Annotated in this window: 55 protein-coding genes, 1 tRNA gene and 2 pseudogenes (1 of these 58 cut by a window edge); 35 read left to right on the forward strand and 23 right to left on the reverse strand. The window is 61.7% G+C overall.

Features of this window, described 5'->3' with window-relative positions:
- Nucleotides 1-4,395 (forward strand): annotated as a pseudogene (locus K3152_RS14220) (hypothetical protein); the annotation flags it as partial.
- Nucleotides 4,396-4,428: 33 nt separating this feature from the next.
- On the opposite strand, the gene K3152_RS00010 reads toward K3152_RS14220, so the two are convergent.
- On the reverse strand, nt 4,429-5,289 hold the full coding sequence (locus K3152_RS00010; RefSeq protein ID WP_221572069.1) for a DUF1499 domain-containing protein: 861 nt from the start codon (nt 5,287-5,289) through the stop codon (nt 4,429-4,431).
- Nucleotides 5,290-5,748 carry a preQ(1) synthase gene (queF, locus tag K3152_RS00015; protein ID WP_221572070.1) on the reverse strand — a complete coding sequence of 153 codons (459 nt, stop codon included), beginning with the start codon at nt 5,746-5,748 and terminating at the stop codon, nt 5,290-5,292.
- A gap of 103 nt (nt 5,749-5,851) precedes the next feature.
- Here queF and K3152_RS00020 point away from each other — a divergent pair, with 103 nt between their 5' ends.
- The 9 genes from K3152_RS00020 to K3152_RS00060 all read left to right on the forward strand — a co-directional run bounded on the left by K3152_RS00020 (nt 5,852) and on the right by K3152_RS00060 (nt 14,059).
- Nucleotides 5,852-6,955 (forward strand): hypothetical protein, encoded by a 1,104-nt coding sequence (locus tag K3152_RS00020; RefSeq protein ID WP_221572071.1) that lies wholly within the window; start codon nt 5,852-5,854, stop codon nt 6,953-6,955.
- 36 nt (nt 6,956-6,991) lie between these two features.
- Nucleotides 6,992-7,825, forward strand: a complete 834-nt coding sequence (locus K3152_RS00025) for a sulfurtransferase (protein ID WP_221572072.1) — start codon at nt 6,992-6,994, stop codon at nt 7,823-7,825.
- Nucleotides 7,826-7,827: 2 nt separating this feature from the next.
- Entirely contained in the window at nt 7,828-9,033 is a 1,206-nt protein-coding gene (gene metC, locus K3152_RS00030) for a cystathionine beta-lyase (RefSeq protein WP_345719740.1), read from the forward strand.
- Between the two features lie 2 nt (nt 9,034-9,035).
- Nucleotides 9,036-10,091 carry a mechanosensitive ion channel family protein gene (locus K3152_RS00035; RefSeq protein WP_221572074.1) on the forward strand — a complete coding sequence of 352 codons (1,056 nt, stop codon included), beginning with the start codon at nt 9,036-9,038 and terminating at the stop codon, nt 10,089-10,091.
- 97 nt (nt 10,092-10,188) lie between these two features.
- Nucleotides 10,189-10,944 (forward strand): uroporphyrinogen-III C-methyltransferase, encoded by a 756-nt coding sequence (gene cobA / locus K3152_RS00040; protein ID WP_221572075.1) that lies wholly within the window; start codon nt 10,189-10,191, stop codon nt 10,942-10,944.
- Nucleotides 10,941-11,237 (forward strand): DUF2849 domain-containing protein, encoded by a 297-nt coding sequence (locus tag K3152_RS00045; protein ID WP_221572076.1) that lies wholly within the window; start codon nt 10,941-10,943, stop codon nt 11,235-11,237. Before cobA ends, K3152_RS00045 begins: the two co-directional genes overlap by 4 nt.
- Nucleotides 11,237-12,868 carry a nitrite/sulfite reductase gene (locus K3152_RS00050; RefSeq protein ID WP_221572077.1) on the forward strand — a complete coding sequence of 544 codons (1,632 nt, stop codon included), beginning with the start codon at nt 11,237-11,239 and terminating at the stop codon, nt 12,866-12,868. The genes K3152_RS00045 and K3152_RS00050 overlap by 1 nt, the downstream gene beginning before the upstream one ends.
- Complete coding sequence (locus K3152_RS00055) at nt 12,861-13,307, forward strand: DUF934 domain-containing protein (protein WP_221572078.1); 447 nt, start codon at nt 12,861-12,863, stop codon at nt 13,305-13,307. The genes K3152_RS00050 and K3152_RS00055 overlap by 8 nt, the downstream gene beginning before the upstream one ends.
- Nucleotides 13,304-14,059 (forward strand): phosphoadenylyl-sulfate reductase, encoded by a 756-nt coding sequence (locus K3152_RS00060; protein ID WP_221572079.1) that lies wholly within the window; start codon nt 13,304-13,306, stop codon nt 14,057-14,059. Before K3152_RS00055 ends, K3152_RS00060 begins: the two co-directional genes overlap by 4 nt.
- Nucleotides 14,060-14,119: 60 nt before the next feature.
- Here K3152_RS00060 and K3152_RS00065 read toward each other — a convergent pair whose 3' ends face one another.
- Both K3152_RS00065 and K3152_RS00070 read right to left on the reverse strand, forming a co-directional pair.
- Nucleotides 14,120-14,539: a hypothetical protein gene (locus K3152_RS00065; protein ID WP_221572080.1), complete on the reverse strand. Its 420-nt coding sequence runs from the start codon at nt 14,537-14,539 to the stop codon at nt 14,120-14,122.
- Between the two features lie 113 nt (nt 14,540-14,652).
- Entirely contained in the window at nt 14,653-15,747 is a 1,095-nt protein-coding gene (locus K3152_RS00070; RefSeq protein WP_221572081.1) for a 2OG-Fe(II) oxygenase, read from the reverse strand.
- Nucleotides 15,748-15,866: 119 nt separating this feature from the next.
- Between K3152_RS00070 and K3152_RS00075 the strand changes: the two genes are divergently transcribed.
- The gene (locus K3152_RS00075) at nt 15,867-17,228 is read left to right on the forward strand and encodes a C13 family peptidase (RefSeq protein WP_247713156.1); all 1,362 of its coding nucleotides are present in this window, start codon (nt 15,867-15,869) and stop codon (nt 17,226-17,228) included.
- A 3-nt stretch (nt 17,229-17,231) separates the two neighbouring features.
- On the opposite strand, the gene K3152_RS00080 is transcribed toward K3152_RS00075, so the two are convergent.
- From K3152_RS00080 to K3152_RS00105, 6 genes and pseudogenes are all read right to left on the reverse strand, one after another.
- Nucleotides 17,232-18,137 (reverse strand): NAD-dependent epimerase/dehydratase family protein, encoded by a 906-nt coding sequence (locus K3152_RS00080; protein WP_221572083.1) that lies wholly within the window; start codon nt 18,135-18,137, stop codon nt 17,232-17,234.
- Entirely contained in the window at nt 18,134-19,255 is a 1,122-nt protein-coding gene (gene proB, locus K3152_RS00085; protein ID WP_221572084.1) for a glutamate 5-kinase, read from the reverse strand. The genes K3152_RS00080 and proB overlap by 4 nt, the downstream gene beginning before the upstream one ends.
- Nucleotides 19,256-19,261: 6 nt before the next feature.
- Nucleotides 19,262-20,317 (reverse strand): GTPase ObgE, encoded by a 1,056-nt coding sequence (gene obgE / locus K3152_RS00090; RefSeq protein ID WP_221572085.1) that lies wholly within the window; start codon nt 20,315-20,317, stop codon nt 19,262-19,264.
- A 111-nt stretch (nt 20,318-20,428) separates the two neighbouring features.
- On the reverse strand, nt 20,429-22,417 hold the full coding sequence (locus K3152_RS00095) for a hypothetical protein (protein ID WP_221572086.1): 1,989 nt from the start codon (nt 22,415-22,417) through the stop codon (nt 20,429-20,431).
- 18 nt (nt 22,418-22,435) lie between these two features.
- Nucleotides 22,436-22,774, reverse strand: a pseudogene (locus K3152_RS14365) (hypothetical protein); the annotation flags it as partial.
- 33 nt (nt 22,775-22,807) lie between these two features.
- Nucleotides 22,808-23,500 carry a hypothetical protein gene (locus tag K3152_RS00105; protein WP_221572087.1) on the reverse strand — a complete coding sequence of 231 codons (693 nt, stop codon included), beginning with the start codon at nt 23,498-23,500 and terminating at the stop codon, nt 22,808-22,810.
- Nucleotides 23,501-23,525: 25 nt separating this feature from the next.
- Here K3152_RS00105 and K3152_RS00110 point away from each other — a divergent pair, with 25 nt between their 5' ends.
- The 3 genes from K3152_RS00110 (at nt 23,526) to K3152_RS00120 (ending at nt 25,404) form a co-directional block, all read left to right on the forward strand.
- Complete coding sequence (locus tag K3152_RS00110; RefSeq protein ID WP_221572088.1) at nt 23,526-23,792, forward strand: hypothetical protein; 267 nt, start codon at nt 23,526-23,528, stop codon at nt 23,790-23,792.
- Nucleotides 23,758-24,309, forward strand: a complete 552-nt coding sequence (locus tag K3152_RS00115; RefSeq protein ID WP_221572089.1) for a tetratricopeptide repeat protein — start codon at nt 23,758-23,760, stop codon at nt 24,307-24,309. Before K3152_RS00110 ends, K3152_RS00115 begins: the two co-directional genes overlap by 35 nt.
- 105 nt (nt 24,310-24,414) lie before the next feature.
- Nucleotides 24,415-25,404 carry a MarR family winged helix-turn-helix transcriptional regulator gene (locus K3152_RS00120; protein ID WP_221572090.1) on the forward strand — a complete coding sequence of 330 codons (990 nt, stop codon included), beginning with the start codon at nt 24,415-24,417 and terminating at the stop codon, nt 25,402-25,404.
- Here the strand turns inward: K3152_RS00120 and K3152_RS00125 are convergent.
- From K3152_RS00125 to argH, 4 genes are all read right to left on the reverse strand, one after another.
- Nucleotides 25,401-26,171: a precorrin-2 dehydrogenase/sirohydrochlorin ferrochelatase family protein gene (locus K3152_RS00125; protein ID WP_221572091.1), complete on the reverse strand. Its 771-nt coding sequence runs from the start codon at nt 26,169-26,171 to the stop codon at nt 25,401-25,403. The two genes, K3152_RS00120 and K3152_RS00125, sit on opposite strands and share 4 nt — an antisense overlap.
- Entirely contained in the window at nt 26,171-27,436 is a 1,266-nt protein-coding gene (gene lysA, locus K3152_RS00130; RefSeq protein WP_221572092.1) for a diaminopimelate decarboxylase, read from the reverse strand. The genes K3152_RS00125 and lysA overlap by 1 nt, the downstream gene beginning before the upstream one ends.
- 72 nt (nt 27,437-27,508) lie before the next feature.
- Nucleotides 27,509-27,769, reverse strand: coding sequence for a hypothetical protein (locus K3152_RS00135; RefSeq protein WP_040965566.1), 261 nt, complete (start codon nt 27,767-27,769; stop codon nt 27,509-27,511).
- The gene (gene argH / locus K3152_RS00140; protein WP_221573034.1) at nt 27,769-29,145 is read right to left on the reverse strand and encodes an argininosuccinate lyase; all 1,377 of its coding nucleotides are present in this window, start codon (nt 29,143-29,145) and stop codon (nt 27,769-27,771) included. Before argH ends, K3152_RS00135 begins: the two co-directional genes overlap by 1 nt.
- A gap of 16 nt (nt 29,146-29,161) precedes the next feature.
- On the opposite strand from argH, the gene K3152_RS00145 reads away from it, so the two are divergent.
- The 7 genes from K3152_RS00145 (at nt 29,162) to K3152_RS00175 (ending at nt 34,965) form a co-directional block, all read left to right on the forward strand.
- Complete coding sequence (locus tag K3152_RS00145) at nt 29,162-29,719, forward strand: TlpA family protein disulfide reductase (protein WP_221572093.1); 558 nt, start codon at nt 29,162-29,164, stop codon at nt 29,717-29,719.
- A 71-nt stretch (nt 29,720-29,790) separates the two neighbouring features.
- Nucleotides 29,791-31,248 carry a cytochrome ubiquinol oxidase subunit I gene (locus tag K3152_RS00150; RefSeq protein WP_221572094.1) on the forward strand — a complete coding sequence of 486 codons (1,458 nt, stop codon included), beginning with the start codon at nt 29,791-29,793 and terminating at the stop codon, nt 31,246-31,248.
- On the forward strand, nt 31,238-32,245 hold the full coding sequence (gene cydB / locus K3152_RS00155; protein WP_221572095.1) for a cytochrome d ubiquinol oxidase subunit II: 1,008 nt from the start codon (nt 31,238-31,240) through the stop codon (nt 32,243-32,245). Before K3152_RS00150 ends, cydB begins: the two co-directional genes overlap by 11 nt.
- Nucleotides 32,245-32,388, forward strand: coding sequence for a DUF2474 domain-containing protein (locus K3152_RS00160; RefSeq protein ID WP_221572096.1), 144 nt, complete (start codon nt 32,245-32,247; stop codon nt 32,386-32,388). Before cydB ends, K3152_RS00160 begins: the two co-directional genes overlap by 1 nt.
- Before the next feature lie 266 nt (nt 32,389-32,654).
- A complete protein-coding gene (locus tag K3152_RS00165) occupies nt 32,655-33,845 on the forward strand; it encodes a tyrosine-type recombinase/integrase (protein WP_221572097.1) in 1,191 nt (396 codons plus the stop codon).
- A 268-nt stretch (nt 33,846-34,113) separates the two neighbouring features.
- On the forward strand, nt 34,114-34,302 hold the full coding sequence (locus K3152_RS00170; RefSeq protein WP_247713158.1) for a helix-turn-helix transcriptional regulator: 189 nt from the start codon (nt 34,114-34,116) through the stop codon (nt 34,300-34,302).
- Nucleotides 34,303-34,338: 36 nt separating this feature from the next.
- Entirely contained in the window at nt 34,339-34,965 is a 627-nt protein-coding gene (locus tag K3152_RS00175) for a hypothetical protein (RefSeq protein ID WP_221572099.1), read from the forward strand.
- A 171-nt stretch (nt 34,966-35,136) separates the two neighbouring features.
- On the opposite strand, the gene K3152_RS14225 is transcribed toward K3152_RS00175, so the two are convergent.
- The gene (locus tag K3152_RS14225; RefSeq protein WP_345719741.1) at nt 35,137-35,400 is read right to left on the reverse strand and encodes a helix-turn-helix domain-containing protein; all 264 of its coding nucleotides are present in this window, start codon (nt 35,398-35,400) and stop codon (nt 35,137-35,139) included.
- An 83-nt stretch (nt 35,401-35,483) separates the two neighbouring features.
- On the opposite strand from K3152_RS14225, the gene K3152_RS00185 reads away from it, so the two are divergent.
- The 8 genes from K3152_RS00185 (at nt 35,484) to mauJ (ending at nt 45,139) form a co-directional block, all read left to right on the forward strand.
- Nucleotides 35,484-36,320: a hypothetical protein gene (locus K3152_RS00185; protein WP_221572101.1), complete on the forward strand. Its 837-nt coding sequence runs from the start codon at nt 35,484-35,486 to the stop codon at nt 36,318-36,320.
- Nucleotides 36,321-36,568: 248 nt separating this feature from the next.
- Nucleotides 36,569-38,023: a class I SAM-dependent DNA methyltransferase gene (locus K3152_RS00190; protein WP_221572102.1), complete on the forward strand. Its 1,455-nt coding sequence runs from the start codon at nt 36,569-36,571 to the stop codon at nt 38,021-38,023.
- Nucleotides 38,023-39,117, forward strand: a complete 1,095-nt coding sequence (locus K3152_RS00195) for a restriction endonuclease subunit S (RefSeq protein WP_221572103.1) — start codon at nt 38,023-38,025, stop codon at nt 39,115-39,117. The genes K3152_RS00190 and K3152_RS00195 overlap by 1 nt, the downstream gene beginning before the upstream one ends.
- Nucleotides 39,114-41,465 carry an EcoAI/FtnUII family type I restriction enzme subunit R gene (gene hsdR, locus K3152_RS00200; RefSeq protein WP_221572104.1) on the forward strand — a complete coding sequence of 784 codons (2,352 nt, stop codon included), beginning with the start codon at nt 39,114-39,116 and terminating at the stop codon, nt 41,463-41,465. Before K3152_RS00195 ends, hsdR begins: the two co-directional genes overlap by 4 nt.
- Before the next feature lie 58 nt (nt 41,466-41,523).
- Nucleotides 41,524-42,237: a hypothetical protein gene (locus K3152_RS00205; protein ID WP_221572105.1), complete on the forward strand. Its 714-nt coding sequence runs from the start codon at nt 41,524-41,526 to the stop codon at nt 42,235-42,237.
- Nucleotides 42,238-42,410: 173 nt separating this feature from the next.
- The gene (locus K3152_RS00210; protein WP_221572106.1) at nt 42,411-43,151 is read left to right on the forward strand and encodes a GIY-YIG nuclease family protein; all 741 of its coding nucleotides are present in this window, start codon (nt 42,411-42,413) and stop codon (nt 43,149-43,151) included.
- Between the two features lie 127 nt (nt 43,152-43,278).
- A complete protein-coding gene (locus tag K3152_RS00215; protein ID WP_221572107.1) occupies nt 43,279-43,890 on the forward strand; it encodes a recombinase family protein in 612 nt (203 codons plus the stop codon).
- Nucleotides 43,799-45,139, forward strand: coding sequence for a methylamine utilization protein MauJ (gene mauJ / locus K3152_RS00220; RefSeq protein WP_221572108.1), 1,341 nt, complete (start codon nt 43,799-43,801; stop codon nt 45,137-45,139). The genes K3152_RS00215 and mauJ overlap by 92 nt, the downstream gene beginning before the upstream one ends.
- A 192-nt stretch (nt 45,140-45,331) precedes the next feature.
- Here mauJ and K3152_RS00225 read toward each other — a convergent pair.
- A tRNA-Val gene (locus K3152_RS00225) sits at nt 45,332-45,407 on the reverse strand.
- 69 nt (nt 45,408-45,476) lie between these two features.
- Here K3152_RS00225 and K3152_RS00230 point away from each other — a divergent pair.
- The gene (locus K3152_RS00230; protein ID WP_221572109.1) at nt 45,477-46,454 is read left to right on the forward strand and encodes an asparaginase; all 978 of its coding nucleotides are present in this window, start codon (nt 45,477-45,479) and stop codon (nt 46,452-46,454) included.
- A gap of 1 nt (nt 46,455) precedes the next feature.
- Here K3152_RS00230 and K3152_RS00235 read toward each other — a convergent pair whose 3' ends face one another.
- The 3 genes from K3152_RS00235 to fmt form a co-directional block, all read right to left on the reverse strand.
- Nucleotides 46,456-47,565, reverse strand: coding sequence for a zinc-binding dehydrogenase (locus K3152_RS00235; RefSeq protein ID WP_221572110.1), 1,110 nt, complete (start codon nt 47,563-47,565; stop codon nt 46,456-46,458).
- An 83-nt stretch (nt 47,566-47,648) separates the two neighbouring features.
- Complete coding sequence (truA, locus tag K3152_RS00240) at nt 47,649-48,398, reverse strand: tRNA pseudouridine(38-40) synthase TruA (RefSeq protein WP_221572111.1); 750 nt, start codon at nt 48,396-48,398, stop codon at nt 47,649-47,651.
- Nucleotides 48,395-49,303 (reverse strand): methionyl-tRNA formyltransferase, encoded by a 909-nt coding sequence (gene fmt / locus K3152_RS00245; protein ID WP_221572112.1) that lies wholly within the window; start codon nt 49,301-49,303, stop codon nt 48,395-48,397. The genes truA and fmt overlap by 4 nt, the downstream gene beginning before the upstream one ends.
- 53 nt (nt 49,304-49,356) lie before the next feature.
- On the opposite strand from fmt, the gene recR reads away from it, so the two are divergent.
- The 5 genes from recR to K3152_RS00270 all read left to right on the forward strand — a co-directional run bounded on the left by recR (nt 49,357) and on the right by K3152_RS00270 (nt 53,215).
- Nucleotides 49,357-49,953 carry a recombination mediator RecR gene (recR, locus tag K3152_RS00250; protein ID WP_221572113.1) on the forward strand — a complete coding sequence of 199 codons (597 nt, stop codon included), beginning with the start codon at nt 49,357-49,359 and terminating at the stop codon, nt 49,951-49,953.
- 63 nt (nt 49,954-50,016) lie between these two features.
- Nucleotides 50,017-50,583, forward strand: a complete 567-nt coding sequence (locus tag K3152_RS00255) for a peptide deformylase (RefSeq protein ID WP_221572114.1) — start codon at nt 50,017-50,019, stop codon at nt 50,581-50,583.
- Nucleotides 50,584-50,950: 367 nt separating this feature from the next.
- The gene (locus K3152_RS00260; RefSeq protein WP_221572115.1) at nt 50,951-52,285 is read left to right on the forward strand and encodes a DNA recombination protein RmuC; all 1,335 of its coding nucleotides are present in this window, start codon (nt 50,951-50,953) and stop codon (nt 52,283-52,285) included.
- Nucleotides 52,286-52,396: 111 nt separating this feature from the next.
- A complete protein-coding gene (locus tag K3152_RS00265; protein ID WP_221572116.1) occupies nt 52,397-52,702 on the forward strand; it encodes a PilZ domain-containing protein in 306 nt (101 codons plus the stop codon).
- Nucleotides 52,703-52,708: 6 nt separating this feature from the next.
- Entirely contained in the window at nt 52,709-53,215 is a 507-nt protein-coding gene (locus tag K3152_RS00270; protein ID WP_221572117.1) for a hypothetical protein, read from the forward strand.
- 74 nt (nt 53,216-53,289) lie between these two features.
- Here K3152_RS00270 and K3152_RS00275 read toward each other — a convergent pair whose 3' ends face one another.
- The 4 genes from K3152_RS00275 to K3152_RS00290 all read right to left on the reverse strand — a co-directional run.
- Complete coding sequence (locus K3152_RS00275) at nt 53,290-55,053, reverse strand: amidohydrolase (RefSeq protein ID WP_221572118.1); 1,764 nt, start codon at nt 55,051-55,053, stop codon at nt 53,290-53,292.
- A gap of 181 nt (nt 55,054-55,234) precedes the next feature.
- Nucleotides 55,235-55,894 (reverse strand): tetratricopeptide repeat protein, encoded by a 660-nt coding sequence (locus K3152_RS00280; protein WP_221572119.1) that lies wholly within the window; start codon nt 55,892-55,894, stop codon nt 55,235-55,237.
- Nucleotides 55,891-56,703 carry a TrmH family RNA methyltransferase gene (locus K3152_RS00285; RefSeq protein ID WP_221572120.1) on the reverse strand — a complete coding sequence of 271 codons (813 nt, stop codon included), beginning with the start codon at nt 56,701-56,703 and terminating at the stop codon, nt 55,891-55,893. Before K3152_RS00285 ends, K3152_RS00280 begins: the two co-directional genes overlap by 4 nt.
- 90 nt (nt 56,704-56,793) lie before the next feature.
- On the reverse strand, nt 56,794-56,827 hold the 3' end of the coding sequence (locus K3152_RS00290; protein ID WP_221572121.1) for an HPr family phosphocarrier protein. It continues 245 nt past the right edge of the window; only the last 34 of its 279 coding nucleotides appear in the window; the start codon falls outside the window, past its right edge — the gene reads right to left on this strand; the stop codon is at nt 56,794-56,796.

A 56,827-nucleotide genomic window follows, 5' to 3' on the forward strand; every position in this document is an offset into this window, starting at 1 on the left:
TATGGCGGCGAGGGCGCCGATACGCTTTACAGCAGCATCGACGGCGGCACGCTGTATGGCGATGCGGGTAACGACACGCTCAATGGCGACATACTGCACGACAATCTCCATGGAGGCGATGGCGACGATACGATTATTGCCGGTGCCGGTAACGACAGCCTCTATGGTGGCCAGGGCGACGACGCGATGTCGGGCGAAGGCGGCAACGACACGTTCTACGACTACTACGGCAACAACACGTTCGACGGCGGTGACGGCGACGACCGCATCAATGCGAACAATTACGACGATGCGAGTGTTGCCACCACGCAGTCCATCAGCGGCGGTGCGGGAAGCGATACCATCACCAGCACGCGGACCAGTGCGACCATCGATGCCGGCGCGGACAACGACACCATCAGCGTGTCCGGCAGCTATTACGGCAATGCCGACACGGTGGTCGATGGCGGCACTGGTGACGACACGATCACTTCGAGTGATGACCAGTACAACCAGGATTACGGCCAGCACACGCTGACCGGCGGCGACGGGGCGGACCTGTTCCGCTTCGGCAACTCTTCGCATTGGGGCGAGCAGGATGTCGTGACCGACTTCGATGCCAGCGAGGGCGACCGCATCGAACTGCTCGAGATCGTCAATGGCCGGGTGGGCACCTATTACGGCACGGTTGGCGTGCGCAACTGGTCGACGCTGTTCCGCGGCGAGCTGACCGGCTTCACCTTCACCGATGGCGAAGCGCTCCCGGGCGGCGGCATCGGCGACGGGGTGATGCAGTTCTGGTATGTGAACCAGGGCGGCAACACCTATCTCGTCGGCGATACCGACGGCGACCTTGTGTTCGATGCAGCTACCGACTTCGTGGTCGAGTTCACCGGCACCTTCGCCATCCAGCAGTCGGACTTTGTCGATGGCATGTTCGTGGCCGTGGCCGGGACCAGTGGCGACGACTCGATGGACGGCACGGCAAACGACGACCAGATTTATGGCGTTGCAGGCAACGACACCATCAACGGGTTTGCGGGCATCGATTACCTTTATGGGGGCGATGGGAACGACGCATTGAACGGCGGTGACGGCCGGGATTACCTCTTCGGCGAAGCTGGCCAGGATATCCTGTCAGGCGGGCTCGATTCCGACACAATCCGTGGCGGCGACGATAACGACCATCTGTACGGCGATGCCAACAACGATTCGCTGTATGGCGACGCCGGCGATGACACGCTGGAAGGCGGCGAGGACGCGGATACCTTGTCCGGGGGTGAGGGTAACGACACCCTCATTGGCGGGTTCGGCAACGACAACCTCAATGGCGATCAGGGTGACGATGTCATCTATGGCGGTGCCGATAATGATCGCATCTACGCTTATTATGGCACGAACGTGTTGGACGGGGGCGACGGCGACGACCAGATTTCGCTCCAAACTTATGGGGTCGAAAACACCGTTGCCACCATCACCGGAGGCTCGGGCGCCGACCTCATCACATCCGACCACTCCAATGCCATCATCGATGCGGGTACCGGCAACGATACTGTCAATGTTGCTGGCGGTACCACGACCGTCGATGCCGGCACTGGCGACGACACGATTTCCGTAGGTAGCGGTTATTACACCTCGTTCAGCGGCAATTCCCACTTGATAACAGGCGGTGATGATGCAGATACTTTCCGGCTCGGCAATGACAGCCATTGGGGCAACCACTCCGTCATCACCGATTTCGATGCGCTTGAAGGCGATCTCGTTTCCTTCCAGCAGGTTGATTCCAACGGTCGCACCAGTTACTATGGCTGGGCAATCAACACACGCCAAAGCGACGTCATCTTCCGCGGCGAGCTGACGCATTTCACTTTCTCCGACGGTGAGGCGCTTCCGGGAAGCGATGTCGGGACCGGCGTGGTGCAGGTCTGGTATGTCCAGCAGGGCGGCAACACCTATCTCGTGGCCGACAGCGATGGCGATCTCGTCTTCGATGTCGCGAGCGATATGGTCTATGAGTTTACCGGCACCATCGACTTTACCGACAGCATGTTCGCTGCGGGCAGCTTCGCGCAGGTCGTCGGCATGCCGGCCGACCAGTCGCTCGTCGGCACGCCTAATGCGGATAATCTTGCCGGAGGCACCGGTAACGATACGCTGACCGGTCTTGGCGCCGATGACACGCTTACCGGCGGTGCCGGGAATGACTGGCTCGACGGCGGGGCAGGCAACGACACCATGGCCGGCGGAGCGGACAGCGACACCTATTGGGTGGATTCGCAAGGCGACGTGGTCACGGAAAATGCAGATGAAGGTCTCGACTTCCTCTACACGACCCTCGCCACCTATACGCTGGCCGATCATGTCGAGCATCTCTACGGCACCTTCGCGGGCGTCCAGACACTGACCGGCAATGCGCAGGACAATCTGATCCGGTCGCTCGGCTTCGACGACACGCTGTACGGGATGGACGGCAACGACATCCTCGAAGGCGGCGCCGGGATGGACACGCTCTATGGCGGCATCGGTATAGACACGCTCCGTGGCGGTGATGATGCCGACACGCTCGATGGCGGCGAGGGTGACGATACGCTAATCGGTGGTGCGGGCGACGATACCTACTATGTCGACTACGCGTATGAGGAAACCGTCGAACTTGATGGTGAAGGCAACGATACCGTCTATGTCGCGACCTCGACCTACTACGGTTCCGATCACATCGAGCGTTTCCTCTCGGCGCATTCGACAAACCAGGTAATTTACGCGAACGACCAGTCGAACACGATGATTGGCGGTGATTTCGTCGACACTTTCTATGGCGAAGCGGGTGACGATGTCCTCGATGGCCGTGCAGGCAATGACCGGCTCTATGGCGGTGATGGCAATGACATCATCACCGGCGGCACGGGCAACGACACCATGTATGGCCACCTCGGAAACGACTATTTCTTCGTCGATTCCGCTTCCGACAACGTCGTCGAGCAGGATGGCGAAGGTATCGATACCGTTGCTACCAACCTGGCAGCCTACACATTGCACTCATGGGTCGAAAACCTCGAAGGTACCGCACCGGGCGGGCAGGCGCTGACGGGTAACGAGCTTTCGAATTACATCCTCGGCAATTCGGGCGCAGACACGCTCGAGGGCGGCGAGGGTAACGACTGGCTCGATGGCGGTCTTGGCAATGATGCGCTTGTCGGCGGACTTGGTGATGACGACTATATCGTCACCGATGCGGGCGATACGGTAACCGAACTTGCCGATGAAGGGCTCGACACCGTCCGTACGAACCTCGCCGAATACTACCTGACCGACAATGTGGAGCAGCTTTACGGCACCTCGACGGGTGGCCAGCGCCTGCTCGGAAACTACATCGCCAATGTCATCATCGGTAACGCCGGCGACGACTTTATCCGCAGCTGGCTTGGCGAGGACGTACTGTCGGGCGGCCTCGGTTCAGACACCATTGCCGGTGGCGGCGACAATGATGAAATCTACGGCGACGATGGCGACGACTACCTTTACGGCCAGTCGGGAGATGACATCATGGTCGGCGGTAATGGCGTGGACCGTATGTTCGGCAGCGCGGGTAACGACACGATGACCGGCGGCGACGGCAACGACAAGCTGTTCGGCGGCGCTGGTGCCGACACGCTGAGCGGCGGTCTTGGCAACGACCTCTATGTCATCGACGACATCGGCGATGTCATCACCGGCGAAACGGGCGGTTACAACACCGTCCGCTCGGACATCGATTTCGTCCTGCCCGACACGGTGCAGAAGCTCATCCTCACCGGAGACGCGACCGTCGCTACCGGCAACGCCCGCAACAACCTCCTGCTCGGCAGCGATGGTGACGATTTCATGGAAGGCTTCGGCGGGCTCGACACGCTCAACGGCCGCGACGGCAACGACACGCTGTTTGCGGGCAACGGCAATGACGAACTGCTCGGCGGCAATGGTGCCGACACACTCCATGGCGAGAACAATGACGACATCCTCTGGGGTGGCGCAGGCCTCGACGCGCTGTTCGGCGGCGCGGGCGACGACCAGCTCGATGGCGGTGCGGGCAACGACGTACTGAATGGCGGTGCGGGGGCGGACACGTTCTACTTCCGCGCCAACGGCCACCTCGGTTCGTCGGCAGCCTCGACCGACACCATCGAGGATTTCTCCCGCGCCGAGGGCGATCGTATCAACCTGTGGGGCATCGATGCCGACACCACGACCGCTGGCAACCAGGCCTTCACTTTCGTGGGGACTTCAGCCTTCAGCGGGACGGCAGGCGAACTTCGCTACGAGAGCGACGGTGCGGGTGGCCTGACCGTGGAAATGGATGTCGACGGGGACGGCGTGGCCGACCTCTACCTCTCTCTCGACAATCTGGTCGACCTGCAGGCTTCCGACTTCGTGCTCTAGGCCTAAGAAGCTGCGAGAGCGATTGGTGGGCGTTTATTCGCCCGCCAATCGCGCCTCGATGGCCTCGGTCAGTTCGCGCACCCGCGCGGCGTTGTAGCCGAGATCGGAAACGCCGACGCGGCTGACCGAGCGCAAATCGATCTGACCGTCTGCCACGCGGGCGACCACGTCGTCCTTGAACCCGAAAGCGAATGTCTCTGCGACACCTTCGACGGTATTCGAACCCTCGACGCGCCGGACCTCCTGCAGGCCGATCTCGCCCATGGCAGCGATGATGGCATCGAAGGCCTGCTCTTCGCTCGCATTGCCCAGGATGATCGGCTTGAGACCCTGATACTCTTCGGCGATAATGTCTGCGTGGTTCTTGGCCTTGAGCACTTCGTCGTCCGAGCCTTCCCACATCGGCAGCTGGCCCAGGGGTGTGCCGTAATCGTTGACGGGATTGGCACCCAGCTCGCTCCGCAGCGCCATGGTTGCAGGCGAGAAGGTCGGCGGGTCGCGCAGGTCGGTGGCGACATCGTGGATCGGCGGGACGCTTTCGGCCTGGGCGCGCAGGCTCATCAGCCCCATCAGCAACGTCACCGGAATGGCGAGGGCGATGGCGGCTTTCCACCAGGGGCCGCGCGGCGTCTTCACTAGGGCAAAAACCAGCGCGACCAGTGCAAACACGGCGCTGATCCCGATCAGGGGAAGGCCGGCGTCGCGAAGCATGAAGCCGAGGCCTGTCTGCCAGGGAATCAGACCGAATTTGGGGCCGAAAGCGGCGAGCGCGAACCACGCGAGTACGCCCAGCGAAAGCCAGAGCGCCCACTTGGGCAGGCTCGAACGCCACAGGCGCTTCCCGGCGCCGGTATCACTGTGTGGCGTAGTTTCGTGCTGTCCGGTTTCGCTCATTCAACCTCTCCCTCGGTATGACGATACACCCTGGTCGGGCAGCCACAAGCCTGCAGGCGGAGCGCCGCTTTGCCAGAAGACGTCGATCGGGATGCCCCCGCGTGGGTACCAGTAGCCGCCGATGCGCAGCCATTGCGGCTTCATCTCGTCGAACAGGCGCTGGCCGATACCGACCGTCACATCCTCGTGGAAGCCGCAGTGGTTGCGGAAAGAACCGAGGAACAGTTTCAGGCTCTTCGATTCGACGATGGTCTCGCCCGGCGCATAGTCGATGACGAGATGCGCGAAATCGGGCTGGCCGGTGACGGGGCACAACGAGGTGAATTCGGGCGCGGCGAAGCGGACCATGTAGAGCGAACCCTTGCGCGGGTTCGGCACATAATCGAGTTCGGCCTCTTCCGGCGAGGCGGGAAGGGGGCTGTTTTCGCCGAGGAACTTGGGGGTTGGTGTGTCGCTCATGCAGCGCATCTGCCGCGAACCGCGCCTTGGCGCAAGGCGGGGCTTGGAAGAGATGCCTTCAGTGCCTATTCAGCGCGGCCAACCAATCAGGCCCCCTTTGCCCATGTTTACCCGTTTCCGCCTCCCCCTCGTCGCGCTGGTCCTCGCCGCGCCCGCCGGTCTTGCCGCCCAGAGCGTGCGTGACTTCCAGCTGCCGCCTAATCCGACTCCGACTGCCAGCCCGAATGTCCAGGGGCCGGTCGATTCCGAGGGCGTAGTCCCGGTTCGTCCGCGCGTTATCGCTACGCCGACCCCCACGCCTGCGCCGCGCCCCACGCCGAGCGCGTCCGTGCAGCCGGTCCCGACACCGGCACCGACGCCGAGCGCGACGTCTACCCCGCGCAGCACGGCTCCGCAGCCCACAGCGCCAAGAGTGTCGCCACAGCCGCGTTCGGTTCCGACCGCGCAAGAGCGCCTGCCACTCGACCCGGGCGAGACCGCGCCCATCGTTCCCGCACCGGTTCCGACCGATGAAGCGACGCCCGTTCCGACACCCAGTGCCACTTCCAGCGAGCCGGTTGCGACTCCCGCTGCGGAAGAAAGCGCCGAGGGTATCGACTGGTTGTGGCCCGCGGTGGGCGGAGGCCTGCTGGCCCTGCTCGGTCTCGGCTATTTCGTGTCGCAGCGCCGCCGCAATGCGCCACCGCCCGAAATCGAGCGGCCCATCGTGGCCACCGCGTCGGGCAAGGCAGCCCCGCATGAAATCCAGATCAGCGCCGAGGCCATCAAGCTGACGCGCTCGGTGATGAATGCGACGCTGCATTACCGTGTGTCGCTCATCAATCGCTCCCCGGGAGCCTTGAAGGACGTCGACCTCGGCGCAGATATCGTCTCGGCCCATGGCGGTTTGCCGGTCGAACAGCAGGTTGCCAGCGCCTCGCAAACGCTTGAGAAACGTCACACCTTCGCCCGCATCGCACCCGGACAGACCGTGCGGTTCGAAGGCCAGATTACCATCCCGCTGTCGCAGGCGCGGGTTATCCGGCAAGGCAATGCGGCGCTGTTCGTGCCGCTGCTGCGCGTGCGGCTCGACGGCGCGAGCGAGGAGCCGCTGGTGAGGACCTTCGTGGTCGGCCTCGGCGTTCCGGGTGGCGGGCGGGTCATGCCTTTCCGCATCGACGAGGGCCCGCGCAGCTACGAACCGATCGCTGCACGCGCACTCGACTGAATCGACAGGCGTGCGAGCGCCCGCTAGCAAGCGGTGATGGACAAACTCGTTTCGACCGAATGGCTTGCCGCGCGGCTCGGCTCCGATGACATCGTCGTGCTCGATGCGACCATGCACCTGCCCGACAGCGGGCGCGATGCGCGGGCCGAATTCCGGGCGGCGCATATTCCGGGGGCTCGCTTCCTCGATCTTGCAAGTTTCGTCGATACCGCGTCCGACGTGCCCAAGGCGATGCCGACAGGCGCGCAGTTTGCCGAGCGCATGGGCGAACTCGGCATCGCGCCGGGCAGTCGTATCGTCCTTTATGACGACAGTGCCATCCGTTCGTCCGCCCGCGCATGGTTCATCCTGACGCGGTACGGCGAGGGCAAGGTAGCGATTCTCGACGGCGGGTTGGGCAAGTGGCGCATGGAAGGGCGACAGCTTTCCGACCGGATCGTGGATCACGCTCCGCGCAAGCGCGCCGGGGCTGAACCGGTACGCGCGGTCCGCAGCAAAGAGGACATGACCAAGAACCTTGAGGAGAACGAGTGGCAGGTCGTCGATGCGCGTGATGCGGCCCGGTTCGAGGGGCGCGCGGGAAGCGGGTCGGAGGGGCACATCCCCGGGGCGCGTAATCTGCACTTCACCCGCCTGTTTCACGAGGACGGGACCTATCGTTCTCCCGAAGCCATCCGCAGCGAGTTCGAAGAGGCGGGTATCGATCCGGACAAGCCGATCGTCACCAGTTGCAACAGCGGCATGACGGCCTCGGTCCTGCTGTTCGGCCTCGCGCTGATCGGCAAGCTCGATGCGGCACTTTATGACGGCAGCTGGCTGGAATGGGGCGCGGACCCCGACACGCCCAAGGAAAGCGGGGAGGCGCGCTGAAAGTGGGCAAGGGCAGCAAGCAGTCTCCCGGCACGAAGCTGGTCACGAGCGGACGCTCGGGCGATTTCGCCAGCCATGTCGTCAACCCGCCCGTCTGGCGTGCGAGCACGCACCTTTACAAGGATTGCGCGGCGCTTCGCGAAGGGGTGAAGTCGAACGAGGACGGCCGCTTCTTCTACGGCCGCCGCGGCGCTCCTACACAATGGGCGCTGGCCGAGGCGCTTACCGAACTGGAGCCGGGCGCGGCAGGGACGGTACTGTACCCCAGCGGTGTCGCGGCGCTGGTCGGCGCCTTGATGGCGGTCCTGCGCTCAGGGGACGTGCTGCTGGTGCAGGACAATTGCTACGACCCGACCCGCAATGCCGCGATGGGCATTTTGAAGCGTTACGGCGTGGCACACCGCTTCTTCGATCCGCTCAATATCGAGGCTTTCGAAGACGCGTATTGCGACAAGACCAAGGCCGTCATGCTCGAAAACCCGGGCAGCCTGACGATGGAAGTCTGCGACATCCCTGCGCTGGCGCGGATTGCGCGCGAAAAGGGCGCGGTCAGCCTCGTCGACAACACCTGGGCGACCTCACTCGGCTTTGCGGCGCTGGAGCATGGCTGCGATATCGTCATCACCGCTCTGACCAAGCATGTCGGCGGCCATTCGGACGTGATGATGGGTGCGGCGAGCGCAGGCGACAAGTGGCATCGCCGCCTGCGCCAGACCGCGCAGCAGCTCGGCCATGTCGTGTCGCCCGACGATGCCGCGCTTGCCCTGCGCGGCCTCAGGACAATGGGCGTGCGCCTGCGCCACGAAACCGAGAGCGCGCTTGCCATCGCCGAGTGGCTGCAAAGCCGCGACGATGTGGCGCATGTCCTGTGCCCCATGCTGCCCGGCTCGCCCGGTCACGAATTCTGGCGACGTGACTTCACCGGCGGCTGCGGTCTCTTCAGCTTTGTCCTCAAGGGCGGCGACGATGCCGCGCGCTGCCGCCTCGTCGATGCGCTCGAACTGTTCGGCATCGGCTACAGTTGGGGCGGCTTCGAAAGCCTTGCCCTGCCATTCGATGTCGAGCCGGTCCGCGCTAAAATGGCGTGGCCGAAAGCGGGATGGGGGGTTGAGGACCGCTTCGCAATTCGCCTATCAATCGGGCTGGAAGACACAGGCGACCTCATCGCCGACCTCGAACAGGCCTTCGCGGCAATGAACGAAAGATAGACGTGCAAGGCGAAACCGCACCCACCGACACGCCCAGTCCCGAGCCGACCCCGGTCGAGCAGGCGTGGAACCTGGCCGAAGATGCGCCCGAGGAAAGCAGCGTCGCTGCGGCCGAAGGGATCAAGGAGGCCGTGAGCGGCGGAAACGAAACCGTCGGTTCCGTGGTCGACGGGCTGGACGCATTGGCCTTCAGCATGGGCGATATCCGCATCTCGGTGTTCGATGTGCTCATCGTCGCGGTAATCGTGATGGGCGTCCTGTTCGGTGCATGGCTCATCAGCAAGCTGGCCCGCCGCGGCGTGCGGCGCTTCACCAAGTTCGACGATACGCAGCAGCTGCTCGCGGAGAAAATCCTCACCATCATCGTGTGGGCGGCGGCTTTCTTCCTCGGCATCGACCTGCTCGGCATCGACCTCACCGCGCTGGCGGTGTTCTCCGGCGCGTTCGGTCTCGCCATCGGTTTCGGCCTTCAGAAGACCTTCGGTAACCTCATCGCCGGCATCATCCTTCTGATGGACAAGTCGATCAAGCCGGGCGACGTGATTGCGGTGACAGACATGGCCGGAAACGAAAGCTTCGGGCAAATCCGCAAGATCGGCGTGCGCGCAGTATCGGTGACTACCCGTGACCAGCGCGAATATCTCATCCCGAACGAAAACCTGATGATCAACCAGGTCGAGAACTGGTCCTATTCGTCGAAAAACGTGCGGATGCAGGTGCCCGTCGGCGTCAGCTACGAAGCGGACATGAAGCTGGCCGAAGAGCTGATGCTGGAAGCGGCCAAGAGCTGCGAGCGCGTGCTCAAGGCTCCGCCACCGACTGTATGGATGAGCGAGTATGGCGACAATTCGGTCAATTTCATGATCCATTGCTGGATCAAGGACCCGGAAGACGGCGTGGGCAACGTGCGCAGCGCGGTGCTCAAGAAGCTGTGGTGGCTGTTCAAGGACAACGGGATCGAAATTCCCTTCCCCCAGCGCGATTTGCACATCCGCTCTTCCGACCAGCTCGACCGCCTGCTCGAGATCATGGCGCGCGAGAGGGTTACAAAAGAATAGGTTCACGCGCCGACAGCGTGGATTTCAAAATAAGCGCTTTTTGACCGCACACGCATTCTGATTGGCGCAATCGCGTCCTGCCACGCATTTTGGCCGCATGGCACATGTTGGCACCATCTATCTCGTCGGCGCGGGACCGGGCGATCCCGACCTCCTGACGCTGCGCGCGGCGCGCCTCATCGAGGCGGCGCGTATCATCGTCCACGACGGACTCGTCGACCCGGCGATCCTTGACCTCGCGCATCCCGATGCCGAGCTGGTTTCGGTCGCCAAGCGCCGTTCGAAGCACACCATGGCGCAGGAGCACATCAACGCGCTGCTGGTACGTGTTGCGCTGTCGGGCCGCGATGTTGTGCGGCTTAAGGGCGGCGACCCGTTCATCTTCGGCCGTGGCGGCGAAGAAGCCGAAGCAGCCCATGCGGCGGGCGTCCCGGTCGAAGTCATCCCCGGCATCAGCGCTGCCAATGGCGCGGCGGCAGCGGCACAGATTGCGCTCACCCACCGCGAGGCATCGTCCATCGTCAGCTTCGTCGCGGGCCAGTGCAAGGGCCTTGCCGAGCAGGACTGGGCAGGGCTGGCGGGCAAGGGCCGCACGCTGGTCATCTACATGGGCGTGAAGACCGCACCGCAAATCGCGGAGAAACTGATGGAAGACGGGCTTGCGCCCGACATGCCGGTTGCCGTCATCGAGAACGGCGCGCGGCCTGAAATGCGCGTGCTGCGCGCACCGCTCGCAGGGCTTCCCGACCTCGTGGAGCGCGAAGCCGTCGTCAGCCCCGCACTCATCGTCATCGGCGAAGTCACCGCGCGCGAAGACGCGCTGGCAGCGCTCGCCAGGGAGGCAGCATTATGAGAATCCTCACCGGAAACGACCTCAAGAGCGGTGCGGTGACCTGGTGGACCGGGCAGGACTGGTCGCTCTATGTCGAGGATGCCGCCGATGTCAGCGGCAGCGAGGAAGAAATCGCCCGCCGCGAGGAAGCCGCGCGCCGCGTCAATGCGCCTTACGCCATCGATGCCGAGCGCCACGAGGGTCGCCCGCGCCCCAGCCACATCAAGGACCGCATCCGCGCATTGGGCCCCACCGTGCGCCCCGACCTCACACTGAAGCCGACCGAAACCGATATCGGCACCTGGGTAATCTGATGTATTTGTACGACCAATACGACCAGCAAATGGTCGACGCGCGCGTGGAGGAATTCCGCGATCAAGCGCGTCGGCGCCTCGACGGCAAGCTGACCGAAGACCAGTTCAAGCCGCTGCGGCTGATGAACGGGCTCTACCTCCAGCTGCACGCCTACATGCTGCGTGTCGCCATTCCCTATGGCACGCTCAATAGCCGCCAGATGCATGCGCTGGCCGACATCGCGGACAAGTATGACCGCGGCTATGGCCATTTCACCACGCGCCAGAACATCCAGTACAACTGGATCAAGCTGGAGGAAGCCGCGGAGCTGTTGGCAGACCTCGCCAAGGTCGAGATGCACGCCATCCAGACCAGCGGCAATTGCATCCGCAACATCAGCTCCGACCACTTCGCAGGCGCTGCGGCGGACGAGCTGGTCGACCCGCGCCCCTATGCGGAGCTGTTGCGCCAGTGGTCGAGCTTCCACCCGGAATTCAGCTATCTGCCGCGCAAGTTCAAGATTGCCGTCATCGCCAGCGATACCGACCGCGCGGCCATGCGCCTCCACGATATCGGCATCCAGATTGTCGAGCAGGACGGCGAACTGGGCGCGGCTTTCTATGTCGGCGGCGGTATGGGCCGCACCCCGATGATTGCGCCCTGCATAAAGGCCTTCGTCCCGCTCGACCGGCTGGTGACCTATTCGGAAGCGATCCTGCGGGTCTACAATCGCTATGGACGGCGCGACAACAAGTACAAGGCGCGGATCAAGATCCTCGTCCACGAGATGGGCAAGGACGATTTCACCCAAGCTGTCGACGATGAATTCGCCCGCATGCTGGACGAAGGCATCGAACCGCCGTTCGCCGAGCTCGAGCGTATCCGGACCTTCTTCGAGGACCCGCTGTTCGAAACCGACGCGAGTGAAGATATCGACCGAAGCGACCCCGACTTCGCGCTCTGGGTCGACCGCAACACGGTTGCGCACAAGGCATCGGGCTATGTCTCGGCGGTCATCAGTCTCAAGCCCGTCGGCGGCATTCCGGGCGATGCGACTTCGGAACAGATGCGCCTGATGGCGGACCTCGCCAAGGATTACAGCTTCGATGAACTGCGCGTCATGCACACGCAGAACATCGTCCTGCCGCATGTCCGCAAGGCCGACCTCCATGCGCTGTGGACCGCGCTCGACGAGGCGGGGCTGGGCAGCCCCAATCTCGACACCATCGAGGACATCATCGCCTGCCCGGGGCTCGACTATTGCAGCCTCGCCAATGCGCGTTCCATCCCGGTCGCGCAGAAGATTTCCGAACGCTTCGCCGCCAATGGCAAGACCGAGGCTTTGGGCAAGCTGAAGCTCAAGATATCGGGCTGCATCAACGCCTGCGGCCATCACCATGCGGGCCACATCGGCATCCTTGGCGTCGATAAGAAGGGCGTCGAGAACTACCAGCTCCTGCTCGGCGGCAGCGAGGCGGAAGATGTCAGCCTCGCCAAGATCACCGGCCCCGGCTTCGACGAGGCCGGCATCGTCAACGCGGTGGAGACCGCCGCCGACGTTTACCTGCGCGAACGCGAGAAGGGCGAGCGCTTCCTCGACACTTACCGCCGTATCGGCATGGCCCCATTCAAGGAGGCGCTTTATGGATGACCTCGCTACCGAAAACGACCGCCTCATCCGCTACCGCGAGGACGAAGCCGTTGACCACGCTGCCGTGACGGTGGATTCCTTCCTCGACCAGTCTTCGGCCAGCGCGGTGCGCGTGGAGCCGGGCGACGACGCGCGCGAGCTTATCCCCCATCTGGGACGCCTCGCGCTGGTGGAGGTGAACTTCCCCGCTTTCGGCGACGGACGCGGTTATTCTTCCGCCCGCCTGCTGCGCGAGGCCGGTTACGAGGGCGAACTGCGCGCCGTGGGCGATGTTCTGGTCGATCAGGTCGCCTATATGCGCCGCTGCGGTTTCGACGCCTTCGATCCCGACGCGCCGCTCGATGCGGATGACCTCGAAGCCGCCTTCAGCCGCTGGCCCGAAGTCTACCAAGCAGCCGCCGACAGCCGCACGCCGATCTGGACCAAGCGCCACGCATGAACGAGGCGCGCGCCATCGACCGGCTCGACACGGGCCCCCGTTTCACGGACCATGACGCCATAAGGCTCAACCGCATGTTCCGCGGGAGCGATACCGATGAGTGGCTGCGCGCGGTCATCGACGGCGGCCTTGCGGGCGACATGGCCATCGTCTCCAGCTTCGGCGCGGAAAGCGCTGCCTTATTGCACCTCGTGTCGCAGATCGATGCGAGCGTGCCGGTGCTCTTCCTCGACACTGGCAAGCACTTCCCAGAAACGCTGGCCTATCGCGACGAAGTGGCCGAGCTGCTGGGGCTAAACCTCGTCAATGTCTATCCCGACCTCGCCGACCTGCAGCAGCGCGACGAAACCGGCCTGCGCTGGTCATACGACCCCGACGGATGCTGCGATTTGCGCAAAGTGCGCCCGCTTGAAAAAGCGCTCGCCGGTTTCGATGCCAGCGTGACGGGGCGCAAGGCGTTCCAGTCAAAGACCCGCGCCAACCTGCCGCGGTTCGAGCTGGACACATCGGACGCGCAGGGACGCCTCAAAATCAACCCACTCATCGACTGGGATGCAGACCGCATCGCCGCCTATTTCGAAGAGCACGACCTACCGCGCCACCCGCTGGTCGAACGCGGCTTCGCTTCCATCGGTTGTTCGCCCTGCACGCGCGAGACCAAGCCCGGCGAGGACCCCCGAGCAGGCCGCTGGGCCGGCTGGGATAAGGTCGAATGCGGCATCCACAAGCCCGGCGAGGAGCCGTTTCTCTGACGGGATAGAAAGGCGCCGGGGGCGGAAGCCACCGGCGCCCTTCACGATCCAGAAGGTCGTTCAGCTGTCTGCGCGCTCGATTACGGCAGTCTTGCCTTCCGAGTTTACCGAGGTCCAGACACCGTTCTCATCAATCTGTTCGGTGTTGCACTTGCGCGTGCCATCTTCCTCTTCGTCGATATATTCCTCATCGACTTGAGAACACCACTGGTCCGGCGATGGCTGCTCCCACGTGCCGGTTTCGACAACTTCGCCGTCTTTTGTCGTGACATAAGTGCCGTCGGGCTTGGCATCTTCCATGTAGACCTCGCCTTCCTCGGTGGTGACGCGGTACATTCCGGCCGAGGGATTGCCGTCGATAGCAACCGGTCCTGACACTTCGGCTGCAGCGGGCTCAGTGGCCTCTGCCGGGTCGGCTTCTTCAGCCTGCGAACAGGCGGTAATGGCCAGCGCGCTGGCAGCAATCAGGAAAATTCTCATCAAGTCCTCCGTTCGCGACCCTTTTACGAACGGGCGAATGTTTTCTGCCCACGATTCGCGAACCCGGCAGCTGCAAGGGTAGGGCAATCCAGCCGGAAGGCAATCGCTGTGGTTCAGCCAGCTTCGTGGGCGCGCTTGTGCATTTCCTGCGCTGCCAGCTTGTCGAGATTGGCCTCGCGTACCGCTTTCGCTTCCTCGTCATAGAGGAAGGGCAGGAAGGCGTAGCGCTTGCCCTTGGTCACCGGCGTTGCCTCGTGCAGCAGTGAGCAGGAGAACACCACCGCCCCGCCGGTCGGGGCGCGGTAGGTGCGATTCCCGAATTCGGGGAAGCGCAGGTTTCCGCCCTCATAGTCCTCAGCGTTGAGGTTGATGGTGACGGCGAAGCGGCGATGCGCCGTGCCGAAAGTCGTGTTGTCGCGGTGTGGGCGGAAATGGCCCTTTCCCGCCTCGTAACAGGCGACGATGTGCCGCTCGATACGCGTGGCCTTGAAGGCGAAGGCGCGCTCGATAGCTGGCGCTACACGCCGCGCTACCCGCTGCGAGAGCGCCTGGATGAGCTTGGGGTCCTCGATGGTGGTGTCGCGTCGCTGCTTGAAACCGTCGTCGAGGATATGGGTGGTCTTGCCATTCACATCGCGCATGAAGCCCGACGCGGTCCCACCATCGGCCTCGTAAAGCGAGATAAGGTGCTTGCATAGCGCCTCGTCGAAGACACCGGGCACGGTGAGCACGGGCGCCCAGCTGTCGGGGATGACGGCGGTGCGGCGCTTCAACTCGGCAATCGCTTCCTCGCCCTGCGCCAGCGGATACTTGCCGACAATGCGCAATTCCCGGTCCATCAGCATCCAGAAGGGTTCGTAGCGCTGGTCCTGATGTGCAGCACCATAGAGGCGGCTGACCGCGCGGTCGTAATCGAGGAAATGGCGGATGCCCGGCAGGCTCTGCGCAATCCGTTTCTGCGCGACATCGGTGGGGTCGACGGTGACGCCGAAGAAGATGGCATGCTCGTCGTCAAACAGCTTGCGGTACTTCTGGACCACATCGAGCGCGGCCTTGGCCCCCGGCTGGCTAGCCGTGCCGAAGAACAGCATCAGCACATGGCGTCCGCCGACCGAATGGAAGGCATAGCGGTCCGACCCTTCGAGGGCCTTGGCATGAAACCACGGCGCGTAATCGCCGGGCAGGGTAGGGGCAGGCTGGGCAGGCATCCGTTTGTCTTCGTCTCGCGTATGTTGCGAACAACATTTCAATAATAGCGATGTTGCCCGGCAGTCCTAGGCACTTGTGGTTTACGCCAAATTTACAAGGCGTGGAATAGGTGAACGCGATGACAGCAAGTGTGCCCTCCATCACGAAAGCGAGCCCGCATGTCGAGGCCGAGTCTTCGTGCGAAGTGACGGAGGATATCGCAGACGACGAGGCAGATATTGCCTACTCGCGCTCGCTGCTGGCACCGCTGGTCGCGACGTGGTTCGCAGCCGTTGTCCTGAGACTTCTTTGTGCAGCGCAAAGCGAGGAGCCTTGGATTGAGGTCCAGCTCGCCTTCGAAGTGCCCGCTGTCTATGTCATGGCAGCGTGCCTTGCGGGATGGATCTACCGCAGCGTACCGGCCGCGCTGCAACTGGCGAAACACGCGCTGAGCGTCATGGCAGCTGTGACCCTCGTACGATTGGTCCTGATGCAATTTGGACCGGCGCTGGATGTCGTGGACACCGATATCATCGTGGCGTTCGGCGCATGTATCAATGCGCTGGTCTACCTCCTCATGAACCGCAGCTATTTCACGAACCGCCTTCGTTCGGTCCTGATGCTAATCGCGTTCGGTCTGGGCGCCGTGGCTTCGGTCTGGACGGCGGAATTGAACATGAAGGTGACGCTGTACGCCCTCTCGCAGGGGGCCGAAGAGCAGCAAGCCCGCGAAATTGAAAGCATAGCACCCGACCGGCTCTGGCAATCGCAACATGGCCTAGTCGAGCAGTCAGCAAAGCTGCTCTCGGCCGCGTCAAGCGAGGAGGGCCGGGTTTACCTCATCGCGGTAGCACCCGACGGCACGCAGGAATTGTTCGTACGTGAAAGCAGACGGGCGCTGGAAGCCTTCGGAAGCCGCTTCGGGGACAATCTGCGCATGAGCGTGCTCCTGTCCAACGACGGGGCCAGCCCGACCGAGGTGCCGCTGGCGACCAACCCCAACCTCGAACAAATCGCGCAAGTGATTGCGGAGGATGCGGACCCTGCACGTGACATGTTGGCGGTCTACCTCACTTCGCACGGCAGCGAGGATGCCGCGCTGAGTACCTACCTGCCAGACTATACGGCGCTTGAAGGCATCACGGCCCCCCGGCTCCGCTCGGTGCTTGCAAAAACTGGTGTCGCCAAAAGGCTGGTCGTGGTCTCGGCCTGCTACTCAGGCAGCTGGATAGCCCCGCTCGCCTCTGACGACAGCATCGTCATTACCGCCGCGCGCAAGGACCGTACCTCCTACGGCTGCGACGACAGCCGCGAGATGACGGTCTTTGCCGAGATGTTCTTCAAGGGCGATGCCGTCGAGACCAAGCCGCTAGAGCATGCTTTCAAGGAAGCGCGGGAGCGCATTGCCGCCGACGAGGCGGGGATGGCGATTACGCCTTCCGAGCCGCAAGTGCATGTCGGCAAGAACATGCGCGGAGTGTGGGAAACGCAGCCCGAGTAGCAGCTATAGCCAGCCTTCGCGCTCGTACCAGCGGGCGGTCTGTTCGAAGCCCTGCGGCCCGGGAATGCGCGGCTGCCAGATGTCTTGCGGCACGGCACGCTCGGGACTGCAGACCCAGTCGGGGTGGACCATGTAGCCCACACGGTCGGCGGTCAGCTTGGCCTGGTCCCCGCGCATCAGGCGGTCGATTTTCGCTCCGAGGCCCAGCACGGAAGCAGGCAGGTGCGGGGCGAGCACGTTCTTCCCCATCGCCTTGCCGATGAGTTTGGCCATCTGCCCATGCTCATAGCCGCCTTCGCGCCCGTCATCGGGTTCGAGCAGCGCGCCGCTGGCGGTTCCGGCCGGTGCTAGCGCGAGCAGGCATTCGGCCAGGTCGTCGACATGGATGATGGACGTATAGCCCTTGGGCGGAACCGGAACGATGCCGTATTTTGCTGCGCGGAAAAGCTCGAACATGTCCTTGTCGCGCGGGCCATAGACGGCGGGCGGGCGCACGATGGTGTGGTCGAGGCCGCTCGCTTCGACATGGACTTCGGCATTGGCTTTCGACGCTCCGTAACGCGAGAGTGAAGGCTCGCGGGCGGAAAGCGAAGAGGTGAAAACAAACCGCGCAACATCGCTGCGCTTGGCCGCGTGAAGCACCTTGCGCGTGCCGGTGACATTGGCTTCGACAAACTCTGCCGGGTCGGGCGTGTTGGTAAGCCCAGCCACATGGATGACGCTGTGCGCGCCCTCGCAAAGTTTCAGGAGCGAGCCGGTATCGCCGAGGCTTCCCTCGATCCATGTCACCCCATTGCGTGGCGACTGCGGTCGGCGGGTGAGGGCGCGAACCTTGATGCCCGAACGCGCCGCCGCATCGAGCACCGCTTGCCCGACGAAGCCCGTAGCTCCTGTCAACGCGACGATCATGCGCGCACCATGTGGTCGCGGTGGACGACGGCCGCGCGCGGGGCATAGCCGAGCTTTGTTGCTTGCTCTTCCTCGCGCAAGCCAAGGATGCTGCGGCATTCCTCGGCAGTGTATTCGACGAGGCCCTGTCCGAGCCTCTCGCCCTTTGCGCCGAAGATGGCAACGAGGTCGCCGCGGCGGAAATCGCCCTCGACCTCGGTCATTCCGGCGGCAAGCAGGCTCGCCCCGTTGGCCAAAGCCTCGGTGCAGCCTGCATCGACGGTGAGGACACCGGTAGGTGCGAGGCGGCCCGACAGCCACGCCTTGCGGGCGCTTTCGTCACCTTGCGGAAGGAACAACGTCCCGCGTCCCGCATCGAGCGCGCGGGCAATCGGTGCGTCATGCGTGCCGTTGATGATGGCGAGCGCGATACCGGCGCGTTCGGCAATCCGCGCAGCCTGCAATTTCGCGAGCATCCCGCCCGAGCCGAGGCCCGAAGTGCTTTCATCCGTCGCCATGGCGATGATAGCGGGGGTGACGCCTTCGACCGTCTCGACCAGCTTCGCATCCGCATCCTTTGGGTTGCGGTCGTAAAGCCCGTCCACGTCCGACAGCAACAACACACCTTCGGCCTGCGCCGCCTGTGCCACGCGCGCGGCGAGGCGGTCGTTGTCGCCGAAGCGGATTTCCTCGGTCGCCACGCTGTCGTTTTCGTTGACCACCGGTATCGCACCCGCCTCGATCAGGCGTTCCAGCGTGGCCGAGGCGTTGAGATAGCGGCGGCGGTCTTCGAGGTCGTCGAGCGTCACCAGCATCTGCGCGGCGATGAGGTCATGACGTCCGAGCACTTCCGACCACAGCCGCGCCAGTTCGACTTGCCCAACCGAGGCAGCCGCCTGCGCATCGGCGAGGCTTCCGCGTCCGCCCTTGGCAAGCTCCAGCTTTGCCGCCCCCAACGCAATCGCGCCCGACGACACGACTATCACCTCGGTCCCGCCCTTGCGTAGCGCAGCGATTTCGGCGGCCAGCGTCGACAGCCATGCCTCGCGCGCCCGGCCCTGTTCGATCAGCAGCGCCGAGCCGACCTTGACGACCAGCCGCTTTGCCTCGCGCAATCCGGATAGGGTGGTGACCGTCATGGAAGGTCAGATGGGCGACCAGTCGGGCTCGTCGCCCTCGTCTTCGACCTCTTCGGCCTGCGTTTCGGTGGCGGTGCGGTCGGGCAGGTAGGACAGGACGGCATCGAGCAATTCCTCGATCCCTTCGCCGGTCGCGCCCGAGATATTGAAGACCTTGTCCGCGCCTGCCGCCAGCAGTTCGTCGGCAAAGGCTGCGCCCAGTTCCTCGTCGGTAAGGTCGAGCTTGTTCAAGGCGACCAGCTGCGGCTTTTCGGCGAGGCCAGCGCCATAGGCCTCGAGCTCGGCATTCACCGTCTTGTAGGCATCCGCAGGGTCTTGTCCGGCGATGTCGATGAGGTGGATGAGCACCCGGCAGCGCTCGATATGGCCGAGGAAGCGGTCACCGATGCCTGCGCCATCCGCTGCGCCTTCGATGAGGCCGGGAATGTCCGCCAGTACGAATTCGCGGGACTTGTGGCGAACCACGCCCAGTTTCGGCACCAGCGTGGTGAACGCGTAATGGCCGACCTTGGCCTTGGCGTTGGTGACCTGGTTGATGAAGGTGCTCTTGCCCGCATTGGGCAGGCCCAGCAGGCCGACATCGGCGAGCAGTTTCAGCCGCAGCCAGACCCACATTTCCTCGCCCGGCTCGCCCGGTTGGTGCTGGCGCGGGGCGCGGTTGGTGCTGCTCTTGTAGCTGGCATTGCCGCGGCCGCCCATGCCGCCTTCGAGGAAAACGATTTCCTGGCCCACTTCGGTGAAGTCGGCGAGCACCTCTTCCTTGTCCTCCGACAGGACCTGCGTGCCGACGGGCACGTCGATGATGAGGTCGGGCGCGCCTGCACCGGTCTTGTCCTTGCCCTGTCCGTGCATGCCGCGCTTGGCCTTGAAGTGCTGCGCGTAGCGAAAGTCGATGAGCGTGTTGAGGCCCTGCACGGCGCGGAAGACGATGTCGCCGCCCTTGCCGCCATTGCCGCCGTCGGGGCCGCCGTATTCGATATACTTCTCGCGCCGGAAGCTGACGGCGCCGGGGCCGCCCGCACCGGACTTGAGATAGATCTTGGCCTGGTCGAGAAAATGCATGGAAGCGCCCCTAATAGCTTTTCATGCGGAAGGCGAGGCGCTTGGTGAATATGCGAAAGGGCCGGGCCGCATGATGGCGACCCGGCCCCTTCCTGCGTGAGGGCTGGCGGCTTAGAAGCCGAAGGCCACGCCTACCTGTGCGGTGACTTCATCGTCGGCGGTGTTGCCTGCAAGACCTGCACCGATGGCGAAGCTTTCGCTCATGCGGCCGGTGAAGCTGGCTGCGTAGCCCTGCTGGCCGCCATGGGTGGCGAAATTGCCCGACATGACGAACTTCTTGTCCGGCATGGCGATGGCGCTGCCGAGAGCGGTGGCAGCGGCGATGCCGCCCATGGCCGAGCGGTTATAGTCTTCCAGCTGGAAGCCCATTTCCGCAAAGCCCTGCTCCAGCGTGCTGACCCGTCCCGAAATCTGCGCGACGTCGCTGGTGAGCGCCGCGAACTGCTCGTCGGTGACGGCCGCCAGCGCGTTCATCTGGCCCCGCAGGCTGCTGAAGCCATGGCTCACGCTCGCCTGGCTCGCTGCAGCCTGACGGCCGAGCACGCCATTCTCGTCGACCGTGACCGTGTAGACCACGCCCGACTGGGCATCCGTGCTTGCCGCCATGTCGGCGACGACCACCGCATTTCCTGCCGCGCCCAGCATGACCTGGTTGTCGGCTGTCGTCGCAGCGCCCGCGCCGATGGCGGTCGAACCGGCATGCGATGCGACAGCACCCTGGCCAAAGGCAGTGGCACGGTTGGCACTTGCCTGAGCGGCCTGACCGACAGCAGTCGAACCGGCTGCAGATGCCACAGCGCTTTCACCCAGCGCGGTCGACTGGAAACCTGCCGCGTTGGCCGAGTAGCCGAGCGCCACGGCGCGGGCGTTGCCGGCATTTGAGCTACCGCCCATCGCCAGCGCACCGAAGCCCGAGGCATTCGAACCGCGGCCCACGGCAACCGCACGCTGCGCAGTGGCCGAGGCATCGGTGCCGAGCGCCATGGCGTGGAACTCGGTCGCCTCGGCGCGGCTGCCCAGCGCGAAGGCCTGCCCGCCGGTCGCCTGCGTGCCGAAGCCGATTGCGAAGGCGAGGTTGGTCGCGGCATTGGCATCCGAACCCAGCGCCAGTGCGCCAGTGCCGAGCGCCTGTGCGCCCACTCCGTCGTTGCTCAGAATGCTGTCGCCGCCGATGGCGAGGGCATAGTCGCCCGAGGCCACAGCCGTTCCGCCCGACGCGCTGGCATAGGTCTGAAGCTCGGTGGAGTTGGCTGCGATGGCCGCTGCGTTGGTAGCGATGTCGCCCGTGTTGGTCGCAATCAGCGTAGCATTGTCGGCAATCGCGGTGGCGTTCGTCGCGATTGAGGAGGCATTGGTTGCGATTGCACTGGCATTGGAGGTGATTGCCGAAGCATTCGCCTCGATGGCAGTCGTGTTGGCTGCAATGTCCTCACCATAGGCTGCACCCGAAAGTTCGAGCGCTGCGATCGCCTCGGCATTGGTCTGGATGCCGCTGGCATTGGTCGCAATCGCCTCTGCGTTTGACGAAATGGCCGCGGCGTTGGTCTGGATGCCGCTCGCATTGACCGCAATCGCATCCGCATTGGCCGAAATCGCCGATGCGTTGGTGAGCGTGGCTGCGAGCGCCGTGTCTGCAGTCCCCTGCGCCGTAGCCGCATTGGCAAGCGCCATCGTGGCATCGTTCTGTGCGACATCGAGCGCTGCGCTGGTGGCGAAGCCGGCGGTCGCATCGGCGATGGCCAGGTTCATCTGCCCCACAGTAGCGGCGTCGCTGTCTGCCATGCCGTCCGCTACGTTCACGAGACGTCGCTGGTCGCTTTCGTTGCCGAAGCTCACCGTATCGCGCTCGGTTGCCAGCGAGAGGTGGCCGATGGCGACTGCACCGAGCGTCCCTGCTGCGGGATCGGCCAGCGCGACTTGCGCGGTGTTGCCGATGGCGACGGAGTCAGGGCTATCATCCAGCACTTCGGCCTGGAAGCCGAGCGCCACGGAGTTCGCGCTGTTCTGGGCGATGTAGGTCCAGTGACCCACGGCCGTCGATTGCGCAGAATTCTGGTCGATCCAGGCGCCGCCGACACCGACCGATTTTTCCGAATCCACACCGGCGAAGCCGACGGCGACCGAGAATTGGCCGTTCGCGTAGGACGCGTGGCCGAGTGCGGTCGAATAGTTTCCGATAGCAGTGGCGTATCCACCGAAAGCGATGGCGCCCGTAGCCAGCGAGAATTCGCCGGTGCCGAAGTCGTATCCGCCCGCGAAAGCCGCATTGCCGATAGCGATCGTCCCAGTTCCCAGCGCATAGGCATTGTTGCCAAGGACTGTCGCACCGTCGACCCACTGTGTTGTGGTGGTGGGCAGGATGGCGGCGTCGATCGAGGCAAAGCTGCCGTTGCCGAGCGCAGTCGAATAGCCGCCATGGGCCTGCGCGGGCGTGCCGGTGGTGGCGAAAGCGGTCAGGTCGCCGAGGTGGGCAAGCTCTGCATTTGCAACCTAGAGGTCGGCGATCTCGCTTTCCGCGGCACCGACACGCGTATCGAGGACTGCAATCGCCGCGCCGTTGTCACTGATGCCCCCCGCGTTGGTGGCGAGATTGTTCTCGAGCGTACCTACCCGCGTATCGAGTCCGGAAATGTCCGAGGCATTGGTGGCGATATTGCCCGCATTGGTCCCGATACTGGCGAGGTTGCTGTCGATGGCCGCCGTGTTCGCGGAGATATTGGTGGCATTGGTCGCGATGGCGGAAGCGTTGTCGCTGATCCCGGTCTCGGCCGAACCAAGGCGTGTATCGAGGCCCGAAATGGCGGTCACATTGGCCGCGATACCGGTTTCGTTGCTGCCTACGCGAGTATCGAGTGCGGCGATGGCATCGAAATTGTCGCCGATCCCGGTTTCTGCCGAGGTCAGGCGGGTATCGAGGGCACCGATTGCCGTGCCGTTGTTCGAAATGCCGGTCTCGGCCGTCGCCAGGCGCGTGTCCAGGCCGGAAATCGCTGTTCCGTTGTCGGCAATGGCTCCAGCGTTCGTGACAATGTCGCTTTCCGCCGTGCCGAGACGGGTGTCGAGACCAGCGATAGCGGTTACGTTGGTGTCGATGGCGGAAGCGTTGGTGGCGATGTTGCCCTGTGCGGTCGATACCTGCGAATATAGGTCCGAAATGTCGGCCGCGATATTGGTGGCATTCACATTGATGTCGAAAGCGTTGTCGCCAATGCAGGCGCAGCTGAAACCCGTGTCCGATTTCTCGGCGTGGGAGCATTATCATACCGGCCTGACCAAGACTTTCGACCACGGGCCGGTGGACCCGGCGACTGCGCTCGATCATATTGGCCGGGCAATCGAGCTGGACCCCGGTTTCGCGCGCGCATGCAGGGCGGGCGCATGCGAACTGGATGCTGGCGCTCTTGTCGTCGGATGCACGCAGGCAGGAGGTCGGGGCGGCCATGACCGCTGCGGCACAGCAGGCGCTGGCGCTTGATGCGCGCGACCCCTTTGTCCGAACGACGCATGGACGGACGCGCTACCTCCTCGGTGATTTCGCGCAGGCTCAGGTCGATTTCGAAAATGCGATCGAACGGGCTCCGAGCTACGCGCAGGCATTCGCTGCATTGGGGGGTCTCCACGCGCTGGGCGGCGATGTGGGGATCGGCATCGCGCACAACAGGACCGCGCTGGCGCTCAGCCCGCTGGATCCAAACCGGGACTCGGTGTTCGGCGCCCTGATCTGCGCGCATTTGCGCAGTGGCGATTACCAGGCTGCCGCCGATTGGGCGGATCGGGCGAGGAGTCCTAAACGCACTCCGCTACAGGTCTACGGTGCATCGCTTGCGGCCTATTTCCATGCAGGGCGAGACGAAGATGCTGAAGAAATCGCTGCGCGGATCAGGGCGCTCGCCCCGGGCCGGTCTGCCGAGGAAATGGTTTCGACCGTGCCCATCATGACCGAGACCCTGAAGGATATCCTGCGCGAGGGGTTCCGGGCCAAGGGCTTCTGAGCAGTAGGCGCTGGCGGCAAGCCTCTCATCGGCCTCGGGAAGTCTTGACATAATCTTGTTTTGTTCTCATCTCGTTCTCTTTCTGGGGCCGAGGAGAGCGAGTCGATGCAGGCTGATTTCGTTTACGAACCCGTGTTCGATGGGGCGGGCATGCAGCTTTCGGTAAGCGTGCTGGCCGATCGCGACGCGATACGCGATCAGATGCGCTGCGATGCAGAAGCGGCGGGTTTCCGCGTGCTCGAATGCTGCGGTCTCGATGAATTTGGCAGCGGCTCGGGCAGCGCGCTGGGTGACCTCATACTGGTCGACTGCGCCGATGCTGATGCAGGGGCGATGGCCTTGCTGTCGCGGCTGGATATGCGCGCGGGCAAATCGGGTGCGCAGTTGGTGGTGTCGACCACGATGGATGCGCTCGATGCCGTGTTCGGCTGCTTTGCCATGTCGGGGGCGCAGATATTGGTGGAGCCGGGGCGGGCGGACCGCATAATCGCCATTGGGCGCGTGCTGGCGCATGTGCCCAACCTGCGCCTGCGCGAACTGGCAGAGGAAGACCGGCTGATGTTGCTGCGATTGACCGAGCAGGTCGGTTCGATTGCGCAGCGGCTGGAGGGATTGTCGTCGCAGGTCGATGCGGGACAGCGTGAAGGGGGCGGGGCCTTCAGGCTCGAATCCCCGGCGCAAGGCTGGCACGCGCAGGGCGATGAATATGTCGTCGACAACAGCAAGGCCGCTCCGCGCCTCCCTGACGGTGCGCTTATTCGCAAGCTCATCCGCCAGCGGCAAGCGCGCTCGCAATTCTTCGATGCCGAACTGTTTGCCGACCCTGCGTGGGATATCCTGCTCGACCTCGCGGCAGCACGGGCAGAGCGGCGGCAGGTTTGCGTGACCTCGCTTTGTATCGCTGCTGGTGTGCCTGCAACGACTGCGCTGAGGTGGATTGCGCAAATGGTCGATGCCGATCTGCTGGTCCGCATTCCCGACCCGCATGACCGTCGCAGGGCGCATATTGCGCTCGCCGATGCTACTGCCGATGCGATGGCGCGCTATTTCGCAGCTATCGGAATTGGCGAGGCATGCGAACTGGCTGCAGCCTAGCGGTCTAGGCGCAGGATGACCGTCAGCCCTTCCGCTGGCGGTTCGCCAGGAAGTTCTATCCGGCGGGCATCGGCACGAGCGCGAACGAGGATGGCTTCGGGAATGTCCGGGTCATGCTGGACGGTGTCTGCCATCCCGAGCAGGCGTGCCTGCCTGAGTGTCAGGTCGTCGGGGTCGTCGCTGGTGAGCTTGAATTCTTCGGTTGACCCCGCGAGTTTGTCGCTTCCACCTTGCAGCCAGTTGTCGACGTGCTCGTGTGAATCGACCTTGAGGACATCCAACGGTCCGCCCTCGGCCAGCGCCTTGTCGAGCGCTCGCCGCCGCGCTGCCCCATCGGGAAACCGCGTGCGCATTGCCTCGCGCGATGCTGATAGCCTGTCTGCCAATCGCCCGATAGTTTCCGGAATGAGCGCTTCGAGCCGCAGCCGCAGGTGCTTGGCGAGGCCCGCGGAAGCGCCGCCGGTGCTTACCGCCACCAGCACTGGCTCGCGGTCGAGAATGCTCGGCAGGGTGAAATCGCACAAATCCGGACGGTCGGCGACGTTCACCAGCAGGCCAAGCCGCTTCAAACGCAAGGCCGCTGCCTCTGCCTTGCGTCCGTTCTCCAAGGCCACGAAACCCAGCTGTGCGTGATGCGCCTCGGTCTCGGCGCAAGGTATCCCGCCCGCGCGTGTCACCAACCGCGCCTTGGCCTCGGCCATATCGCCATCGCCCACCACGACCACGCGCTCGCCAGCGATGCGGTGGAAAAGCGGGAGCGAATGCATCAGCCTTCGAGCCAGTCAGGCACGCGCTCGGCATCCATGATGGCGCTGGCAGCAATGCGGTCTGCGACGATGGCGAATTTGTCGCCGTCGACGAGGACTTCTGCCACGAAGCCGCGCGAGTTGTAGCTCGATGCCATGGTCGCGCCGTAGGCCCCGGCCGTGCGGAAGACGGCGAGGTCGCCGGCGGCCAGCGCATCGCATTCGCGGTCCATCGCGAAGGTGTCGCCGGTCTCGCAAATCGGGCCGACGATATGTTGGACGGCCTTCTGGCCGGTCGGCTCGACCGCCTCGAAATCATGCCAGGCGCCATACATGGCGGGGCGGGTGAGGTCGTTCATAGCCGCATCGACCACGAGGAAAGGCGGACCATTGCCGCTGCGTTTGGAACGGATGACGCGGGTCAGCAGGACGCCGGCATTGCCTGCAATCACGCGGCCCGGCTCGAACATCAGCTGGACGTCCCAGCCTTGCGTGACGCGTGCGACCATCGCACCATATTCGGAAGGCGGCGGGAATTCCTCGCCAGCCTTGTAGGGTACGCCGAGACCGCCGCCGAGGTCGGCGTGGGTCACGCTGCACCCGGCCTCGCGCAATTCGGCAATCAGCGCGCCGACCTTTCCGAAGGCAGTTTCAAGCGGTTCCAGGTCGCCCAGCTGGCTTCCGATATGCACCGCGATGCCGCGCATATCGAGGCCCTCTTCCTTGGCCAGCGCGGCATAGATTTCCGCTGCCCGGTCGAGCGGAACGCCGAACTTGTTCTCACGCTTGCCAGTGGAGATTTTCTCATGCGTGCGGGCATCGACATCGGGGTTCACGCGCAGCGCGCAGGCCGCGCGCTTGCCGAAGCGGCGGGCGATGGCAGCGAGCTCGTACCCCTCTTCCTCGCTCTCGATATTGAACTGGCCGATGCCTTCTTCGAGGCCCTGCTGCAGCTCCGCATGGGTCTTGCCGACGCCGGAAAAAACGATGTCTTCGGCCTTCATCCCTGCCTTCAGTGCGCGGGTCAGCTCGCCTCCCGAGACGACATCCGCGCCATACCCCTCGTTCGCCAGCACGCGCAGCACGGCGAGGTTGGGATTGGATTTGACAGCAAAGGCGATGTGCGGGTTTTTCAGCCCCGACAGCGCTTCGCGGAACACCCGCGCATGGCGCACCAGCGTGGCGCGCGAATAGACATAAACCGGCGTGCCGACTTCCTCGGCAATGGTCGGCAGCGGGACATCCTCTGCATGGAGGACGCCGTCACGTAGCTGGAAATGGTCCATGCTGCGCCCCATGCCGTTCGCAGGGGGCCAAGTCGAGACAGCTTAGGTTCTCAAACGAAAAACTGGCCTTGGTCAGGCGCCGTCCGGACCGTCGGCTTCTTCGGGCGGCAGGTCGAAGGGGTCGTCCTCGCGCTCCTCGCTGCGGGTGCGCAGTTCCACCGAGCGGTCGGGCGCGGCCTGCGGGTCGAGTGCGAGCAGGTCCTGCGCATCGGGCTGCACTTCCGCGCCATAGGGCTTGGGCGGCAGGGTCTGGCCTGCAACCGGTGTCAGCGCAGCCTTCTGCCCGCATGCAGCGAGCGCGAGAAACGCAGCGAGAACAAGGGTAGCGCGCATCAATCCTCCATGCCCAGCCGCTGGCGCGCGGCTGCGACCTGCTCCCTTACACGCGCAGGGGCGGTTCCGCCATAGGAGGTGCGCGCGGCCACCGAGGCATCGACCGAAAGCACGTCAAACACGCCTTCGCCGATGCGCTCGTCGATGGAATGGAAATCCTCGATGGTGAGCCCGTCCAGCGCCACGCCCTTCTGGTCGGCCAGCTTCACGGCAGCACCGGTGATGTGATGCGCCTCGCGGAACGGAATATCCGCCTGTCGCACGAGCCAGTCGGCAAGGTCGGTGGCGGTGGCATGGCCCGCCTCGGCCGCCTTGCGCATACGGCCGGTGTCGAAGGTGCTTTTCCCCACCATCCCCTCCATCGCGGCAAGGCACAGGTCGAGCAATCCGGCGGCTTCGAAGACCGGCGGCTTGTCGTCCTGCATGTCCTTCGAATAGGCGAGCGGTAGTCCCTTCATGCTGATGGAAAGCGCGGTCATCGCACCGATGATGCGGCCCGCATGCCCGCGCACCAGTTCGGCCGCATCGGGGTTTTTCTTCTGCGGCATGATCGAGCTGCCGGTGGACAGTGCATCGGGCAGCTTGATGAAGCCGAAGGGCTGGCTGGCCCACAGGATCATCTCTTCGGCAAGGCGCGAGAGGTGGATGGCGCAGGTGCTCGCCGCCTGCAGGTAATCGAGCGCGAAATCGCGGTCGGAGACGGCATCGAGGCTGTTGCGCGTGGGCCGCGAAAACCCGAGCGCTTCGGCCGTCATCTCGCGGTCGAGGTCGAAGCCGGTGCCTGCCAGCGCCGCGCTGCCGAGCGGGCACTCGTCCAGCCGCGCCCGCGCATCGGCGAAACGCGCGCGGTCGCGTTCGAACATTTCGAAGTAGGCGAGGAGGTGATGGCCCAAAGTCACCGGCTGGGCGGTCTGCAGATGGGTGAAGCCGGGCATGACGCTGTCCGCATGCTCGTCGGCGCGCGTCACCAGCGCGCGCATCAGCGCCGCAAGCCCGTCCTCGGCGCGGCTCATCGCGCTGCGCACCCACATGCGGAAGTCGGTCGCCACCTGGTCGTTGCGGCTGCGCGCGGTGTGGAGGCGGCCTGCTGCGGGACCGACGATCTTGGTGAGGCGCGATTCCACGGTCATGTGGATGTCCTCGAGGTCCCAGTCCTCGGGCACGCCGTCGCGCTCGTATTCGGCGGCGACCTGCTGCAGCCCCTCGTCGATAGCCTTCGCGTCGGCTTCGCTCACGATGCCCTGCTTGGCCAGCATGGCGACATGCGCGCGGCTGCCCGCGATATCCTCGCGCCAGAGCGCCTTGTCGAAGGGGATGGAAGCGTTGATTTCGCGCATGATCGCGCTAGGTCCTTCGGCGAACCTGCCGCCCCACATGGCATTGGAGCCCTGATTGTCCCGCTTCTCGCTCACGCTCGTATCCATCCTCGCTCTGGCTGTCGCGGCCTGCGATAGGGATGCGCCGAGTGAGGCGCAAGAAAGCGGTGCTTCGGCAGCGGCAACCGGTGAAATCGACGCGTCGAATGCGGGCGAACTGATGCCCGCGTTGAATGTGAAGGACGCGGAAGGGCGTCAACTGAACCTCGGGGCGTTGCAGGGCGAGCCGGTGCTGCTCAACCTTTGGGCCACATGGTGTGCTCCCTGCGTGAAGGAAATGCCGCTGCTCGACGAGCTCGCTGGCGATTACGAGGGACGTCTCCGCGTGGTGACCGTCAGCCAGGACATGGGCGACCCGGCCAAGGTCACAGCGTTCTTCGAGCAGGGCGGGTTCGCCCATCTCGAACCATGGCTCGACCCGCAGGCCGAGCTTGGCTTCGCACTGGGCGACACCTTGCTGCCCACTACCGTGCTTTACGATGCTAGCGGGCAGGAAGTGTGGCGGGTGCGCGGCGATTTCGACTGGGCGGGCGAGGAAGCGCGTAGCGCGATTGACGCAGGTCTGACCGACTGATGCGCGGCGTGCACCAGATGGTGCACAGCTTTCATCGCGGTTTGCTGCGAAAGCGGGTATAGGGTTCGGCCATGTTCGAGAACGCCGACGCGCTGCTGCTCGCCCGTATCCAGTTCGCCTTCACGGTGAGCTTCCACTTCATTTTTCCAGCCTTCTCCATCGGCCTTGCGAGCTATCTCGCGGTGCTGGAGGCGCTGTGGCTGAAAACCGGCAAGCAGGTTTACCAGGACCTGTTCAAATACTGGCTCAAGATATTTGCCATCGCCTTTGCGATGGGTGTCGTCTCGGGCATCGTGATGAGTTACCAGTTCGGCACCAACTGGGCGGTGTTCTCTGACAAGACGGGCCCCATCCTCGGCCCGCTGATGGCTTACGAGGTGCTGACGGCCTTTTTCCTTGAGGCGGGTTTCTTGGGCGTGATGCTCTTCGGGATGAACCGGGTGGGCAAGGGGCTGCATTTCACTGCGACCTTCATGGTGGCGCTGGGTACGTTCATTTCCGCCTTCTGGATTTTGTCGGTGAACAGCTGGATGCAGACACCGGTCGGCTGGACCGAGGCGGCGAACGGGCAATTGCTTCCTGAAGCGGACTGGTTCGACATCGTCTTCAACCCGAGCTTCCCCTATCGCCTCGTTCACACGGTCATCGCGGCCTATCTGACCACCGCCTTCGTGGTAGGCGGCGTGGGCGCGTGGCACCTGCTGAAGGACCGCACCAACCAGCATGCGCGCAAGATGTTTTCCATGGCGATGTGGATGGCCGCGCTGGTCGCGCCGGTGCAGATTTTCGCAGGCGACATGCACGGGCTCAACACGCTCGAACACCAGCCCGCCAAGGTCATGGCGATGGAGGGGCATTACGAAAGCCACCCCGACGGCGCGCCGCTCTACATTTTCGGCATTCCGAACGACAAGGAACAGCGGCTCGATTACGCAGTGGGCATTCCGAAGCTGTCCAGCCTCATCCTGAAGCATGACCTCGACGCGCCGCTGGCAGGTCTCGACACCATTCCCGATGAGGACCAGCCTCCGGTTTTCCTGCCGTTCTGGGCGTTCCGCGTGATGGTCGGCATCGGCATGCTGATGCTCGGCATCGGTGCGTGGAGCCTGCTCGCGAGGGCGCGCAAGAAGCTTTACGACTGGACCTGGCTGCACAGGGCAGCGGTCGTGATGGGGCCATCGGGCTTCGTCGCGGTCATTGCCGGGTGGATTACCACCGAGGTCGGTCGCCAGCCGTGGACCGTTTACGGCGTGCTCCGCACCGCCGACAGCGCCAGCCCGCTCGATGCGCCCGCGGTGGCGATGTCGCTGATTGCTTTCGTCGTCGTCTATTTCGCGGTGTTCGGCGTCGGCACCTGGTATATCCTGCGACTGATGAAGCAGCCTCCTCACACGGGCGAGAAGGGCGTCAAGCGCACCGAGAAGGGGCCGGTGCGTACCGCCGGTATCACGCCTGGTCCGACGCAGAACCCGGGCCACGACCCCGATGTCCTGCCCGACAGCAAGGAGGAGGCGACCGATGGCAATTGATTTCGACCTCACCGTCATCTGGGCGTTCATCATCGCCTTTGCGGTCTTCGCGTACGTGGTGATGGACGGCTTCGATCTCGGCATCGGCATCCTCTTCCCGACCTTCCAGCCGGGGCAGGAGCGCGACCAGGCGATGAACTCCATCGCGCCTGTATGGGACGGGAACGAGACATGGCTGGTGCTGGGCGGGGGCGGGCTCTTTGCCGCCTTTCCGCTGGCCTACGCGGTTATCCTACCTGCGACCTACCCGCTGGTCATCGCCATGCTGCTGGGCCTCGTCTTTCGGGGCGTGGCTTTCGAATTTCGCTGGCGCGACAAGGCGCATGAGAAGTTCTGGGACATCAGCTTTACCGCCGGGTCCTTCATCGCCGCGATGGCACAGGGGATGATCCTCGGCGCGCTGCTGCAGGGCATCGAGGTGCAGGACCGCGCCTATGCCGGGAGCTGGTGGGACTGGCTCACCCCCTATACGCTGCTGACCGGCGTGGGCACGGTGGCCGGCTATGCGCTGCTCGGCGCGACATGGCTCATCTGGAAGCTGGAAGGCGCATCGCAGGCCCATGCGCGCACACTGGCCAAGAAAGCCTTCCTCGCGACGCTTGCGCTGATGGGCGCGGTGAGCGCTTACAACCTCGCACTCAATCCCGAATATGCCGACCGCTGGCTGACCGCGCCGGAAATCTATCTTACCGCATGGGTGCCGATCGTGACGGGCATTATTGCGCTCTCGCTGCTCGGCGCGCTTAAGAAGGAGCGCAACAGCAAGCCCTTCTGGCTGTCGATTGCGCTGTTCTTCCTCGGCATGGCCGGGCTGGGGGCGACCATCTGGCCCAATGTCATCCCGCCCGATATCACCATCTGGGATGCCGCCGCGCCGGAGAAAAGCCAGGTCTTCATGCTCATTGGCGTCGCCATCACCATGCCGCTCATCCTCGCCTACACCGGCTGGGCCTATTGGGTGTTCCGCGGCAAGGTCGGGACGGAAGGATACCACTGATGGGCTTCGATCCGCTTTCCGGCTCGGACGAGGCGCAGGACAAGCCCCTGTGGCAGCGGCTGGCGTGGATGCTGCTCATCTGGCTCGCCAGCGTGATGGTGCTGGGAGCGGTGGCCTATGGCCTGAGGTTGTGGCTGAAGTGAGGTACCCTTCGCTGTCGCTCGGGAGTTTCGACGCAAAACCATCTCCCGGATGGTTTTGTCTGGTCGAAACTGGTGGGCGATGACGGGCTCGAACCGCCGACCCTCTCGGTGTAAACGAGATGCTGGTCATTTTCTAGAGTATTCCAGAGTGGCCTGAGCTTGCATTAGTTGCCGATTTTCCTAGGTAAATTTTTGCTGGCCGCATCCTCTCGTTGGACCGCGTTGGATTTGGTTGGCTTGCTATTGGCTTGCTAGGATTGATTCGCGTGGCTTCGGGAAAAATCAATAAGACTGCGGTTGATAGGCTCGCGCCTGCCGACAGGGTTCAACTCTTTTGGGACGCCGAACTGAAAGGTTTCGGGGTGAAAGTTACGCCGAAGGGCCGGAAGGTTTATGTGGTCGATTACCGGATGCCGGGCAAGCGTGGCTCAAACCGGTACACGATTGGCCCGCACGGGTCGCCTTGGACGCCCGATACGGCCCGTGCCGAAGCGAAGAAACGACTTTTGGAGATCAGTCAGGGGGTCGATCCAAATGCAGAGAAAAGGCGACGGAGAAGCGAAACCATCGACTACGCCTTTTCAGCATACGCTAAACAGTTTGCGGAGAGATATCTCAAGTCGAATTGGCCCGGATCATACGACCGCGCAGTTTCGACGCTGCGCCGTCACGCAATTCCATATTTTGGGAAGCGCGATATTCGCGATATCAGCAAGGCCGACTGCGCCGCATTCATCGACAGTCTTTGGGAGATGGAGGCTACAGCACGAAAAGCTAGGGAAGTTGTAGGCAAGCTTTTCGGTTGGGCCGAAGATCGCGGCGATATCGAAAGAAGTCCGATGGAGCGTGTACCAGCGCCAAAGCCCGGGATTGGCAGAGAGCGTGTCCTCACCGACCAAGAGCTGGCTAAAGTATGGTCGGCTTGCGAAGCGATGAAATCACATCCCTATGCCCCGCTCGTCCAATTCCTGATCTTTTCGGGTCAGCGGCGCGGGGAAGTCGGCGGAATGCTTTGGGATGAAATTGATTGGGATCGAAAGCTCTGGGAAGTTCCGGCTGGGCGGACCAAATCGAGACGCGGAAACGTCGTTCCACTCACCCAGCCTATGGTCACTCTGCTAGGCAATTTACCGCGACTTGGGCCGCTGGTGTTCAGCATCACCGGCGAGAACGAATTGGGCAATCATAGCAAGCTGAAAGCCCGCCTCGACGGGTTGGTTGAGGAATCCAGTGGGCAGATTTTAGATCATTGGACGCTGCATGACCTCCGCCGTACGGTCGCCACCGGCTTGCAAAGGCTTGGTATTGGTTCCGACATGATCGAGCTGATCCAAGGACGTACGAGAAAGCTTGGGGCGGGTATACGCTACCAGAGGTACGATTATCTCGACGAGAAACGTGAAGCCACGAATCGATGGACCGATCACGTTATAAGCGTCTTTTCGTTGCGACCCTAATTTATCGATTCACGATAATAAATTCTGTATGATTTCCATATGGTTTTCGTATGGAAACTGTACCAAAAAGAATTGCCTTTTCAGTTCATTGGCTTGCACCCGCTTTCCACAAGGCCACTCGCGGCAGCCTGTAGAACAAGATCAACCAAGCGGTAATTTGCTCCCACCACGTCCAACGATGTGAGGCCTGTTCCAACACAGGTAGCCCCGCTCGTATCGAGCAACAATGCAGGAGCAATCAATGTCGATCATACAATTCCCGCCAAACATGCGAACGCCGGAGGCCGCGCGATACCTTGGCGTTTCAGAAAGCCTTTTGGAGAAACTTCGCGTCGCGGGCGACGGACCGCTCTACTCCAAAATAGGGCGTGCTGTGCTTTACCGAAAAGCATCGCTGGACAGCTGGATCGTCGAACAAGAACGCCGTCATACCAGTGGGCCGTCCAAGGCCGCCTAATCGGCTTGCCGCAACCATAAACTTGAGGATCATATCATGGCGAAGAAGCGCAACAAAAAGCGCAAAGTCGATGCGACCGGTCGCAATACGCATGAGAAATTTGTGATGATGGAACACTGGCTGCTTTCATCGCCAGCCTATCGTTTGCTGTCACCACCCGCGCGAGCATTGCTGGTCGAATTTCGGTACAGATTTAATGGCGTGAACAATGGTCAGATATTCATGTCGCAACGCGATGCAGCAAAGGTCTTGGGCATCGCAACACACGCGACTGCAGGCAAGTACATCAAGGAGCTGGTCGCGCGAGGGTTCTTGCAAGTCGTCGTGCCGGGAAGTTTCGATAACAAGCAACCGTTGGCTTCGGTCTATCGACTTACGATGGTCACGAACGCCGATGAGAAAGGACCGCCTACCAAGGAGTTTATGAGCTTGTCACTGACCGATGCAGAGAAATCACGTATCGAAAAAATGAAACCGTCGTGGGCAAAAAGGCGACCAGTCGGTCTAAAAAGCCTGCCCGATGGCATGGTACACGAGTTTGAAAATCAACCCCGCGACGCGCAAATTCGAGGACACAACGGGGCCAATGATTGCTCCACATATAATATACCAGGAGGACAGTCGGAAAGCACTCAGCAATGCACCTCCCGCAGGGCCGCCTAACCAGTGGGAAAGGGCGTGCTAAGGTACCGCCAACCCTACCAATAAACCCTATTATTCCACCGCGAAGCGGTGGCAATGGTCCCGCCGTGCCTTGCTCCACGAGCGAGGCGCGCCGGGTGCCATTGCTGTTGCGATGTTCTTATTCGTTATGAAGCGCTGCGCCTGAGATTGCTATCGGAGATGATCCATCGAACGACCCATTGCGTGGTAGACGATCCCCATTGGGTCAAAACCTATCCGGAAGCAGATGTCGAAATACTCGATGACGTCCAGCCGTCGTTCGCCGGTCTCATAGCGAGATACGAACTGTTGGTGTCTGCCAATACACTCGGCCAATTCGCGTTGTGACCAGCCGCGTGCCTTACGTTCTGACACGAGGTCAGCGATCAACACCCTGTATCTGTCGTCGTGAAAACCTTTGGCCAACCTTGCCACCCGTGTTCGATGCGGGCGGTGTGTCGGTCCTCTTGCGGCTTACACAAAAACCGTGTGAAACGAGCTGCATGATGGAGGGTCGGATGCAGCCAAGAGTAAAAGAAAATCCAGCGTATTCCCTTGGTGCGGAAGCAGAGAACAACCGCAGAGCCAAAACGCTCGAAGAGCTACTGCGACGTACGCTACAATTGAGGAATCAGGCGAGGCTGACGCGCGATCTGGCAATCCTCGGCATTGCCTTCGTGTTTGTTGTGGCGCTGATCCAGTGGCTTGATGGTGGCAATCAGGATTATTCTGCGACGATTATCTTCGGATCACTCGGCGTGGCAGTTTTCTTAATTGGTGGTGAGAAGGCTGCAGCCTTATCGCGGGTCGAAGAGATCGCTCTTCAGGAAGCGAAGCGGGGAGGATTTTCCGTCGCGAGGCAGCAAACTCCGAATTCGTCGCATTATTCCTACCGCGCAGCGCTTGAGATGCCGATCCAGCAGTTTGTTGCTGACCTTGATTATCCTTTGCCGGACCCCGAACCAGATCAACCAGAAGGCTTTGCCTGGTCGCCTCGTGGCGTGACCGCAGCAATCGAATTGCGGAAGAAGCCGGTGGGACAGTTGACCCGCGCGACCTATGAGAATGCTCTAGCACGCCGCATCAACCGACTGGTCGCCAATGAGGATGAGGACCAAGCGCGGTACCTTCTTCGCGAGGTTGAACAGAACGACTGGGCCGTCAATACAAACGACCTGACTTGCGTCGGTGAAGCCCTAGTCGCTGGAAGCGATGTGCTTCACGAAATGATCGCTTTCCCGTTAGGAGGCATTCCACCAACCGATCTTGAGCATGATCCGGACCTCTTCGTCTATCTCCGCGACGACGACACTCTCGAAAGCTTTCTAAATTCGCTCTACGATTTTCGCCGCTAACCGGCTTTCTTTTTCGGCCGCCCCAGAAGTTCAATCACTCCTCGGTCGCGTCAATTTTCCCAACCCGAAACGGCGAAAATCGTGGATACATCTACCGATTAGACCCCATGGCTGCGATCCAAACGATAGGGAAAACACCCCATTCCCCGCTGCCCAATAGGGATCTGATAGGGGAACCCTCCCCTATTTGGATTGCAGGCATCCCGCGCTAGGGAAGGTGTTTGAATTTGGAGGGAGATTCGTCGCTCATGTTCGAGCAGACATTCCGCAATATCGATGACGTCCTCTGGAAAGAGGCAGGCTGCACGACTGAGCTGGACTATACCGAACAGACATCCTGGATGCTGTTCCTGAAGTACCTCGACGACCTAGAATCCGCCCGCGAGTTGGAGGCGGAGCTGGATGGCAAGGCCTACACGCCGATCCTCGACAAGGAGCATCGCTGGTCCACCTGGGCCGCGCCTAAAGACGCGAAGGGCCAGTACGATCATGACGGCGCGCTGATCGGCGACGACCTGATCGACTACGTCAACCGTGAGCTGTTTCCCTACCTACAGGGCTTCAAGGCGCGGGCCGATAGCCCGGACACTATCGAGTACAAGATCGGCGAGATTTTCGGCGAAATCAAAAATAAGTTTACCAGCGGCTATTCGCTGCGCGACGCGCTTGAGCTGATCGACGGGCTGTCCTTCCGCTCGCAAGACCAGAAGCACGAGCTTTCGCACCTCTACGAAGCCAAGATCAAAAACATGGGCAATGCCGGACGGAACGGCGGCGAGTACTACACGCCCCGCCCCCTCATTCGCGCCATGATCCAGGTTATCAACCCGCAGGTGGGCGAAACCATCTATGATGGCGCCTGTGGCTCTGGTGGCTTTCTGTGCGAAGCCTACGATCATATGCGAGGCAAGCATGGCCTCAGCACCATTGAGTATCGTACGCTCCAGGAACGCACGTTCTACGGCAAGGAAAAGAAGAGCCTCGCCTACGTCATCGCGACGATGAATCTGATCCTGCATGGTATCGAAGCGCCGAACCTAATCCACACCAACACGTTGACCGAAAACGTGATGGACCTTCAGGAGAAAGATAAGTTCGATATCGTGCTGGCCAATCCACCGTTTGGCGGAAAGGAGCGGAAGGAGGTTCAGCAGAACTTCCCGATCAAGACCAGCGAGACGGCATCCCTCTTCCTCCAGCATTTCATGCGGACGCTGAAAGCGGGCGGCCGTGCCGCTATCGTCATCAAAAACACCTTCCTCTCTAACACCGACAACGCCACTGTGGCGCTGCGCAAAGAGCTGCTAGAAAGCTGCAACCTGCATACGGTGCTGGACATGCCGGGCGGCACCTTCCTGGGGGCGGGCGTGAGAACAGTGGTGCTGTTCTTCGAGAAGGGCCAGCCCACGCGGAATATCTGGTACTACAAGCTCGATCCGGGCCGGAACATGGGCAAGACAAACCCGCTGAACGACAATGATCTGGCCGACTTCGTAAGGCTTCAGAAGAGTTTTGCGGATAGCGAGAAAAGCTGGTCGCTTGCGGTGGATGGTGTCGATTTCGGCACCTATGACTTGTCGGTTCGCAATCCGAATGCGCCGGAAGAAGAGCCGCTTCGGTCGCCAGATGAAATCATAGCCGAGATGAAGGCATTTGATGCCGAAGCGACCGAGATTCTAGCGGAAATTGAGGCGATGCTCTGATGGTTTGGGACACGGCACCGCTACTTTCCCTATGCAAAGCCTATCAGCCGAAAACGATTGGCAGGAAGGAGATGGACCCCGAAGGTACTTATCCTGTTTACGGGGCAAATGGGATAATTGGCAGGTACCACAGTGCCAACCATACCGAACCAGAATTAGTCATTGGTTGTCGCGGCTCGTGCGGAGTCGTCAACGTGACTGAAGGCGAAGCCTGGATAACTGGCAACGCTATGGTGCTGAAGCCCCTCGACGATCGATTAGACCGGGATTTTCTTCGACATTTCCTTGCTGATCCTTCGATCCTTGCAAACGTGATTACGGGTGTCGCACAACCCCAGATCACACGAAAATCTCTCAGCGCCGTTCAAATTCCTATTCCGCCTCTCGCTGAACAGCGTCGGATCGTAGCGACTTTGGATGAAGCGTTCGCTGGCATTGCCACCGCCACCGCGAATGCGGAAAAGAACCTGGCGAACGCGCGGGAATTGTTTGATGCCTTTCGTTCTGCCTGCATGAACGATGAAAATTGGCCAAGGCGCGAACTTGGCGACATCGCGACAAATCTGGATCGACTGCGTCAGCCAATAACCAAGAAGGATCGACAGGCAGGCTCAATCCCATATTACGGCGCTTCTGGGCAGGTGGATTCTGTTCGCGACCACATTTTCGACGAAGATTTGCTACTTGTCTCGGAAGATGGCGCAAACCTGTTGGCCCGGACCTATCCGATTGCATTCTCAATTTCCGGGAAAAGCTGGGTAAACAATCACGCCCATGTTCTGCGTTTCGAACATATGGAAACGCAGAAGTTCGTCGAGGCATATCTAAACGGGATCAGCCTTGAGCCGTATGTCAGCGGGATGGCGCAACCGAAGCTCAACCAGAAGCAGCTCAATCTGATTCCGATACCCCTGCCTGATCTGGACGAACAACGCGACATTGTGGAGCGATTGTCGGAACTGGCCGGATACGTTGAAGAACTTGTGTCGATCTATACGGCAAAGGCAGATTCACTCTCGAACTTGAAACGAACATTCCTCACCAAAGCATTTTCCGGCGAGCTGACAAACATTGAGCGGGCCGCAGCCGCATGAATGAAGCCGAAACACGCGCGGAGCTGATCGACCCTGCCCTCAAGCTGGCTGGTTGGGGCGAGGTCGCGGAAAGCCGCGTTCGGCGCGAACAGATTTGCCCAGGACGGATACTAAGCAAGAGCAAGCGTGGGGAGCCTAGCACGGCTGATTATGTTTTCACCTATCGCAACCGCAAGCTCGCCGTCATGGAGGCTAAGCGGAAGGATGCAGGCGACACAGAAGGCGTGGGCCAAGCCAAAATCTATGCCGAGAAGCTGAAGACCCGTTTCGCCTATTCGACCAACGGCAAGGGCATTTACCGCATCGACATGGTGACGGGCGAGGAAGGCTATGTCGATCGATACCCTACACCGCAGGAGCTATGGGACGCGACCTTCGCCGAAGAGAATGTCTGGCGCGGTCGCTTTGCTGATGTCCCCTACAATACGCGTGGAGGCACATTCGAGCCGCGCTACTATCAGGACAACGCTATCGAGGCGGCGCTGGATGCCATCGCGAAGGGCGACAGCCGCATCCTGCTCACTCTGGCGACCGGGACTGGGAAGACCGCCATAGCCTTCCAGATCGCCTGGAAGCTGTTCCATGCCCGCTGGAACTTGCGGGACTGGCAGGCTTCAGGAGAGCCTACACACCGCCCCAGGGTACTTTTCCTGGCCGACCGCAATATCCTCGCGGATCAGGCTTACAACAGCTTCTCTGCTTTTCCTGAAGACGCCCTGGCCCGCGTCGAGCCTGCCGACATTCGGAAGAGGGGAAAGGTGCCGAAGAACGCCAGCATCTTCTTCACGATCTTCCAGACCTTCATGTCCGGCACCGATGATGAAGGCGAGCCGCAGCCCTATTTTGGAGAGTACCCGCCCGACTTCTTCGACTGCATCATCATCGACGAGTGCCACCGTGGCGGCGCGAATGACGAAAGCACGTGGCGAGAAATCCTGGAGCATTTCAGCCCCGCTGTTCAGATCGGCCTGACTGCGACACCAAAGCGTGACAACAATGTCGATACCTACCGCTACTTCGGCGAGCCGCGCTACGTTTACTCGCTGAAGGAAGGCATCAACGACGGGTTCCTCACGCCCTTCAAGGTGCTGCAGCTCGCCACAACCATCGACGAATATGTCTACACGCCCGACGATGCGGTGCTGGAAGGCGAAGTCGAAGAGGGACGACGCTACGAGGAAAAGGACTTCAATCGCCGGATCGAAATCCGCCAGCGCGAGGAGTATCGCGTCAAGACGTTCATGGCCAAAATCGCGCCGAAGGAGAAGACGCTCGTCTTCTGTGCAACCCAGGATCACGCCGCGATTATCCGCGACATCATCAACCAGAACAAGCAGAGCAGCGACCCCAATTACTGCGTCCGCGTGACGGCCAATGATGGTGCTGTAGGCGAGCATTACCTTCGCCAGTTCCAGGACAACGAGAAGACCATCCCCACCGTCCTGACGACCTCGCAAAAGCTATCGACCGGCGTGGATGCGAGAAATGTGCGTCACATCGTGCTGCTACGGCCCATCAACTCCATGATCGAATTCAAGCAGATCATCGGGCGTGGCACCCGCATGTATGACGGCAAAGACTACTTCACCGTCCACGATTTCGTAAAGGCGCATCATCACTTCCAGGACCCGGAATGGGATGGCGATCCGCTTGAGCCTGATGAGGGTGGCGGCTCGAAAGGCGGCGAAAAGGGCGACGGCGGCGAAGGCGATCCTGGCACTGGTGGAGGAGATGGCGGCGGTCGGGAGCGTCCGAAAAAGCTGAAAATCAAGCTGGCCGATGGGAAGGAGCGAACCTTCCAGCACATCGAGTCTACCATGTTCATGGGGCCGGATGGCAAGCCGATGTCGGTTGCCCAGTTCGTCGAAAGCCTGTTCGGCCAACTACCCGACCTGTTCCGCGACGAAGCCGAACTACGCGAAATCTGGAGCGATCCTGCTACCAGGAGAGGATTGCTAAATGGCCTCGCCGAGCGTGGTTTCGCTGGCGAGCAGCTCGATGAAATTCGAAAGCTGACCAAAGGCGAGGACAGCGACTTGTTCGACGTCCTTGCCTATATTGCATACGCCCGTACGCCCACTCCCAGAGCCGAGCGAGTAGAGCAACGACGCAGCGGCATACTCTCGCAATACGATGAGAAAACGCGAGAATTCCTCGATTTCGTGCTGTCACACTACGTCGAGGAAGGCGTGGATCAGCTTGACACCGACAACCTAAAGGGGCTGCTGACGCTAAAGTACGGCAGCACCCACGATGCTGCATCGAGCCTCGGCAACGTGAAGGACATCCGGCAAAACTTCGTCGGGTTTCAGCGAGGGCTGTACGACCCGCAGAGCAATAAACCCTAAGGACCCCGTAATTATGCCTTGGCCAAATTTCTCCGAATTGACTTTCGGATATGCGTTCTTGAGCGAATACGAGCGGCTCTATTGCGGTCATGGCGCGTTTCCTCAGCCACCAAACTTCATTTCGCAACAAGATGAAGCAGACAGGGGTTATGACGTAGAAGCAACGCTTGCGAACGGCCGCCTGCTTCTAATCCAGCTTAAGCGTTCATTCGTCCTCACGCAGCACCGCGACGCTCCGGCGATCTTAATCAAGCCGTCATATCGGATGCACCTTAGGAAAAATCGAAATTACGATCAGCATCGCCAGCTACGAGCGAGACAACACGAAGGATTCGAGGTCTTTTACGTGACGAGCCGCGCGAGGTCACGAAGTGCAGTGGTCAGCGCGTACAGGTCAGGCACTTTAATCTCGGATAGAACTGCCGCCTTCGCACCACTCGATATTCCTCAACCTACCGACGCCGAACAGCACTGGATCAGCTTTGAGGAACACGGGTCCTATGGTTGGATGTTTTCGAAGATGCCGACGAAGCTCGAGAAAGGGCAAATTGACCTGCACAAACACCTATCCTTTCTTCAGCAGGAATCGAATACTTTGGAGGCAAATGTGGAAGCACTTCGCGGACTGCTGGATAGCGAAATTGGCATAAGACGCCGAAAGCAAATCAAAGAGGCAAGCCCCTTCAGGCTGTTTTCGGAAGCAGCGTTTGCTGTGATGGAAACGATGGATGCTCGATTGCTGATAGTTCCAGACGCGGGGGCAAAGAGCTGAGAGTTTTTCTTACTAAGGTATGGGGCTTCGATACCCCAACAGGGCCGCTCCAATTCGGTGACAGAGGCTGGAGAAACAAAGCGGTGCGGGACCTCGCTGATGGCGACCGGGTCATATTGGTAGGAACTCTAAAGGAACCTACGGCCCATCATGAGCGTGGCATTATTCTCGGCATGATGGAGCCGACCAAAATCCCGGTCCAGACGCTTGATTTCCCGCTCAGCCCCAGACATCAGGATATGGATGCTGATGGGAACTACAAGTGGCCCTACTCCCTGCTCATCACACGAGCGTGGACACTTGACGAACCGGAACCCGTCAAACTTCGCACTATCAGTAGTCAAAAATTCAATATGGATGCGGCATCTGGCATTGTGGAGCTGACGGAAAATGAAGCCGTCCAAGTTTTAAACTTGGCGTGGGTTGAAGTAGAGGTTTTGCAGCCTTCCGTTCGAACCAGGCGACGCATAGAGCGAGAAACGGGCTTCAAATTTCGTAATGGTCCAGCACCTTCACACACAATGCGAGCTGGTGTCATGCACGTGCGGCACGCCCCTGCATGGACATATTTGTTCGAGGTACAAAGCTTCGAACAACGACGAAATGGATCATACGTCGATGGTCCCCGTGACAAGCTATTCAAGGTCGGTTGGGCATTCGACTTTGAAAAGCGGCGGCGTACCTTCAATCGCTACGCGCTGCCAAACAAGGGGGGCTTCTGTTACGTCACTTGCGAAGCTTTTCTGTGGGACACTGCGAGGGAAGCATATCGCATGGAACAACAGTTCCTTGCACGCTTCAGTGAGTACCGCAGCCCGGAAAACGCGGAAGTATTGGTAGTACCCGCTGGCGATAGGAAACGCGTCATCAGCGTGTGGCACGCCCTCACCAAGAAGTTGGCCCACAACCAATAGCGCATCATTGGGGTAAACCCAAGCGAGACGCATCTGTGAGACACCTTTAGCGTCTCATTAGGGTTGACCACAATGCAAACCTCTGCCATTCCACCTAGGTCTAGACCCTATTGAGACGGAGTATCGCATGGCGTTGGTTGGTTACGCACGAGTAAGCTCGGTAGGGCAGAGCCTCGAAATTCAAGAGGCAGCGTTATCCGACGCTGGTTGCGACAAGATATTTGCTGAGAAGCGATCAGGCTTAACTGCGAAAGGCAGGCAGCAGCTCGAAGATGCATTGGGTTATGTCCGGGAGGGTGACACCTTAGTTGTTACTCGTCTCGACCGATTGGCTCGCTCGGTGGGCGATCTGTTCGCCATCATTGAGCGGCTGCAAAGCAAGGGGGTGGCCTTCCGCTGCTTGCAACAGAGCGGCGTGGATACCGACAGCTCTACCGGACGGCTGATGATGGCGATTCTTGGGGCTGTCGCGGCATTCGAGGCGGACATTCGCAAAGAGCGGCAGATGGAAGGTATCGCGAAAGCGAAGGCCGCAGGCGTCTACCGAGGCCGAAAACAATCGATTGATGGAGAAGAAGTACGCCGACTTCACGCTAAAGGGGTCCGGCCTGTTGATATCGCGACGCGTCTAGGGATTGGCCGTGCGAGTGTATATCGGTACCTCGCAAAGAATGACGAACCCGTTCAAAACGCTTCAGGAAATTCGGGAAGAAAATCCGGAACTCCTGCAAGCCGGTAGTTGGAAACTTATCAATATCGATCCGAGGATGGCGTGGCCAACATCTGCGCAATCGTTTGAGTTTGAAGGATTTCCGATTTGGCTCATTCCTATAACTGAAAATGCATATCCTGGCCTAGCAATGCGTGACGGCCCGCAAGATCGAAATGAGGCCTATGCAGTCCTTTATCGCGCTTTGAGCGTCCTTTCGTGGATGCAAGGTGCGGGAGCTACTATCGTTGGCGCTGGCGGTGGTAGCCCACTTTTTCCGATCTACGGAATTGAGCGGCCTCCGCGAGAGTATCAACGCGACCCATTCGATCTGACCGAGATGCCAAATGTCGAAGACCCCAATGCGAAGCTTGCACTTGCTTTGATGCGTGAGGGCAGAGGCCTCAGACACCCGGCATATTCATTCCTGTCTTTCTTTCGAGTTGTAGAGCGAGCCGTACCTAATGGGCGGCGACGCGGGGAATGGGTTGAAGATCAGATAGGGCGGCTGGATGAGCATCGTGCAAACCAAGCTCTATCTGAACTGCGTGAGAGAATCGAAGGGCCAATAGGAGCGCACCTCTACGATTCGGGACGATGCGCGGTCGCGCATGCGGGCGGCGAGGTGGTTGCGAACCCCGATGATCCGGAGGACTATCTCCGACTTTCGCGCGAATTGCCGATCATGGAGGAGTTGGCCGTACAAGCGATTGAAACCGTTTTTGGCATCCAAACACGCAGAACGATATTCCGAGAACACCTGTACGAACTGCGTGGCTGGAAGAGGATTTTCGGAGAGGAGCTATTGAAGGACATTCGCGATGGGAATGCGATTCCAGAAGATGCGACTGTCGATCTTCCCATGATCAACGTGAGGTTTCGGCTGTCGGAGCCATTCGACTGCTTAGAGGGCATGCTTCCCACCGGATGTAGCGTCCATGAAAGGAAAGCTGAGGTAAGCTACAAAAGTCCTGATGGGTTCGCAGCAATCAACCTTCTTTTGGATTTTGCCAACGAACGGCAGGTCATCGCGCATGAAACTGGCATTCAGCTACTTGATGATGGCTCTGCGGATGCCGCACGGGTGGGGAAGCAATTGGCCCAGTTTCTGCATGCGCTATACTGTAACGGCGCGCTGCAAATCTGGGATGCCATGGAGGGCGAGCTAATCGCCAAAAGCGATGCATATCTCCCCGTCAATATGATGTTTAATCCGGACGGCGCGAAAGCGGAGTTGGATCGCTGGGACGAAGAGATTGTCGGGCGGCTCTTGAAGTAGCCCCCCTACGTGGTGTCGCAAGGCTGCACCCAATTTCCAATGGTTCCATTTGGAGTAATCCGGTTGGGGGACCCCCAAAACCCTCAGAGTACCTTGACCGCTGGAGAAGCAAATCCGGACTTCAGAAGGCTTGCTATTGGCCTGCTAGAAGAGGGCGGGAAATACGATCTCTCACGTAAGTCCTTGAAAAACTGGTGGGCGATGACGGGTTCGAACCGCCGACCCTCTCGGTGTAAACGAGATGCTCTACCAACTGAGCTAATCGCCCCGACCAGCATCGGGTGAAGCGCCACATAGCGCGGCTGACACATAAATCAATTGCCGCTAGTGCGCAGCCATGACGAAAAAGCTCACAGTCCTCGCCACGGGCGGCACAATCGCAGGTATCGCGGGCTCTGCCATTGCGCCCGAATATTCCGCAGGCGAGATTTCCATCGAGGACTACCTCGAAAAAGTCGGCGGACTGGGCCTCGAGGCAGAGCTTTCGGGCAGGCAAATCGCCAACATCGATTCGGCGGATATGAGCCCCACGGTCTGGAATGCGCTTCACCCCGCCATCCTTGAAGCGTTGGGGCAGGAGGACTGCCACGGCGTCATCGTTACCCACGGCACCGATACGCTCGAAGAAACCGCCTTCCTGCTCGACCTGACGCTGCCTGCCGACAAGCCGGTGGTGGTGGTCGGTGCGATGCGTCCCGCCGATGCGGTAGGCTATGACGGCCTCAGAAATTTCGCCAATGCCGTGCGCGTGGCCAGCGATCCGGAAGCTGCCGGGCGCGGGACGCTGGTGGTGATGGGCGACCGCGTATTCGCCGCGCGCGACGTGCGCAAGGTCCGTACCCGCGGGACCGAGGCTTTCCGCGGCTTCCCGCGCGAGTCCGTGGGTCTCGTGACGCCATCCAGCCTTGAATGGTTCGGCGCGCCCTGGCGGCTGGACGCTGCGCCGGCCTTCGTGTGGTCGGACGACTTGCCCGAGGTGGTCATCCTCTACGTCCACGCTGGGCTATGCGCCGAGGAATTGCTCCGGCTGGTCGGCGAGGAAACGCGTGGTATCGTCGTCGCGGGCGTGGGCGAGGGCAATATGCCCGAGCGCGTGCGGCAGGAACTGGCGCTGATGGCGCTGGGCGGCATTCCCGTGGTCCGCGCCAGCCGCGCCGACGAGGGGCTGGTCGACCGCGAGGGCGAGGACGAGGTCAACCGCTTCGTCGCCGCCCGCGCGCTCAATCCGCAAAAGGCGCGGATACTCCTGCAATTGCTGCTGGCAGGCGGGGTTGCCGACCCCGCCGCCATCCAGAGGTCATTCGACGGCCGCTAGTTCAGCCGTGCGGCGTGACGAGGTATTTCTCGCCCGTCTTCATCTGGCGATAATCGAGAATGGCATCCTTGGTCAGCATGCCTTCCAAATCGACCTTGGTCTTGTAGCTGCTGGCAAAGGTGGTGGAGAGATTGTCGAGCACGCGTTTCCTCATCCGCATCACCGTCTCCATGCCCGCATTCTGCAGGAACGGCGTCAGGAGCCAGCCCGATAGCGTCCAGCCAAAACCATAGGCAGGTGTCAGCACGGTCGGCCCGAAATCGAGGCGGCCATAGATAAACATGCGCTTCGCCTGGTTCGAACCATAGCGCGAATATTCGGTCATTTTCGACACGGCGACCTGCTCCATCGCCTTGAAGCAACTGTCGACCATCTGGCCGCCGCCGATGGGGTCGAAGCCGTAGAAGGCGTCGGTCGTGTCGATTGCGCTGCGCAGCTGGTCCATGAAATCATCGTCCGACGAATTCACGACATGCTTAGCGCCCTGCGACTTGAGCAGCTCGGCCTGGTCATCCTTGCGCACGATATTGACGAGGTCCATCCCGTCTTCGAGGCAAATGCGGTTGAGCATCTGGCCGAGGTTCGATGCGCCAACGGTGTGGAGGATGGCCTTCTGGCCGTCCATCTTGGCGTTCTCGACAAAGCCTAGCGCAGTCATCGGATTGACGAAGCTCGAGGCCCCGGTTTCCGCGCTGTGGTCGCCCAGCGGCAGGCACATGGCCGCATCCGCAATGGCATACTGGCTGAAGGCATTGCCCGGCACGCAGGCGACGCGCTGGCCCATCAGCGCCTTAGCCATATCGCTGTCACCCGTGGCGACGACCGTGCCTGCGCCTTCGTTACCGGCGGGAAGCTTCTGCCCGTGACGCGCCTTGCTGCCCGAATTGAACGGCTCGGGCATCTTGGCGACGACCTTGCCGGGCGAATATTCCGCATTCTCGAAATCCGCCGCGCCGGTCAGGATGGCGAGGTCGGAGGGGTTGATGGGCGCGGCCTCCATCTTGACCAGCACCTGGTTGCCGGTCGGCTCGGGGAAGGTGACGTCCTCCAGTTCGAGCGTAAGCGTGCCATCGCTGGCCAGCGTAGTGAAAAGCTGTTTGCCGGTGGTCATCCAATTCCCTTTCGTTGCTTTACGAAACCTGTTTGTGGGCCTCGCTACGCCTCGATCAAGGGCTTGGCTAGGGTGCCGTTACGTCAGGCATCGTCCGGATAGGTCGCATCGACGAAATAGAGACCGTGCGGCGGGGCGTTGAGGCCGAGAGCCTGCCGGTCCTTCGCTTCAAGCGCCTCGGCCAGCTGCTCTTCTCGCCAGCGCCCCATGCCGACCAGCGCGAGGCAGCCGACCATCGAGCGGACCTGGTGATGCAGGAAACTGCGCGCGGCGGCGTGGATGCGCACCTCGTCGCCTTCGCGCTCGACATCGAGCCGGTCCAGCGTCTTCACGGGGCTTTGCGACTGGCACTGGACCGAGCGGAAGGTGGTGAAATCATGCAGCCCCACCAGCGCCTTGGCGGCGCGGTCCATGGCTTCGTGGTCCAGTTCTTGCGGGACTTGCCACAGCCGGTTGCGCTCCAGCGTCAGCGGCGCGCGGCGGTTGGCGATGCGGTAAACGTAGGAGCGCCCCGTGCAGGAAAAGCGCGCATGCCAGTCGTCGGGAACGACCTCGCAATGGGTGACCGCGATCGGGTCGGGGCGAACCTGCGCATTCAGGGCCTCCATCAGGCGGAAGGGCGCAATACCCTTCTCGATATCCATGTGGCTGCGCATGGCGAGCGCATGGACGCCGGTATCGGTACGCCCCGCACTGAAGAGCCGCACTTCCTCTCCGGTCACGCGAAAGGCGGCGTCCTCGAGCGATTGCTGGACGCTCGGCCCGTTGTCCTGCCGCTGCAGGCCGACGAAGGGCGTCCCGTCGAATTCAATGGTGAGCGCGAAGCGGGTCACGAGAAACGCGCGCTCTTCTCGACTGTGTTCCCGCGCAGGAACTCGCTCCGGTCCATCGCGGGCTTGCCTGCGCGCTGGAGGCGGACGGGACGAATGGCGCCTTCACCGCAGGCGATGGCGAGGTCGTCGTCCAGCACCGCGCCAGCCTCTCCCGAACCTTCGACCACTTCGGCGCGGAGGAATTTTACCCGCGCGCCGCCCAGTTCGGACCATGCGCCCGGGAAGGGCGAGAGGCCGTGGATGTGGCGCACCACCTCTTCCGCAGGCCGCGACCAGTCGATGCGCGCCTCGGCCTTGTCGATTTTCTTCGCATAGGTCGCCGCCTCATGTTCCTGCTCGACCGCGTGGAGCGCTTCTAAATCGATGAGCGTGCCGATCATCAGCTGCGCGCCAAGCTCGGCCAGCTCCTCGGTCAGTTCGCCCGTGGTCTTGTCTTCGACCGGCGTGCGCACGGTGGCGAGCATGGGGCCGGTGTCGAGCCCTGCTTCCATCTGCATGATGGTGACGCCGGTGACCTCGTCGCCCGCCATGATGGAGCGGTGTATCGGCGCCGCCCCGCGCCAGTCGGGCAGCAGCGAGGCGTGGACATTGAGGCATCCGTGCTTCGGCGCATCGAGAATGGCCTGCGGCAGGATGAGGCCATAGGCCGCCACCACCGCGATATCGGCACCTAGCGCGGCGAAGTTTTCCTGCTCCTCTGCCGATTTGAGCGAAGTGGGATGCCGCACCTCGATACCCAGCCGTTCGGCGCGTTCGTGCACCGCGGTCTTGGTCAGTTCCTTGCCGCGGCGGCCTCCGGGGCGGGGCGGCTGGGTGTAGACGCACACTACCTCATGCGCGGCATCGACCAGCGCCTGCAGCGTCGGCACGGCGAATTCCGGGCTTCCCATGAAGATTATGCGCATGACCTTGCTTCGTGACCTTTCGTGTTCGCGCCATGGCCCCTATCTGTGAGGGCATGGCATCGCAAGAAATTGAAACCCTGGCATCGGCCCTCGCGCGCCTCCCCGGCCTCGGCCCGCGCAGTGCGCGGCGGGCGGTGCTGTGGCTGGTGAAGCGCCGCGAGAGCGCGCTGCCCGCCCTGCTGGAGGCACTCGCCACCGTGGGCGAGGCGTTGGTCGAATGCGACACTTGCGGCAATGTCGACACCACCAGCCCCTGCGGCATTTGCGCCGACCCGCGCCGCGACGGCAAGGGGTTGTGCGTGGTCGAGGACGTGGCTGACCTCTGGGCGCTCGACCGGGCCAAGCTGTTCACCGGCAAGTATCACGTGCTCGGCGGCAAGCTGTCGGCATTGGACGGCATAAGGCCCGAGGATCTCAACATCGCCAGCTTGCTCTCCCGCGTCGAAGAAGGCGGCGTCGATGAGGTCGTCCTCGCCATGAACGCCACGCTCGAAGGGCAGACCACCGCGCATTACCTTGCCGAGCGTCTGGAGGGCTTCCCCGTCCGCATCACCCAGCTCGCGCACGGCCTGCCGGTGGGCGGCGAACTGGATTATCTCGACGAGGGCACTCTGGCGCAGGCTTTGCGAGCCCGCAGGCCCCTCGGCTAACCGATAACTCTGACCGCCCCATTTCGATTGAAAAACGCGGCTTCGGCGCTTATCTGACCCCCCATGGCTATCCGTGAAATTCTCGAAGTGCCGGATCCCCGGCTCAAGGTCGTGTCCGAGCCCGTGACGGAGTTCGACGACGAACTGCGTGAACTCGTCTCCGACATGTTCGAAACCATGTATGACGCGCCCGGCATCGGGCTTGCGGCGATCCAGGTCGGCGTGCCCAAGCGCGTGCTGGTGATCGACCTCCAGCCCGAGGACGAGGACGCCGAAGGCGAGGTCTGCAACCACGGCGGGCACGAGCACGTCCACTACCCGACGAAAAAGGAACCGCGGGTCTTCGTGAACCCCGAAATCCTCGATCCGGCGGAAGAGCTGGCGACGTACCAGGAAGGCTGCCTCTCGGTCCCCGACATCTTCGCCGATGTCGACCGCCCGGCCACCTGCCGCGTGCGCTACCAAGACCTCGAGGGCGAGACGCACGAAGAAGACCTCGACGGGCTTATGGCCACCTGCATCCAGCACGAGATGGACCATCTCGAAGGCATCCTCTTCATCGACCACCTCTCGCGCCTGAAGCGCAGCATGGCGTTGAAGAAGCTGAAGAAACTGCGCGAGGCGGCGTAAGCTTCCCAACAATCCGGACATTCGAAAAGGCGATTCGCGATAAGCGGGTCGCCTTTTTCGTGCGCAAGTTGATGAAGTACATGCCGCATCCGCGTTTCTTGTGGGGCGGCACGGGGTTTTCGCGCGACTGACGATAAGAAAGAACCGATGCGAACCTATCTTGGTGGAAAGCTGTAGGAAAGGGCTGGTGTTCCACATGTGTTCCGCATAGTCTGGACGCATGGAATTGGCTGTCATTGCAATCGTCGCACTTGTTGCGGGCCTCGCGCTCGGGTGGTTTCTCGGCTCGCGTCCCGTGGCCGAATGGAAGGCGCGTCACGGGGAGCGCGAGGCAGAGGCGCGCGCGGGCGAGGACAGGTTGAAAGAGATGACCCGCGACCTTGCGACCATGTCGGAGCGGGCCGGGCGATCGGACAAACTGTCGGAGCAATTGGAGGAAGTGCGAAAGGAACGCGAAGGTCTGGCGAGCAGGCTCGCTTCGCTGGAAAGTTCTGCCGAAGCACGGGAGAAAGCGCTGGAAGAGCGGTATGCTGAGCGCGAAGCCCAGTTCGCCCGCGAACTGAAGCGGTTACAGGACGCTGAAGAGAAGCTGCAGGCCAAATTCGGTGAAATCAGCGAAAAGATGCTGAAAGGTGCGCGCGAGAAGTTCCTCGAGGACGCGCAATCGAATCTTGCGTCCCTGAACAAGGAAAGCCTCGCCGAACTGGAGAAAAAGGTCGGCCCGGTCGGCGAAACACTGGAACGATATCGCAAGCGCGTGGAGGAACTGGAAAAGAGTCGGACGAGCGACTTCGAGCAGTTGAAGGGTGTTATCGGGCAGGTGCGCGAAGGGCAGCAACGCGTGATCGACGGGGCCAATCGCATCACAACCACCTTGCAAGGTGCCACGAAAGCGCGCGGTGACTGGGGTGAACTACAGCTTGAGAACCTGCTTGAAAGCTGTGGCCTCTATGACAAGGCCGATTTCAACTTCCAGACCACCGTTCGTGACGAAAATGGCAATCTCCTGCGCCCGGACGCAGTCATCAATATCCCGGGCAATCGGCGGCTCGTCGTTGACGTAAAGAACGTCTTCAACACCTATCGACGGGCCAACGAGGCCGAGAGCGAGGAAGAACGTCAGGAGCTTCTGAAAACACACGCGCGCGAACTGCGCGTTCATGTCGATGAACTCTCGGCCAAGCGATACCAGGACCACGTCGACGGCTCGGCCGACTTCGTCGTAATGTTCGTTCCCGGCGAGCACGTGCTTTATGCCGCACTGACACAGGATAGCGGCTTGCTCGACTACGCGCTCAAGCGGCAAATCGTCCTTTCCAGCCCGCTCAACTTCATGTCGATTGCCTTAACTGTTTCGACCGTCTGGAGGCAGGCCGGGGTGCAGGCTGATGCCAAGGAAATCGCCAAGCTCGGCAAGGAGCTTTACGATAGACTTGGGGTGGTTGCGGGCCATATGGGCGCCATGCGCAAGAGCCTGCATTCGGCCAACCAGCATTTTGACAAACTGGTGGGCAGTTTCGATACCAATCTGCGCCGAACCGGTGAAAGGTTTGAAGAACTGAACGTGGACACCAGCGCGCAAGATCTCACAGAGGCACTGCCGATAGGACACACACCACGCGCGCTTGCAAATTTTTCCGAAGCCGAAGAAACGCCGATGATACAAGATGCTAGCCCTGCAGAAAGCGAAGCTGCGGAGTAATCGCGGGGGCGTTTAGCCAATTGTAAACGAATCCCCCTTAAGGTGTTAACCAGTCGCAATAAGAATAATTCGGGTCGCCGTATAAACGCCTTCAATGCTAGGGGCAGGCGAATGGATTTGAGACGGGAACAGCGCTATTCGATTTCGGTCCCCGGTCGTTACCGGAAGGGCACCGGCGTGCGCTACAATGTGGCGATTAAGGACCTGTCCGAATACGGCTGCCAGTTCTCCGACCTCGTCGGACGCATCGAAGCGGGCGATGACATAACCATCCGTATCGGCGACATCGGTCCCATTGCCGCGCGCGTGAAGTGGGTCGCCAAGCGAGAGATCGGCGTGGAATTCGACCAGCCGCTCTACCCTTCGGTCCTCGATCACATCATCGCTGCTGGCGGGACGAACGAAAAGGCCGCTTAACTTCTTATGCAAGATTATCTTGGACCGGAAAACGCGATCTGGGACGATGGCGAATGGGTATCGTGGACCGAGATCAATCAGCAAATAGCTTACAAGGAATGGGGCGCCAAATATCCTAATGCCGACCGTTCTCTCGTCCCCATCTTCGAAGACCTCTTGGGTACGGCGGAGCATTACTTCCATCTGACCGGTCAGCACCTCCCTCTATACGGGGTCATTGGTGAATTGTTCGCCGCGATTACGATTGGCCTCAAGCTCAACAAGCTATGCGCTCCCGGTGCGGATGGGCGGCTCGGAAATGACCATATCGAAGTCAAGACGATCACTCCGTTCAAAAAGCACGATTTCGTGGAGCTGAATACGAAGGGCAACTTCAACAAGGTATTCGTGGTCAAGGTTAGCCCTGATTTCGAACTTGCGTGGAGAATGATTGAGCGAAAGCGTTTGCCCAAAGCCAAAAACGGCAAAATCCGGCTTGAATGGTCCGATTTGCCGGAAACGCGTTCAAGCTAGCCGCTCCGAAAAACAGTCCCGGTCCACGACTTGTGGACCACTGAATTTCAAGGCCTTGGGGTGCTGGCGAACAGCTAGTCGCGCTCGAACACCACTTTCCCGCCCACGATAGTCATTAGGATTTCCCCGTCAAGAATGGCGGCAGGGTCCTCCTTGGTCAGCACGAATGGGTCGATATTGATCACCGTCAGGTCCGCCCATCGGCCCGGCGCGATGATGCCCGTCCGACCCTCGCGGAAGCTCGCATAGGCGGCCCAGCTTGTGTAGGCGCGGACGGCTTCCTCGATTGTGACGGCTTCTTGCGCATACCAGCCCCCCTCGGGCTGGAGGTCCTTGTCGCGGCGGGTGATGGCGGCGTGGAGGCCGTAGAAGATGCTTTGGTCCGAACCCGGCCCGTCGGCGTTGAAGACTAGCGACACGCCTGCACGTCGCAGGGTGCGCCAGGCATAGGCGCCTTCGATGCGCTCGGGACCAAGCCGGTCCTCGGCCCAGGCCTTGTCCTCCACCGCATGCGGCGGCTCCATCGAGGCGATGATGCCGAGCGCGGCGAAGCGCGCGAAATCGGACGGCGCAATGACCTGCGCGTGCTCTATCCGGTGGCGGTTGGCCTGCGCGCCCGGCGTGGCCGCGAAGGCCGCTTCGAGGATGTCGAGTGCCTCGCGGTTGCCCGCGTCGCCAATGGCATGGATGCCCACCTGAAAGCCCGCGCGGATGGCCGCTGCGTTCAAGTCGCGGTCGAAGCCGTAGCCTTCGCCGCTCACCCCGCGGTGGCCGGGCCGGTCGGCATAGTCTTCCAGTAGCCGCGCGCCCCGCGAACCCAGCGCGCCGTCGTAATAGGCCTTCACGCTGCGCGTCACGAGCATGCTGTCGCTGTCGCTGTCGGGCCCGCGCGCGATCCACTTCCGCATCAAGGGTTCGTCGCGCAAGGAAAGCATGGCGTAGACACGCACGGGGAGGCGGCCTTGCGCTTCCAGCGCCTCGAACGCCTGCATGGCATGACTGTCGGCCCCTGCCTCGTGCAGCGCGACATAGCCATCGCGCGCCATCTGCTGCAGCCCCTTCAATGTCTGGCGCTGCAGCGCCTCGGGCGAGGGGGCGGGGATGGCCGCATCGAGCATGGTCGTGGCGCGGTTGAGGAACAGGCCCGAGGGTGCGCCGTCCTCGCCCAACCGCATCTCGCCACCTGCCGGAATTACGCTGTCCGCAGTGATGCCCGCCGCTTCGAGCGCTGCCTCGTTCACCCATAGTCCGAAGCCGTGGAGGCTCCTCAGGACTACCGGATGGTCGGGCACGGCAGCGGAAAGCGCCACCTTGTCGGGATAGCGATTGGCCCATGCGCCTTCGTCCCAGCCGGCCCCGAAAATCCATTCGCCCTCGGGAGTATCCGCCGCTCGTGCTGCCACCAGGGCGACCGCTTCGGCTTCGGTTCCGACGTCGGTCAGATCGACCGCATCCAGCTTGCCGCCGAGTTCGACGACATGCGTGTGCGATTCCACGAGGCCCGGAATAACCGTAGCGCCATCGAGGTCGATAACCCGCGTACCCGGCCCGCGCAGGGCGAGCGCTTCATCCGAGGTGCCGACGAAAACGATATTGCCATCATCGAGAGCGACAGCCTCGGCATCTGGTTGCCAGCCTGCCGCACTCCACGGGGCATCCTCGGCAGGATTGCCTTCGCGATCGGGCTCGCCCCAGTCGAGCGTATAGACGCGTGCGTTGAGGAGGATGGTGTCGGCGGCGTCTGCGGGCGCAGCTGGCCCGGTAACACTGGTGCAGGCCGCGAGGAAAAGTGCTCCTAGGACAGCCAGTCCTGTCCGCGCGCCGATTACTGCTTCCACTCTCTTCCCCTCTCGCTCATTCCGGATCGAGAGAAGCAAGGCTTGTGCGTTTAATCAAGCGGTCATGGCGGCCTGGTGAGGATTGCATCGCCAGCTGATTGCGCGGCGAGGCAGGAGGTGCGTCCAGTCATCGTTGCGAGTGGCTTCAACCTCGCGCGAAACCTCTACGCCGACGAGGTGATCAGGAATATCGCTCGAGCTGCTCGCTGGTGGGGGCAAGGTCCCGGTAGGTTTCCAGAGTGAGCTGGATGCCGCGAAAGATGGACCGCAATCCGTATTTGCCCAGCAGATGGAGGCGAGCTTCCAGTATCCTTGCATGCGGATGTTCTGCTCTCGCAGCCGGTTCAAGCAATGGCCTGATAAGAGCGGCCGTCTTGCGAGTGGGCAGGAGATTGTAGCGATGCTCGGCGAGCCAGTAATTGGCGGGCAGGAAGCCCGCATCTACCCCGCGCAGATACACTCGCTCTGCCTCCTCGCTCTGGCCCATTATGTTAGACAACCGGGCGAAGTGAAGGCTTGCCATCGATAAACCTCCTGCGAAGGCGGAGCGATAATGCTCCAGAGCCGCGGGCAAGTTTTCTTTGGTGCCTGTTCCGGTCCAATGATGCCAGCCCAGCTTGTAGTGGGCGATGATCGATCCGCACTCGGCAGCTTCCTGCAAAAGTTCGATCGCGTCCCCAGCGCCGGCCTCGCCGAGCGCATCGGCACGCGCGATAAGCTTTAAGGCTTCTGGACTTTCGGCCTGCCATATCTCCCGATAGTTCGAGTGGTCGATTTCCCAGTCGTAGGAGATATGCTCGAGGTGCTGGTCATGCTTCCTGCAAAGGATGCATCGCCTCATCGGGGTGGGCCGTCCAAGCCAGCCAGCACTTCATAGCCCAGCACCGCTGCCGCGACGGCGGCGTTGAGGCTGTCGGCGCGGCCCTTCATCGGCATGGTTACGCGCAGGTCGCAGGCCATCTCGTAGTCCTCGGGAAGCCCGCGGCTTTCGTTGCCGACCATGACGAAACAGGGCGCGGCATAAGGCGCGCCGCGATAGGGCTGGGCATCGCGCAGGCTGGCGGCGACCAGCTGGCCTTCGCCTGCGCGCAGCCAGCTTTCGAACCCCGCCCAGTCGGACTGCGCGATTTTCTGCGTGAACACCGCGCCCATGCTGGCGCGCACGGCCTCGACGCTGAAGGGGTCGGCGCAGTCGTCGATGAGGATGAGGCCGCCTGCGCCAATGGCATCGCCGGTGCGCAGCATGGTGCCGAGATTGCCCGGATCGCGCAGTGCCTGGGCGACGAGCCAGATGTCGGCGCTCTTGCGGTCGAGCGCGTCCAGCGAGGTGTCGAACTCGGCAAAAACGCCCGCGACGGCTTGCGGATTGTCCTTGCCGGTTATCTTGGAGAGGATATCGGGCGTGGTCTCGATGACCTCGCCGCCGCTGGTCTCGACCGCTTCTTCGAGCGCGGTGAGCAGCGGATGCGGGTCGCGTCGGTCGGCCAGCACGAGCACTTCGGGCACATGGCCGCATTCGCGCGCGTCGGTGAGCAGGCGCAGTCCTTCGGCGAGGAACTTCTTCTCGCGCTTGCGGTGTTTCTTCTCGCGCAGCGCTCGCAGCGCCTTGACGGTGGGATTGGAAAAGCCGGTTATCTGGCGGCGTGACACACTAAACTCCGTTCGTTTCGAGCGAAGTCGAGAACCGTTCGTGCCAGTGTGTCTCGACTTCGCTCGACACGAACGGATAGTGGGTTTTTCCTAAGGCTCCCCGAAGCCGTCCTCGACCATGGCG

The sequence above is a fragment of the Qipengyuania polymorpha genome (assembly GCF_019711435.1).
GTDB lineage: Bacteria > Pseudomonadota > Alphaproteobacteria > Sphingomonadales > Sphingomonadaceae > Qipengyuania > Qipengyuania polymorpha.

Bases quoted from the DNA above. Each gene is read 5' to 3' on its own strand.
- K3152_RS00010 (WP_221572069.1), bottom strand. From the start codon at position 5,289: ATGAGCGAAACCGGACAGCACGAAACTACGCCACACAGTGATACCGGC.
- queF (WP_221572070.1), bottom strand. From the start codon at position 5,748: ATGAGCGACACACCAACCCCCAAGTTCCTCGGCGAAAACAGCCCCCTT.
- K3152_RS00020 (WP_221572071.1), top strand. From the start codon at position 5,852: ATGTTTACCCGTTTCCGCCTCCCCCTCGTCGCGCTGGTCCTCGCCGCG.
- K3152_RS00025 (WP_221572072.1), top strand. From the start codon at position 6,992: ATGGACAAACTCGTTTCGACCGAATGGCTTGCCGCGCGGCTCGGCTCC.
- cobA (WP_221572075.1), top strand. From the start codon at position 10,189: ATGGCACATGTTGGCACCATCTATCTCGTCGGCGCGGGACCGGGCGAT.
- K3152_RS00045 (WP_221572076.1), top strand. From the start codon at position 10,941: ATGAGAATCCTCACCGGAAACGACCTCAAGAGCGGTGCGGTGACCTGG.
- K3152_RS00050 (WP_221572077.1), top strand. From the start codon at position 11,237: ATGTATTTGTACGACCAATACGACCAGCAAATGGTCGACGCGCGCGTG.
- K3152_RS00055 (WP_221572078.1), top strand. From the start codon at position 12,861: ATGGATGACCTCGCTACCGAAAACGACCGCCTCATCCGCTACCGCGAG.
- K3152_RS00060 (WP_221572079.1), top strand. From the start codon at position 13,304: ATGAACGAGGCGCGCGCCATCGACCGGCTCGACACGGGCCCCCGTTTC.
- K3152_RS00065 (WP_221572080.1), bottom strand. From the start codon at position 14,539: ATGAGAATTTTCCTGATTGCTGCCAGCGCGCTGGCCATTACCGCCTGT.
- K3152_RS00070 (WP_221572081.1), bottom strand. From the start codon at position 15,747: ATGCCTGCCCAGCCTGCCCCTACCCTGCCCGGCGATTACGCGCCGTGG.
- K3152_RS00075 (WP_247713156.1), top strand. From the start codon at position 15,867: ATGACAGCAAGTGTGCCCTCCATCACGAAAGCGAGCCCGCATGTCGAG.
- K3152_RS00080 (WP_221572083.1), bottom strand. From the start codon at position 18,137: ATGATCGTCGCGTTGACAGGAGCTACGGGCTTCGTCGGGCAAGCGGTG.
- proB (WP_221572084.1), bottom strand. From the start codon at position 19,255: ATGACGGTCACCACCCTATCCGGATTGCGCGAGGCAAAGCGGCTGGTC.
- obgE (WP_221572085.1), bottom strand. From the start codon at position 20,317: ATGCATTTTCTCGACCAGGCCAAGATCTATCTCAAGTCCGGTGCGGGC.
- K3152_RS00110 (WP_221572088.1), top strand. From the start codon at position 23,526: ATGCAGGCGCAGCTGAAACCCGTGTCCGATTTCTCGGCGTGGGAGCAT.
- K3152_RS00115 (WP_221572089.1), top strand. From the start codon at position 23,758: ATGACCGCTGCGGCACAGCAGGCGCTGGCGCTTGATGCGCGCGACCCC.
- K3152_RS00120 (WP_221572090.1), top strand. From the start codon at position 24,415: ATGCAGGCTGATTTCGTTTACGAACCCGTGTTCGATGGGGCGGGCATG.
- K3152_RS00125 (WP_221572091.1), bottom strand. From the start codon at position 26,171: ATGCATTCGCTCCCGCTTTTCCACCGCATCGCTGGCGAGCGCGTGGTC.
- lysA (WP_221572092.1), bottom strand. From the start codon at position 27,436: ATGGACCATTTCCAGCTACGTGACGGCGTCCTCCATGCAGAGGATGTC.
- K3152_RS00135 (WP_040965566.1), bottom strand. From the start codon at position 27,769: ATGCGCGCTACCCTTGTTCTCGCTGCGTTTCTCGCGCTCGCTGCATGC.
- argH (WP_221573034.1), bottom strand. From the start codon at position 29,145: ATGTGGGGCGGCAGGTTCGCCGAAGGACCTAGCGCGATCATGCGCGAA.
- K3152_RS00150 (WP_221572094.1), top strand. From the start codon at position 29,791: ATGTTCGAGAACGCCGACGCGCTGCTGCTCGCCCGTATCCAGTTCGCC.
- cydB (WP_221572095.1), top strand. From the start codon at position 31,238: ATGGCAATTGATTTCGACCTCACCGTCATCTGGGCGTTCATCATCGCC.
- K3152_RS00160 (WP_221572096.1), top strand. From the start codon at position 32,245: ATGGGCTTCGATCCGCTTTCCGGCTCGGACGAGGCGCAGGACAAGCCC.
- K3152_RS00170 (WP_247713158.1), top strand. From the start codon at position 34,114: ATGCGAACGCCGGAGGCCGCGCGATACCTTGGCGTTTCAGAAAGCCTT.
- K3152_RS00175 (WP_221572099.1), top strand. From the start codon at position 34,339: ATGGCGAAGAAGCGCAACAAAAAGCGCAAAGTCGATGCGACCGGTCGC.
- K3152_RS00185 (WP_221572101.1), top strand. From the start codon at position 35,484: ATGCAGCCAAGAGTAAAAGAAAATCCAGCGTATTCCCTTGGTGCGGAA.
- K3152_RS00190 (WP_221572102.1), top strand. From the start codon at position 36,569: ATGTTCGAGCAGACATTCCGCAATATCGATGACGTCCTCTGGAAAGAG.
- K3152_RS00195 (WP_221572103.1), top strand. From the start codon at position 38,023: ATGGTTTGGGACACGGCACCGCTACTTTCCCTATGCAAAGCCTATCAG.
- hsdR (WP_221572104.1), top strand. From the start codon at position 39,114: ATGAATGAAGCCGAAACACGCGCGGAGCTGATCGACCCTGCCCTCAAG.
- K3152_RS00210 (WP_221572106.1), top strand. From the start codon at position 42,411: ATGATGGAGCCGACCAAAATCCCGGTCCAGACGCTTGATTTCCCGCTC.
- K3152_RS00215 (WP_221572107.1), top strand. From the start codon at position 43,279: ATGGCGTTGGTTGGTTACGCACGAGTAAGCTCGGTAGGGCAGAGCCTC.
- K3152_RS00230 (WP_221572109.1), top strand. From the start codon at position 45,477: ATGACGAAAAAGCTCACAGTCCTCGCCACGGGCGGCACAATCGCAGGT.
- K3152_RS00235 (WP_221572110.1), bottom strand. From the start codon at position 47,565: ATGACCACCGGCAAACAGCTTTTCACTACGCTGGCCAGCGATGGCACG.
- fmt (WP_221572112.1), bottom strand. From the start codon at position 49,303: ATGCGCATAATCTTCATGGGAAGCCCGGAATTCGCCGTGCCGACGCTG.
- recR (WP_221572113.1), top strand. From the start codon at position 49,357: ATGGCATCGCAAGAAATTGAAACCCTGGCATCGGCCCTCGCGCGCCTC.
- K3152_RS00255 (WP_221572114.1), top strand. From the start codon at position 50,017: ATGGCTATCCGTGAAATTCTCGAAGTGCCGGATCCCCGGCTCAAGGTC.
- K3152_RS00260 (WP_221572115.1), top strand. From the start codon at position 50,951: ATGACCCGCGACCTTGCGACCATGTCGGAGCGGGCCGGGCGATCGGAC.
- K3152_RS00265 (WP_221572116.1), top strand. From the start codon at position 52,397: ATGGATTTGAGACGGGAACAGCGCTATTCGATTTCGGTCCCCGGTCGT.
- K3152_RS00270 (WP_221572117.1), top strand. From the start codon at position 52,709: ATGCAAGATTATCTTGGACCGGAAAACGCGATCTGGGACGATGGCGAA.
- K3152_RS00280 (WP_221572119.1), bottom strand. From the start codon at position 55,894: ATGAGGCGATGCATCCTTTGCAGGAAGCATGACCAGCACCTCGAGCAT.